47 protein-coding genes and 6 pseudogenes are annotated in these 57,671 nt (G+C 70.4%); 10 read left to right on the top strand and 43 right to left on the bottom strand.

What is annotated here, in order from left to right; all coding sequences use genetic code 11:
* Positions 1–60: 60 nt before the first annotated feature.
* Genes GEV07_03250 through fahA form a run of 4 tightly spaced genes read right to left on the bottom strand, consistent with a single transcriptional unit; the run spans position 61 to position 4,657 of the window.
* A complete protein-coding gene (locus tag GEV07_03250) occupies positions 61–1,236 on the bottom strand; it encodes an acyl-CoA dehydrogenase (protein MQA01771.1) in 1,176 nt (391 codons plus the stop codon).
* Positions 1,233–2,453: an acyl-CoA dehydrogenase gene (locus GEV07_03245; GenBank protein MQA01770.1), complete on the bottom strand. Its 1,221-nt coding sequence runs from the start codon at positions 2,451–2,453 to the stop codon at positions 1,233–1,235. The genes GEV07_03250 and GEV07_03245 overlap by 4 nt, the downstream gene beginning before the upstream one ends.
* A 10-nt stretch (positions 2,454–2,463) precedes the next feature.
* A complete protein-coding gene (locus tag GEV07_03240) occupies positions 2,464–3,486 on the bottom strand; it encodes a phosphotransferase (GenBank protein ID MQA01769.1) in 1,023 nt (340 codons plus the stop codon).
* Between the two features lie 10 nt (positions 3,487–3,496).
* Positions 3,497–4,657 carry a fumarylacetoacetase gene (gene fahA / locus GEV07_03235; GenBank protein MQA01768.1) on the bottom strand — a complete coding sequence of 387 codons (1,161 nt, stop codon included), beginning with the start codon at positions 4,655–4,657 and terminating at the stop codon, positions 3,497–3,499.
* 37 nt (positions 4,658–4,694) lie between these two features.
* Here fahA and GEV07_03230 point away from each other — a divergent pair, with 37 nt between their 5' ends.
* Positions 4,695–5,759: an aryldialkylphosphatase gene (locus GEV07_03230; GenBank protein MQA01767.1), complete on the top strand. Its 1,065-nt coding sequence runs from the start codon at positions 4,695–4,697 to the stop codon at positions 5,757–5,759.
* 8 nt (positions 5,760–5,767) lie between these two features.
* Here the strand turns inward: GEV07_03230 and GEV07_03225 are convergent, their stop codons facing one another.
* The 9 genes from GEV07_03225 to GEV07_03185 all read right to left on the bottom strand — a co-directional run bounded on the left by GEV07_03225 (position 5,768) and on the right by GEV07_03185 (position 17,728).
* Entirely contained in the window at positions 5,768–6,934 is a 1,167-nt protein-coding gene (locus GEV07_03225; GenBank protein ID MQA01766.1) for a uroporphyrinogen-III synthase, read from the bottom strand.
* Positions 6,935–6,969: 35 nt separating this feature from the next.
* The gene (gene nirD, locus GEV07_03220; protein ID MQA01765.1) at positions 6,970–7,344 is read right to left on the bottom strand and encodes a nitrite reductase small subunit NirD; all 375 of its coding nucleotides are present in this window, start codon (positions 7,342–7,344) and stop codon (positions 6,970–6,972) included.
* Positions 7,345–7,349: 5 nt separating this feature from the next.
* A complete protein-coding gene (gene nirB / locus GEV07_03215; protein MQA01764.1) occupies positions 7,350–9,887 on the bottom strand; it encodes a nitrite reductase large subunit in 2,538 nt (845 codons plus the stop codon).
* Positions 9,884–11,338, bottom strand: a complete 1,455-nt coding sequence (locus GEV07_03210) for an NAD(P)/FAD-dependent oxidoreductase (GenBank protein ID MQA01763.1) — start codon at positions 11,336–11,338, stop codon at positions 9,884–9,886. The genes nirB and GEV07_03210 overlap by 4 nt, the downstream gene beginning before the upstream one ends.
* A complete protein-coding gene (locus GEV07_03205; GenBank protein ID MQA01762.1) occupies positions 11,328–13,367 on the bottom strand; it encodes a molybdopterin-dependent oxidoreductase in 2,040 nt (679 codons plus the stop codon). Before GEV07_03205 ends, GEV07_03210 begins: the two co-directional genes overlap by 11 nt.
* Before the next feature lie 47 nt (positions 13,368–13,414).
* Positions 13,415–14,758 (bottom strand): MFS transporter, encoded by a 1,344-nt coding sequence (locus GEV07_03200; GenBank protein ID MQA01761.1) that lies wholly within the window; start codon positions 14,756–14,758, stop codon positions 13,415–13,417.
* 122 nt (positions 14,759–14,880) lie between these two features.
* Entirely contained in the window at positions 14,881–15,537 is a 657-nt protein-coding gene (locus GEV07_03195) for a TrkA family potassium uptake protein (protein ID MQA01760.1), read from the bottom strand.
* Positions 15,538–15,544: 7 nt separating this feature from the next.
* On the bottom strand, positions 15,545–16,846 hold the full coding sequence (locus tag GEV07_03190) for a TrkH family potassium uptake protein (protein MQA01759.1): 1,302 nt from the start codon (positions 16,844–16,846) through the stop codon (positions 15,545–15,547).
* 153 nt (positions 16,847–16,999) lie between these two features.
* Positions 17,000–17,728, bottom strand: coding sequence for an FCD domain-containing protein (locus tag GEV07_03185; protein ID MQA01758.1), 729 nt, complete (start codon positions 17,726–17,728; stop codon positions 17,000–17,002).
* 111 nt (positions 17,729–17,839) lie between these two features.
* Between GEV07_03185 and GEV07_03180 the strand changes: the two genes are divergently transcribed.
* Both GEV07_03180 and GEV07_03175 read left to right on the top strand, forming a co-directional pair.
* On the top strand, positions 17,840–19,105 hold the full coding sequence (locus tag GEV07_03180; GenBank protein MQA01757.1) for a divalent metal cation transporter: 1,266 nt from the start codon (positions 17,840–17,842) through the stop codon (positions 19,103–19,105).
* A 29-nt stretch (positions 19,106–19,134) separates the two neighbouring features.
* Complete coding sequence (locus GEV07_03175) at positions 19,135–20,907, top strand: gamma-glutamyltransferase family protein (protein ID MQA01756.1); 1,773 nt, start codon at positions 19,135–19,137, stop codon at positions 20,905–20,907.
* Here GEV07_03175 and GEV07_03170 read toward each other — a convergent pair.
* The 8 genes and pseudogenes from GEV07_03170 to GEV07_03135 all read right to left on the bottom strand — a co-directional run bounded on the left by GEV07_03170 (position 20,904) and on the right by GEV07_03135 (position 28,039).
* Positions 20,904–22,082, bottom strand: a pseudogene (locus tag GEV07_03170) (FAD-dependent oxidoreductase). The gene GEV07_03175 and the pseudogene GEV07_03170 sit on opposite strands and share 4 nt — an antisense overlap.
* 166 nt (positions 22,083–22,248) lie before the next feature.
* Positions 22,249–22,695 (bottom strand): annotated as a pseudogene (locus GEV07_03165) (aminopeptidase P family protein).
* A gap of 9 nt (positions 22,696–22,704) precedes the next feature.
* Entirely contained in the window at positions 22,705–23,790 is a 1,086-nt protein-coding gene (locus tag GEV07_03160; protein ID MQA01755.1) for a hypothetical protein, read from the bottom strand.
* Between the two features lie 4 nt (positions 23,791–23,794).
* On the bottom strand, positions 23,795–24,205 hold the full coding sequence (locus GEV07_03155; GenBank protein ID MQA01754.1) for a cupin domain-containing protein: 411 nt from the start codon (positions 24,203–24,205) through the stop codon (positions 23,795–23,797).
* A 29-nt stretch (positions 24,206–24,234) separates the two neighbouring features.
* Positions 24,235–25,355, bottom strand: a pseudogene (locus tag GEV07_03150) (ATP-binding cassette domain-containing protein).
* Positions 25,352–26,128 (bottom strand): ABC transporter permease subunit, encoded by a 777-nt coding sequence (locus tag GEV07_03145; protein MQA01753.1) that lies wholly within the window; start codon positions 26,126–26,128, stop codon positions 25,352–25,354. The pseudogene GEV07_03150 and the gene GEV07_03145 overlap by 4 nt, the downstream one beginning before the upstream one ends.
* Positions 26,125–26,973 carry an ABC transporter permease subunit gene (locus tag GEV07_03140; protein ID MQA01752.1) on the bottom strand — a complete coding sequence of 283 codons (849 nt, stop codon included), beginning with the start codon at positions 26,971–26,973 and terminating at the stop codon, positions 26,125–26,127. Before GEV07_03140 ends, GEV07_03145 begins: the two co-directional genes overlap by 4 nt.
* A 7-nt stretch (positions 26,974–26,980) precedes the next feature.
* Positions 26,981–28,039: an extracellular solute-binding protein gene (locus tag GEV07_03135; protein ID MQA01751.1), complete on the bottom strand. Its 1,059-nt coding sequence runs from the start codon at positions 28,037–28,039 to the stop codon at positions 26,981–26,983.
* A 64-nt stretch (positions 28,040–28,103) separates the two neighbouring features.
* Between GEV07_03135 and GEV07_03130 the strand changes: the two genes are divergently transcribed.
* The 4 genes and pseudogenes from GEV07_03130 (at position 28,104) to GEV07_03115 (ending at position 31,265) form a co-directional block, all read left to right on the top strand.
* Positions 28,104–28,859, top strand: a complete 756-nt coding sequence (locus GEV07_03130; protein ID MQA01750.1) for a TetR family transcriptional regulator — start codon at positions 28,104–28,106, stop codon at positions 28,857–28,859.
* Between the two features lie 5 nt (positions 28,860–28,864).
* Positions 28,865–29,590, top strand: a complete 726-nt coding sequence (pepE, locus tag GEV07_03125) for a dipeptidase PepE (protein ID MQA01749.1) — start codon at positions 28,865–28,867, stop codon at positions 29,588–29,590.
* Positions 29,587–30,774: pseudogene (locus GEV07_03120) on the top strand (serine hydrolase). The gene pepE and the pseudogene GEV07_03120 overlap by 4 nt, the downstream one beginning before the upstream one ends.
* Before the next feature lie 23 nt (positions 30,775–30,797).
* The gene (locus GEV07_03115; protein MQA01748.1) at positions 30,798–31,265 is read left to right on the top strand and encodes an NUDIX domain-containing protein; all 468 of its coding nucleotides are present in this window, start codon (positions 30,798–30,800) and stop codon (positions 31,263–31,265) included.
* A 293-nt stretch (positions 31,266–31,558) separates the two neighbouring features.
* Here GEV07_03115 and GEV07_03110 read toward each other — a convergent pair whose 3' ends face one another.
* Both GEV07_03110 and GEV07_03105 read right to left on the bottom strand, forming a co-directional pair.
* Positions 31,559–32,113 (bottom strand): DUF664 domain-containing protein, encoded by a 555-nt coding sequence (locus tag GEV07_03110; GenBank protein ID MQA01747.1) that lies wholly within the window; start codon positions 32,111–32,113, stop codon positions 31,559–31,561.
* Positions 32,114–32,180: 67 nt separating this feature from the next.
* A pseudogene (locus GEV07_03105) lies at positions 32,181–32,762 on the bottom strand (DNA polymerase domain-containing protein).
* A 93-nt stretch (positions 32,763–32,855) separates the two neighbouring features.
* On the opposite strand from GEV07_03105, the gene GEV07_03100 reads away from it, so the two are divergent.
* Both GEV07_03100 and GEV07_03095 read left to right on the top strand, forming a co-directional pair.
* Entirely contained in the window at positions 32,856–33,068 is a 213-nt protein-coding gene (locus GEV07_03100; GenBank protein ID MQA01746.1) for a hypothetical protein, read from the top strand.
* On the top strand, positions 33,065–33,301 hold the full coding sequence (locus tag GEV07_03095; protein MQA01745.1) for a hypothetical protein: 237 nt from the start codon (positions 33,065–33,067) through the stop codon (positions 33,299–33,301). Before GEV07_03100 ends, GEV07_03095 begins: the two co-directional genes overlap by 4 nt.
* A 60-nt stretch (positions 33,302–33,361) precedes the next feature.
* On the opposite strand, the gene GEV07_03090 is transcribed toward GEV07_03095, so the two are convergent.
* The 8 genes and pseudogenes from GEV07_03090 to GEV07_03055 all read right to left on the bottom strand — a co-directional run bounded on the left by GEV07_03090 (position 33,362) and on the right by GEV07_03055 (position 39,963).
* Positions 33,362–33,934, bottom strand: coding sequence for a hypothetical protein (locus GEV07_03090; GenBank protein MQA01744.1), 573 nt, complete (start codon positions 33,932–33,934; stop codon positions 33,362–33,364).
* Positions 33,931–34,188: a hypothetical protein gene (locus GEV07_03085; protein MQA01743.1), complete on the bottom strand. Its 258-nt coding sequence runs from the start codon at positions 34,186–34,188 to the stop codon at positions 33,931–33,933. Before GEV07_03085 ends, GEV07_03090 begins: the two co-directional genes overlap by 4 nt.
* The gene (locus GEV07_03080; GenBank protein ID MQA01742.1) at positions 34,185–34,601 is read right to left on the bottom strand and encodes a hypothetical protein; all 417 of its coding nucleotides are present in this window, start codon (positions 34,599–34,601) and stop codon (positions 34,185–34,187) included. The genes GEV07_03085 and GEV07_03080 overlap by 4 nt, the downstream gene beginning before the upstream one ends.
* A gap of 487 nt (positions 34,602–35,088) precedes the next feature.
* Positions 35,089–35,277, bottom strand: coding sequence for a hypothetical protein (locus tag GEV07_03075; GenBank protein MQA01741.1), 189 nt, complete (start codon positions 35,275–35,277; stop codon positions 35,089–35,091).
* Entirely contained in the window at positions 35,274–37,181 is a 1,908-nt protein-coding gene (locus GEV07_03070; protein ID MQA01740.1) for an AAA family ATPase, read from the bottom strand. The genes GEV07_03075 and GEV07_03070 overlap by 4 nt, the downstream gene beginning before the upstream one ends.
* Positions 37,182–37,418: 237 nt before the next feature.
* On the bottom strand, positions 37,419–37,649 hold the full coding sequence (locus tag GEV07_03065; GenBank protein ID MQA01739.1) for a hypothetical protein: 231 nt from the start codon (positions 37,647–37,649) through the stop codon (positions 37,419–37,421).
* A gap of 189 nt (positions 37,650–37,838) precedes the next feature.
* On the bottom strand, positions 37,839–39,287 hold the full coding sequence (locus GEV07_03060; GenBank protein MQA01738.1) for a hypothetical protein: 1,449 nt from the start codon (positions 39,285–39,287) through the stop codon (positions 37,839–37,841).
* Positions 39,288–39,309: 22 nt separating this feature from the next.
* Positions 39,310–39,963, bottom strand: a pseudogene (locus GEV07_03055) (DNA polymerase domain-containing protein).
* A 196-nt stretch (positions 39,964–40,159) separates the two neighbouring features.
* On the opposite strand from GEV07_03055, the gene GEV07_03050 reads away from it, so the two are divergent.
* Positions 40,160–40,768 carry a hypothetical protein gene (locus GEV07_03050; GenBank protein ID MQA01737.1) on the top strand — a complete coding sequence of 203 codons (609 nt, stop codon included), beginning with the start codon at positions 40,160–40,162 and terminating at the stop codon, positions 40,766–40,768.
* Positions 40,769–40,878: 110 nt separating this feature from the next.
* On the opposite strand, the gene GEV07_03045 is transcribed toward GEV07_03050, so the two are convergent.
* The 12 genes from GEV07_03045 to GEV07_02990 all read right to left on the bottom strand — a co-directional run bounded on the left by GEV07_03045 (position 40,879) and on the right by GEV07_02990 (position 57,507).
* Positions 40,879–41,718, bottom strand: a complete 840-nt coding sequence (locus GEV07_03045; protein ID MQA01736.1) for a GNAT family N-acetyltransferase — start codon at positions 41,716–41,718, stop codon at positions 40,879–40,881.
* Between the two features lie 27 nt (positions 41,719–41,745).
* Positions 41,746–43,143: a mycothione reductase gene (locus GEV07_03040; GenBank protein ID MQA01735.1), complete on the bottom strand. Its 1,398-nt coding sequence runs from the start codon at positions 43,141–43,143 to the stop codon at positions 41,746–41,748.
* 25 nt (positions 43,144–43,168) lie between these two features.
* Positions 43,169–44,395 (bottom strand): phosphatidylserine/phosphatidylglycerophosphate/cardiolipin synthase family protein, encoded by a 1,227-nt coding sequence (locus GEV07_03035; protein MQA01734.1) that lies wholly within the window; start codon positions 44,393–44,395, stop codon positions 43,169–43,171.
* A gap of 72 nt (positions 44,396–44,467) precedes the next feature.
* Positions 44,468–45,247, bottom strand: a complete 780-nt coding sequence (locus GEV07_03030; protein MQA01733.1) for a hypothetical protein — start codon at positions 45,245–45,247, stop codon at positions 44,468–44,470.
* Between the two features lie 610 nt (positions 45,248–45,857).
* Positions 45,858–46,361, bottom strand: coding sequence for a hypothetical protein (locus GEV07_03025; protein ID MQA01732.1), 504 nt, complete (start codon positions 46,359–46,361; stop codon positions 45,858–45,860).
* A gap of 2,279 nt (positions 46,362–48,640) precedes the next feature.
* Positions 48,641–49,717, bottom strand: coding sequence for an amidohydrolase family protein (locus GEV07_03020; protein ID MQA01731.1), 1,077 nt, complete (start codon positions 49,715–49,717; stop codon positions 48,641–48,643).
* 3 nt (positions 49,718–49,720) lie between these two features.
* A complete protein-coding gene (locus GEV07_03015) occupies positions 49,721–50,443 on the bottom strand; it encodes a hypothetical protein (protein MQA01730.1) in 723 nt (240 codons plus the stop codon).
* Positions 50,440–53,181: an AAA family ATPase gene (locus tag GEV07_03010; GenBank protein ID MQA01729.1), complete on the bottom strand. Its 2,742-nt coding sequence runs from the start codon at positions 53,179–53,181 to the stop codon at positions 50,440–50,442. The genes GEV07_03015 and GEV07_03010 overlap by 4 nt, the downstream gene beginning before the upstream one ends.
* 115 nt (positions 53,182–53,296) lie before the next feature.
* Positions 53,297–54,670, bottom strand: a complete 1,374-nt coding sequence (locus tag GEV07_03005) for an AAA family ATPase (GenBank protein MQA01728.1) — start codon at positions 54,668–54,670, stop codon at positions 53,297–53,299.
* Between the two features lie 203 nt (positions 54,671–54,873).
* The gene (locus tag GEV07_03000) at positions 54,874–55,560 is read right to left on the bottom strand and encodes a hypothetical protein (protein ID MQA01727.1); all 687 of its coding nucleotides are present in this window, start codon (positions 55,558–55,560) and stop codon (positions 54,874–54,876) included.
* Entirely contained in the window at positions 55,557–55,922 is a 366-nt protein-coding gene (locus GEV07_02995) for a hypothetical protein (protein MQA01726.1), read from the bottom strand. The genes GEV07_03000 and GEV07_02995 overlap by 4 nt, the downstream gene beginning before the upstream one ends.
* 1,354 nt (positions 55,923–57,276) lie before the next feature.
* Positions 57,277–57,507, bottom strand: coding sequence for a hypothetical protein (locus tag GEV07_02990; protein ID MQA01725.1), 231 nt, complete (start codon positions 57,505–57,507; stop codon positions 57,277–57,279).
* Between the last annotated feature and the right edge of the window lie 164 nt (positions 57,508–57,671).

Raw genomic sequence — 57,671 nt, 5'->3', positions numbered from 1 at the left:
GCGACGCGATCAGCGCGAGTGAGCGAGGAGCGGAGCGGGGAAGGTCGACGGGGTGCACTGTCATCGGGGCAGGTCCTTCCACGCGCGGTCGGTGTCGACCCGTGGCTCGGTGGGTAGGCCGAGCACCCGCTCCGCGACCACGTTGCGGAGGATCTCCGAAGTGCCGCCTTCGATCGAGTTGCCCCTCGCGCGCAGGTAGCGGTAGCCGGGGGTGCGCGCGGTGAAGTCGAGGCGGTCCGGCCGGCCCATGGTCCACTCGTCGTAGCGCAGGCCCTCCTCGCCGAGCAGCTCCAGCTCGACGCTCGAGATCTGCTGGTTCAGCTCCGCGAGCACGAGCTTCGCCGCCGAGCCCTCAGGGCCGGGTGCGCCGGCGGCCAGCTGCCTGCGCAGCCGCTCCCCGGCAAGCCTGGAGACCTCCGCGGCCACCCAGCACTGCAGCACCTGGTCGTGCAGCGCGCGGCTGCGCAGCTCCGGCCGGTTGCGCCAGGTCTCGGTGAGCCGGCCGATCATGCCCTGCTCCCGCTCGCGCACGCCGCCGATCGCGATCCGTTCGTTCATCAGCGTCGTACGGGCGATCTGCCAGCCGGCACCGATGTCGCCGAGCCGCTGCGCGTCGGGGATCCGGACGCCGGTGAGGAACACCTCGTTGAACTCGGCCTCACCGGTCGCCTGCCGCAGCGGGCGCACCTCCACCCCTGGCGCCGTCATGTCGCAGACGAAGTACGTGATGCCCTGGTGCTTCGGTACGTCCGGGTCGGTACGGGCGACGAGCAGCGCCCACCGGGCGAAGTGGGCGGAGGACGTCCAGACCTTCTGCCCGTCGACGACCCAGCCGTCACCGTCGCGGGCGGCGCGGGTGGCGAGCGCGGCCAGGTCGGAACCGGCACCCGGCTCGCTGAACAGCTGGCACCACACCTCCTCGCCGGTCCACAACGGGCGCAGCCAGCGCGCCTGCTGCTCCTCCGTACCGTGCGCGGCGATCGTCGGCGCGGCCATGCCGAGCCCGATGACGTTGCGCTCCGGCCGGTTGGACGGCGCACCGGCCGCAGTGAACCGCGCGTCCACCTGCGCCTGCCAGGACCGCGGCGCACCGAGGCCACCCAGCCCGACGGGGTAGTGCACCCACGCCAGGCCGGCGTCGAAGCGTGCGCGCAGGAAGGGGAGCGGCTCGGTGCCGTTCGGTGGGTGCTCGGCGAGGAAGGCGTCGACCCTGGCCAGCACCTCTTCCTCGGTCATCGCGACTCCTGCGCGTACTTGCGCAGCTCCCTGCGGGCGAGCGACCGCCGGTGCACCTCGTCCGGGCCGTCCACGATGCGGAGCGTACGTACGCCCGCCCACAGCTGCGCGAGCAGGAAGTCCTGCGACAGGCCGCCGGCGCCGTGCGCCTGGATCGCCTTGTCGAGCACCCACTCCACGGCCGAAGGGGTGGCGATCTTGATTGCCTGGATCTCCGTGTGCGCGCCCTTGTTGCCCACGGTGTCCATCAGCCACGCGGTCTTCAGCACCAGCAGCCGCAGCTGTTCGATCCGCACCCTGGCCTCGGCGATCCACTCCTGCACGACCCCCTGGTCGGCCAGCGGCCGGCCGAACGCCTTGCGCGAGGTGACCCGCAGGCACATCAGCTCGACGGCGCGCTCGGCCATGCCGAGCGCGCGCATGCAGTGGTGGATGCGGCCGGGCCCGAGGCGCGCCTGCGCGACGGCGAACCCGTCACCCTCGCCGCCGATCAGGTTGGCGGCCGGCACCCTGGCACGGTCGAACACGATCTCCGCGTGCCCGCCGTGCGGGCCGTCGTCGTAGCCGAACACCTCCATGCCGCGTACGACGTTCACGCCCGCGGTGTCGCGTGGCACGAGCACCATGCTCTGCTGCCGGTGCTTCTCCGCGTCCGGGTCGGTGCGGCCCATCACGATGAACACCTGGCAGTCCGGCGCCATCGCGCCCGTCGACCACCACTTGTGCCCGGTGACGACGTACTCGCCGCCGTCGCGCTCGATCGTGCTGGCGATGTTGGTCGCGTCCGACGAGGCGACGTCCGGCTCGGTCATGCAGAACGCGGACCGGATCTCGCCGGCAAGCAGCGGGGCGAGCCACTTCTCCTGCTGCTCCGCCGAGCCGAAGTCGTGCAGCAGCTCCATGTTGCCGGTGTCCGGGGCACTGCAGTTGAGCGCCTCGGGCGCGAGGTGCGGACTGCGGCCGGTGATCTCCGCCAGCGGCGCGTACTGCAGGCTGGTGAGCCCGGCGCCCTCGGGGCCGGGGTAGAAAAGGTTCCACAGCCCGCGGCTGCGGGCCTCGGCCTTCAGCTCCTCGACGACCGGCGGGCGCCGCCACCTGTCACCCGCGGCAGCCACCTGTTCGGCGAAGACCGACTCGGCCGGATAGACGCGTTCGGTCATGAACGCTTCGAGCTTGCCGCGCAGCTCCTCGGTACGGTCGTCGTACCCGAAGTCCATCCGGTGCCTCCTACGGCGTAGCGGTGAGCGCGGTGAGCCCGTACCTGGCGAGCGGTAGCACCGCATCGCCCATCCGGTCGAACCCGGCGCCTACGGTCTTGCCCTGCAGGTCGCGGTAGTGGATGCCCTCGGCGATCACCGCGAGCTTGAAGTGCCCGAACGCCAGGTACCAGGGCCAGTCGGCGAGGTCGGCGCCGCTGCGTACGGCGTACCGATCCACCAGCTCGTGCGCAGCGGGGAAGCCAGCCTCCCTGGTGATGCCGCCCTGCAGCGGACTGTGCGGCACCTCCTCGTAGGCGTCCCAGTAGACGCACAGCAGGCCGAGGTCGGCGAGCGGGTCACCGAGCGTGGCCATCTCCCAGTCGACGACCGCGGCGATCCGGTCCTCGTCGTCCACGATGGTGTTGTCCAGCCGGTAGTCGCCGTGCACGATCGAGTGCCGCCCGGTGGCCGGCACCGACCCGGCGAGCAGGCCGTGCAGCTCGTCCAGCTCGGGCAGCTCCCGGCTGCGCGACGCGTCCAGCTGCATGCGCCACCGCCGCACCTGCCGTTCGAGGAAACCGTCCGGCCGGCCGAAGTCGGCCAGCCCCACGCTCGCAGGGTCGATGACGTGCAGGTCGGCGAGCACGTCGACGAGCTGGAACGACAGCGCCCTGGCACGCTCGGCGCCGAGCTGGTCGGTCTCCGCTGCACTGCGGTATACGGTGCCGCGCACCTCGCTCATCAGGTAGAACGGCGCACCGAGCGGCTCCGCGTCGTCGTTGAGCAGCAGCACCTCGGGTACCGGTACGGCGGTGCCGGCAAGGGCGGCGAGCACCCGGTACTCGCGGGCCATGTCGTGCGCGGTGGCGAGCACGTGCCCGAGCGGTGGCCGCCGCAGGATCCAGCGCCGGCTGCCGTCGGTGACGACGTACGTCAGGTTGGACTTGCCCCCGGTGATCAGCTCGGCGGTGAGCGGCCCGTCGGCCAGCTCCGGCCGGCGGTCGGCCAGGAAGTCGCGCAGCGTCGCCGTGTCAAGGTCGCCGGTGGCCATGTGGGGCAGGCTATCGTGCGGGGACGATCCGGCCACGTACTTCGCCGAGCCCGAGCCGGCCACCGCCGGCCGCAGGCGCGGTGGCGGAGATGACCACCTCGTCGCCGTCCTCGAGGAACGTACGCCGCTCGCCGGCGACCGTCACCGGCTCCGTGCCACCCCAGGTGAGCTCGACGAACGCACCGGCCTGGTCACGCCGCGCACCCGAGACCGTGCCGGACGCGTACAGGTCGCCGGTTCGGGTGGACGCGCCGCCCACCGTCAGGTGCGCGAGCATCTGAGCAGGCGACCAGTACATCTCGCGGTACGGCGGCCGGCTGACCTGCGTGCCGTTCCACTCGACCAGGAAGTCGACGTCCAGACCCCACGGATCCTCACGCAGGTACGGCAGCGGCTCCGGCTGCTGCGGCGGCCGCGCGATCCTGGCGGCGGCCAGCGCGTCGAGCGGCACCACCCAAGGCGAGATCGAGGTGGCGAAGCTCTTGCCGAGGAACGGGCCGAGCGGCACGTACTCCCAGGCCTGGATGTCGCGCGCGGACCAGTCGTTGACCAGCACCGCCCCGAACACGTGCTCGGCGAAGTCGGCGCAGCGGACGGGGGTGCCGAGCGACGAACCGACGCCGACGACGAAGCCGAGCTCCGCCTCGACGTCCAGCCGCCGGCTCGGGCCGTAGCTGGGCGCGTTCTCGTCCGGCGCCTTGCACTGCCCGGACGGCCTGGCGATGTCCGTGCCGGAGACGACGACGGTGCCGGCCCGGCCGTGGTAGCCGACCGGCAGGTGCTTCCAGTTCGGCAGCAGCGGCGGGGAGTCCGGGCGGAACAGCCGGCCGAGGTTGGCGGCGTGGTGCTCGGAGGCGTAGAAGTCCACGAAGTCGGCCACCTCGAACGGCAGCTGGAGCGTCACGCCGGCCACCGGGTGCACCGCGCCGCCGGGCAGCTCGCCGGCGACCAGGTCGGTGACGCGTCGCCGCACCTCCAGCCAGCGCGCCCTGCCCTGCGCCAGGAACGGGTTCAGCGACGGCTGCGCGAAGACGTCGTCGCCGAGCGTGGCCGCGAGGTCGACCACCGAGTCCGCGACCCGTACGCCCACCCGCGGCGCGCCGCCAGGCGGCGCGAACACGCCGTACGGCAGGTTGTCGAGCCCGTACGGCGAACCCTCGGGTACCGCCATCTTCACCGGCCTCACGGTACGCGGATCTTGACCACAGGTGGCCGGCCGTCATAGGGATGGTCCTGTGCCGCAGCCCATCGTCCGCACCGTTCTCGGCGACGTCGACCCAGATGCGCTCGGCCACACCCAGCCGCACGAGCACCTGCTCATCGACCTGCGCCGGCCGCGGAGCAAGCGCGCGACGGCGTCCGAGCGGGCGCTGGACGAAGCGCCCATCACGTTGGAGAACTACTACTACGTGCGGCGGCACCATACCTCCGCCGACCTGCAGCTGTTCGACCGGGACGTGGCGGTCGAGGAGCTGGCCAGGTACGTAGCCGCAGGCGGCGGCACGATCGTGGACGCCACCAGCATCGGGCTCGGCCGCGACCCGCACGGGCTGGCGGACATCGCCCGGCGCAGCGGCGTGCACGTGGTGATGGGCGCCGGCTTCTACTTCCGCGACTACCACCCTGCCGACGTCGCGACGGCGACGCAGTACGAGCTCACCGCGGAGATCGTCGCGGACGTACGCACCGGCGTCGGCGACACGGGGATCCGGTCCGGCGTGATCGGCGAGATCGGGCTCAGCCATCCGTTGCACGCGGACGAGGCGAAGGTGCTGCGTGCCGCGTGCGCGGCACAGCGCGAGACCGGCGCGGCGCTGATGATCCACCCAGGTCGCGACCCGCGGTCACCGCTCGAGGCGCTGGACGTCGTCGCCGCGGAGGGCGTCGACCAGGCGCGGGTGATCATGAGCCACATCGAGCGCACGGTCTTCTCCACCGCGGACATCAGAGCCATCGCCGACCGCGGCTGCTACGTCGCGTTCGACCTGTTCGGGCAGGAGTCGAGCTACTACGCGCTCGCGCCGATCGACATGCCCAACGACGCCACCCGGGTCGACTACATCGTCGACCTGGTCGCGCACGGCCACGGCGACCGGGTGCTCGTGTCGCAGGACATCTGCCACAAGTCGAACATGACGACGTACGGCGGTGAGGGGTTCGCGCACATCCTCGACCACGTGGTGCCGCTGATGCGGCGGAAGGGGATCGACGACGCGGGGATCGCCGCGATCACCGTCACCAACCCGGCCCGCGCCATCGCCTTCCCCGGTTGAGGCGGCGGTCAGCCGTCGCAGTCGCCGGGTTCGAGGGCGAGCCGGTAACCGCGCTTCACGATCGTCTGCACGAGGCCGGAGACGCCAAGCGACGAGCGCAACCTGGCGACGGCCATCTCCACCGCGTGCTCGTCGTCGCCACCGCCGGGCAGGGCGGTCAACAGCCGTGCACGCGACACCACCTCGCCGGGGCGGCGGGCCAGCTCGCGCAGCAGCGCGATCGACGCCGGCGCCAACGGCTTCAGCTCACCGTCAAGCACGACCGCACGCCCGCGTAGCTCCACCGTGTGGCCGGCCACAGGCAACGACCGCGCGCGGGCCGGTAGCTCCTCGGCCAGCCGGCGCACCATCGCCCCGATGCGGGCCCGAGCGGGCCAGACGGTGGGGATGTCGCGGGCCTCCAACGGTCCTGCGGTCACCGGGCCGACGCACATCGCCAGCACGTCGTGCCGCAGCGCGCCGACCATCAGCTCGCCGCATCCGCCGGCGTCCGCGTGCGCGAGCAGGCTCGCCGCCGCCGGCGCGCTGGTGAACGTCACGGCGTCGAGCGCACGGGTGATCACGGCGTCCACCATCCGGTCAAGCGGCGCGGTGTCGACCGGACCGACCCAGCGGTATACGGGGACGGTCACGACGTCGGCGCCGGCCAGCTCCAGCGCAGCACAGAAGTCGGGCAGCGGCTCGCCGTGCAGCTGTACGGCGATGCGCTTGCCGTCCACGCCGTCGGTGAGCAGGTGGTCGAGCACCTCGGTGGACGACTCGGACGGCGGCGACCACGCCTCGGTGATGCCGGCTGCCCGTACCGCCCCCTTCGCCTTCGGGCCACGGGTCAGCACGGTGGCGCTGCGCAGCGCGTCGAGCAGCGGCTCGGTGAGCCCCCACGCGTCCGCCGCCTCCACCCAGCCGCGGAACCCGATGCCGGTGGAGGCGACCACGACGTCAGGCGGCTCGGCGACGACGGCGCGGATCGCAGCGAGCAGCTCGGTGTCGTCGGCAAGCGGCACGATCCGGATCGCCGGCGCGTGCAGCACGGTCGCGCCGCGCCGCTCCAGCAGGTTGCCGAGCTCCTCCGCGCGCCGCGCCGCGGTCACGCCGACGCTGAACCCGGCCAGCGGTTCGGGCCCGGGCTCGTCCGCACCGCTCGGCTCGACGACGGATACCGAAGGGTTCGTCATCACGGGCCTCCTCGTCTGGCGGGTCCGGTCATCGGCTATCCCGCCATCGGCAGAGCGCGCTCGCCAGCGTACGCCACCTGCACCTCGTCGCCACGCACCCGGACCGGAACGACGTCCACCGCCAGCGAGTCGTCGGTGAGGCAACGCCCGCTGGCCAGCTCGTACACGTGCTTGAGCATGGGCGACGTGACCGTCGGCACGCCGCCGCGGTCACCGACGATGCCGCGGGACAGCACCGCCGCCCCGCACGCGGGGTCGACGTTGTCGAGGGCGTACACGGTGCCGTCGTGAGTGCGGAACACCGCGGCCTGGCTGCCGTCGGGCAGCAACACCGCGACACCGCGCTCCGGCTGCAGCTGTGTCAGCGCGCAGCCGGTAGTCCACTGCCGCCGTTCGATCATCACCGTCATGTCGTTCACCTCCGTGGAGAGACCGGCTGAGATCCGCGAGGTACGTCGGGTACGCCGAGGTCCACGGGTACGCGAGTCGGAATGCGCTGGTCGCGTTCGACGCTGAACTCGATCGACGGGTCGGGCTCGTGCGGCGCGTTCACGAACGACACGAACCGGGTCAGTTTCTCCGGGTCGTCAAGCACCGCACGCCACTCGTCTTCGTACGAGGCTACGTGGCGCTGCATGGCCGCGTCCAGATCGGCACATATGCCCAGGCTGTCGTCGACGATCACGGCCCGCAGGTGGTCGAGGCCGCCGTCCAGCTGCTCGATCCAGCTCGCCGTGCGTTGCAGCCGGTCGGCCGTGCGGACGTACAGCATGAGGAAGCGGTCGATGTACGTGACCAGCGTCTCGTAGTCGAGGTCGTGCGCGAACAGGTCGGCGTGCCTGGGGCGGAAGCCGCCGTTGCCGCCGACGTACAGGTTCCAGCCGTTCTCGGTGGCGATCACGCCGACGTCCTTCGACTGGGCCTCCGCGCACTCCCGCGCACACCCGGAGACACCGAGCTTGATCTTGTGCGGCGCGCGCAGGCCCCGGTAGCGCAGCTCCAGGTCGATGGCCATGGTCACGGAGTCCTGCACGCCGTACCTGCACCAGGTGGAGCCGACGCAGGACTTCACCGTTCGCAACGCCTTGCCGTACGCGTGCCCGGACTCGAAGCCCGCGTCCACCAGCCGGCGCCAGATCTCCGGCAGCTGCTCCACCCGCGCACCGAACATGTCGATGCGCTGGCCGCCGGTGATCTTCGTGTACAGGCCGAAGTCCTGCGCCACCTGCGCGATCACGAGGAGCTGCTCCGGCCTGATCTCGCCGCCCGGTATTCGCGGCACCACCGAGTACGTGCCGTTGCGCTGCAGGTTGGCGAGGAAGTGGTCGTTGGTGTCCTGCAGCGCGGCCTGCTCGCCGGCGAGGATGTGCCCGTTGCCCTGCGAGGCGAGGATGGACGCGACGGCGGGCTTGCAGATGTCGCAGCCGCGACCCCGCCCGTACGCCTCGACCAGCCCGGAGAACGTGGTGTGCCCGGTGACCGCGACGATCTCGAACAGCTCAGCCCGCGAGTAGTCGAAGTGCTCACACAGCGCCCTGGACGTCTCGACGCCCGCGTGGTCGAGCAGCTGGCCGAGCGCAGGGACGCAGCTGCCGCAGCTGGTGCCGGCGCGCGTGCAGGCCTTGATCGACGGCACGTCGGTGCACTCGTGCTCGCCGACGGCGGTGAGGATGTCTCCCTTGGTCACCGCGTTGCACGAGCAGATCTGGGCCTCGTCCGGCAACGCGGCGATGCCGCTGCCGGCGGGCTGGCCGCCGGCGGGGGCGATCAGCGCGGCCGGGTCGGCAGGCAGCGCCGAACCCACAAGCGGCCGCAGCGTCGCGTACTGCGACGCGTCCCCGACCAGCACGCCGCCGAGCAGCGTACGGGCGTCGTCGGAGACCACGAGCTTCGCGTACGTACCCGCCACCGGGTCGTTCAGCACGACCTCGAGCGCGTCCTGCTCGCGTGCGTGCGCGTCGCCGAAGCTGGCCACGTCCACGCCGAGCAGCTTGAGCTTGGTGGCCGTGTCCGCGCCGGGGAACTCGGCCGCGCCGCCGAGCAGCCGGTCGACGACCACCTCGGCCATCGCGTAGCCGGGCGCGACCAGACCGTACGTGCGGCCGTCCACGGCGGCGCACTCGCCGACCGCGTAGATGGACGGGTCCGCAGTGCCGCAGCCACCGTCGACGACGACCCCGCCGCGGTCACCGAGCGGCAGACCGGCCGCGGCGGCCAGCTCGTCGCGCGGCCGCACGCCGGCGGAGAAGACGACCAGGTCGGTGGAGAGCTCGGTGCCGTCGGACATTACGAGCTGCCGCACCCGGCCGTCCGCGCCGGGCTGGATCGCCTTGCCGGCGCGGTCGCAGTGCACGGTGACGCCCAGCTCGGTGACTATCCGGCCGAGCAGCGCACCGCCGCCCTCGTCCACCTGCATCGGCATCAGCCGCGACGCGAACTCCACCACGTGCGTCTCCAGGCCGAGCGCGACCAGCGCGTTCGCCGCCTCCAGGCCGAGCAGCCCGCCGCCGACCACCACGCCGCGGCGCGCGCCGTCGGCCGCGGCTTGGATGGCGTCCAGGTCGTCGATGGTGCGGTAGACGAAGCACCCTTCGGTGTCCGCGCCGTCCACCGGCGGTACGAACGGCCGCGACCCGGTGGCCAGCACCAGCGCGTCGTAGCCGTGTACGGCGCCCGACGCCGTCGTCACCGTGCGGTTCGCCCGGTCGATGGCGGTGGCCGGGTCGCCGAGCCGCAGGCCGACGAGCGGGTCGGCCGGGTCGAACGCCGGCAGCCGCAGGTCCGTCTCGCTCTTGCCGTCGAAGTACGACGACAGCGCCACCCGGTCGTACGCGGGGCGCGGCTCCTCGGCGAGCGCGGTGACCTGCCAGCTGCCCGCCTCGTCCCGTGCGCGCAGCGCCTCCACCAACCGGTGGCCGACCATCCCCTGCCCGATCACAACGAGTTGTTTCATGCGGCAGCCTCCTTCCGCTCGGCCTCCTCGAGTGCGACGGTGATCGCCTCCACCTGGGAGCGGCAGCCGCCGCAGCCGGTGGTCGCCCTGGTCGCCGTCGTGAGGTCGGCGGTCGTGCACGCGCCGGCCTGCCAGGCCTCGGTGAGCCGGCCCATGGTGACCGTGTTGCAGTGGCACACCACCTCTTTCGGCGCGGGCAGCGCGGGCGCCACCTCGGCCGGCATCGCCCGGCCGAGCAACAGCGCCATCCGGTCGGCGGGTGCCGGGTCGCCGGCGTCGTACAGCCGCACGATGTTCGCCGCGGCGTCCGGCAGGCCGAGCATGATGGCGCCGACGACGCGGTCCTCGCGCAGCACGAGCTTGCCGTAGCGCCCGCGCCGCGGGTCCTCCAACCGCACGGCCTCGGTGTGCTCGTCGTTGTCGGCGTGTGCCTCGCCGAGGCTGGTGAGGTCGAGGTTGCTGGCCTTCAGCCGGGTGACGACAGGCGTGCCCTCGTACGTAGCGGCCGGGTCGGCGCCGGTCAGCCTGGCGGCGAGCACGGCAGCCTGCTCCCACGCCGGCTGGACGAGCGCGCCGGTCTCGCCGCGGTGCTGCGCGCAGTCGCCGATCGCGTGGATGTGCGGGTCGGACGTCGTCAACCGGTCGTCCACCACGACGCCCCGCTCGACGGCCAGCCGCGCCCGCCGCGCGAGGCTGGTACGGGCTCGCACGCCCGCCGACACGACCACGCTGTCGGCGCCCAGCCAGCTGCCGTCGGAGAGCTCCAGGCCGTGGCCGGGCAACCATCCGGTCGCCGTGACGCTCAGCCGCACCTGCACGCCGAGCCCGGTGAGCTGGTCGTGCAGCAGCCGCCCTGCGGTGACGTCGAGCTGGCGTTCCATCAGGTGTCCGACCGGGTGCACGACCGTCACGTCGGCGCCGCTTGCGGCCAACCCGCGCGCGGCCTCGAGGCCGAGCAGCCCACCTCCGAGCACCGCGTACGTCCGGCCCTGGCCGGCCGCGGCGCGCAAGGCGCGGCAGTCGTCCAGGTCGCGGAAGGCGGTGACGCCGCCGGCCAGCTCGCCGTACGCCGTGGTGAGCCCGTCGACCGGCGGCAGCCACGGCTGGCTGCCGGTGGCGAGCACCAGGTCGTCGTAGCCGACCACCGTGCCGTCGTCCAGCACCAGGTGCCGGCCCGCGGGTTCTACGGCGCGCACGCCCACGTTGCAGCGCACGTCCACCTGGTGCCGCAGCGCCCAGTCGGGCCCGTGCAGGTAGAGGTCGTCCGGGTCCAGGCCACCGGCGAGCGCCGCAGAAAGCAGCACCCGGTTGTACGCCCGGTGCGGCTCTGCGCCGAAGACGGTCAGCTGCACCCGGCGCGCGTCCGGGTCGTGCCGGCGCACCTCCTCGGCGAACCGCGCGCCCGCCATGCCGTAGCCAACGACGGCCACCCGTCGGGGATCACTGCTCATGGACTGCCTCCAGTCGCACCGCGCACACCTTGAACTCCGGCATCCGGCTGGTCGGGTCGAGCGCGGTGTTCGTGATGCCGTTCGCCGCCTGTTCGCCGCCGAAGTGGAAGGGCAGGAAGACCGTGTCAAGGCGCAGGTGCGGCACGCATCGCACGCGAGCCACGGCGGCGCCGCGCCGCGAGACGACGTGCGCGCGGACACCGTCGGCGAGGCCGGCACGCGCCGCCGTGTCCGGGTGCACCTCGACGAACGACTCGTCGACGTCGTCGGTCAGCTCGGCGACCCTGCGGGTCTGCGCGCCCGACTGGTAGTGCTGCAGGATCCGCCCGGTGGTGGCACGCAGCGGGTAGCCGGCGTCCGGCGTCTCCGCCGGGTCGCAGTGGTCGACGGGCAGCAGCCGCGCCCTCCCGTCCTGGTGCGCGAAACCGTCGAGGAACAGCCGCGGTGTGTCGTCCTCGTCGGCGCACGGCCAGTGCACGGCGGCGCCCGCGTCCAGCCGCGCGTAGTCGACGCCGGAGTAGTCGGCGACGCCACCGGCGGACGCCTCGCCGAGCTCGGCGAAGACCGTCTCCGGGTCGGCGGGGAACCGGTCGGCCGGCTGCCCGAGGCGTACGGCCAGCTCGTGCAACACCTCGAGGTCCGTGCGCACGCCGGGTGGCGGAGCGGTCGCGCGCCGCCGGCGCAGCACCCGGCCCTCCAGGTTGGTCATCGTGCCGTCCTCCTCCGCCCACTGCGTCACCGGCAGCACGACGTCGGCCAGCTCGGCCGTCTCCGACGGCACGAAGTCAGCCACCACCAGCAGGTCGAGCGCGGCCAACCGCTCGGCGACCGCGGTGGCGTCAGGCGCGGAGACCACCGGGTTGGAGCCGAACACCAGCAGCGCACGCGGCCCGCCGGCGCGGCCGAGCGAGAGCAGCAGCTCGTACGCGCTGCGCCCGGGTCCTGGCAGCGTCGCGGGGTCGACGCCCCAGATGCCCGCGACGTGCTCGCGGGCCTGCGGGTCGGCGATCTTGCGGTAGCCGGGCAGCTGGTCGGCCTTCTGCCCGTGCTCCCTGCCGCCCTGCCCGTTGCCCTGCCCGGTGAGGCAGCCGTAGCCGGACCCGACCCGTCCTGGCAGGCCGAGGGCCAGCGCCAGGTTGATCCAGCCGGTCACCGTGTCGGTGCCGTTCGCGTGCTGCTCGCTGCCGCGTCCGGTGAGCACGTACGCACGCGCCGCGCCGGCGAGCAGCCGCGCGACCTCGCGGATGTCGTGCGCGGCCACCCCGGTGACCCGCTCCGCGCGTTCCGGCCACCACTGCGCCGCCAGCTGCCAGGCGTCCGCGAACCCGGTCGTGCGTTCGGCCAGGTAGGCGCGGTCGTGCCGGCCCTCGGCCACCACGGCGTGCAGCAGCCCCAGCGCGAGCGCGAGGTCGGTGCCCGGCACCGGCTGCAGGTGCAGCCCGCCGGCCGCGAGCGCCAGCTCGGCCGTCCGCGTGCGCCTCGGGTCGACGACCACCGGCCGGGCGGCACGCAGGTGCCCCATCAGCGGCGGCATGGTCTCCGCCGGGTTGGTCCCGGCGAGCAGTACGACGTCCGCGACGTCCAGGTCGGTGACGGGGAACGGCAGCCCGCGGTCCAGGCCGAACGCCGCTATACCGGCCGCGGCGGCCGACGACATGCAGAACCGTCCGTTGTAGTCGATCTGCGACGTGCCAAGCGCGACCCGCGCGAACTTGCCGAGCTGGTACGCCTTCTCGTTGGTGAGGCCGCCGCCGCCGAACACCCCCACGGCGTCCGGCCCGTGCTCGGCGCGTAGCGCCGCGAGCCGGTTCGCCACCAGGTCGAGCGCGTGCGTCCAGCTCACCGGGCGCAGCGGTGCGGACCTGTGCTCGCGGGCGAGCGGCGCCTTCAACCGGTCGGCCACGGTGAGCATCGCCGCCGCCGACCAGCCCTTCTGGCACAGCCCACCGCGGTTGGTCGGGAAGTCCAGCGGCGTCACCGTCAGGCGTGCGGACTCGGCCCGATCGCCATTGACCGGACCGAGCGCCATCGCGCACTGCAGCGCACAGTACGGGCAGTGCGTAGCTACCGCGCCGCTCAAGCCGGACGCCTGAGGTAGACGGCGAACGTGGTGACCATACACACCGCGTAGAAGATGAGGAAGGCCACGAACGCGGGCGAGCCCGAGCCGACGCTGAGGAACGACTGCCGGAAGGCCAGGTTGATCAGCACCCCGCCGACGGCCCCGATCGCACCGCAGAGACCGATCAGCGAACCGGAGTTGAGCCGCGCCCACTTTCGCGCGTCCTCCGGGTCACTGCCCGCGGCGATCCGGTCCTGGGCCTGCGCCGCGAAGATCGAAGGGATCATTTTGTACGTCGAGCCGTTGCCGACGCCGGTGAGCACGAACAGCACGATGAAGCCGGTGGTGAACACGCCGAGGGAGTCCTGCGCGGACGCCAGCAGGATCACGCCGACGCCGGCGATCATGGCGCCGAAGTTCCAGCAGGTGACCTTCGCGCCACCGATCTTGTCCGACAGCCAGCCACCGACCGGGCGCGACAGCGAACCGAGCAGCGGGCCGAGGAAGGTGACGGCCATCGCCTCGACCGGCGTGCGGTTGAACTGGTTCTGCAGCACCAGCCCGAACGCGAAGCTGTACCCGATGAACGAGCCGAACGTACCGATGTACAGGAACGACATCACCCAGCTGTGCTTGTCCTTCATCACCGCGAACTGCTTGCGCGCGTCCGCCTTCGTACCGGCGATGTTGTCCATGTAACGGATCGCCACCAGCGCGGCGAGCAACACCAGCGGCAGGTAGAAGTAAGGCAGGTACTCCGGGTGCGCCGTACCGAAGACGGCGATGACGACCAGGCCGACGACCTGGATGGCCGCGACCCCGATGTTCCCGCCACCTGCGTTGAGGCCGAGCGCCCAGCCCTTGCGGCGTTCTGGGAAGAACTGGTTGATGTTCGTCATGGAGGACGAGAAGTTCGCCCCGCCGAAGCCCGCGACGATGCCTGCCAAGAGGAACGCCCAGTACGGCGAGCCAGGCTGGGTGATCAGGTACGCCGCGGCGGCCGTCGGGACGAGCAGGATGAACGTGTTCGAGACCGTCCAGTTGCGGCCGCCGAACCTCGGTACGGCCAGCGTGTACGGCACCCGCATCACGGCGCCCACGAGCGCGATGACCGAGGTGAGCAGGAACTTTGCTGCGACATCGATGGTGAAGCCGTTCTCCGGTGTCATGAACAGCACGAGCACCGACCACAGCGTCCAGATGGAGAAGCCGAGGTGCTCGGAGAAGATCGACGCCAGCAGGTTCCTGTTCGCAACTTTGCTGCCTTCGCGCGCCCAGAAGTCCGGGTCTTCGGGGTTCCAGTTCTCGAGCACACGGCCACGCCGCCGTTGCTGGGTGGGCAGTGCCTGAGTAGTCATCGAGTGACCTCCCGGATGTGGCGAGGACTCTCGACGCTAGGCGGCAGGTGTTGCGTCCACGTGATCCGACGTAACGGGCGTGAAACACAGCCCTCACATGCCCCTACGACACCCGGTGAGGTTCAGATGGCGGCGGCGAAGCGCTCCACGTCGTCGACCTTGCCCACCGCGGCGATCACATCACCGTACTTGACCACGGTGTCCGCGGTGGCGTGCTCGAAGTCGGTGTCGTGCTCAGCCTTGACGGCCACCACCTTCACCCGGTGCTTGGCCAGCAGTCGGGCCTCGCCGAGCGGCACGCCCACCAGGTCCTGCGGCGGGGTCGCCTTGACCATCGCGAAGTTGTCACCGATCTCGACGTAGTCGAGCAGGCGCGCGTGCACCAGGTGCGCCACCCGTTCGCCCATGTCGTGTTCGGGGAACACCACGTGGTGGGCACCGATCCGCTCGAGGATCCGGCCGTGCTGGAGCGTGATGGCCTTCGCCCAGATGTGGTCGATCTCCAGCTCGACCAGCATCGACGTGGTCAGGATGCTGGCCTCGATGTCGCTGCCGATGGCCACCACGGCGCGGTTGTACTCCGCTGCGTCGACCTGCCGCAGTGCTTCGATGTCGGTCGAGTCGAGCGTCACCACGTGGGTGAGTTGCTCAGCCATCCGCTGTACGACCTCCGGCCGCTGGTCAAGTGCCAGCACCTCCGTGCCCCGGCGCGCCAGCTCGACGGCGAGCGCGCTGCCGAACCGACCCAGGCCGACGACCACGACCGGGTCCCTCCTCATCCGCGGCTCAGCCAACGATCGTTCGCTCCTCAGGCAGCTCGTAACGCCGCGGCCGCTCGCGCAGCGCGAGCGCGGACGCGAGGGTCAGCGGCCCCAGCCTGCCGACGAACATCAACACCGTGATGAGGACGTGCGCCACCCGTGGCAGGTCCGCGGTGATGCCCGTCGACAGCCCGACGGTACCGAACGCGGAGACGGTCTCGAACAACACGCGGTCGAGACGGTACGGAGTCAGTGCCAGCAGCAGGAACGTCACCACGGCGACCAGGCCGATGCCGAGCAGCGCGATGGTCAGCGCCTGCCTGTGGTTCGTCTCCGGCACTCGCCGCCTGCCGACGTTCACCCGTGACTCGCCGCGCATCTCCGCCCAGATCACGAACGCGAGCAGCCCGAAGGTCGTCACCTTTATGCCGCCCGCCGTTCCCGCACTGCCGCCGCCGATGAACATCAGCAGGTCGGTGAAGAGCCAGCTCACCGGGTGCATCTCCGCGACGTCGATGGAGTTGAAACCGGCCGTACGTGCCGTAGCGGACGCGAAGAACCCGGCGAGCAGCTTCGCCGGGCCGTTCAGCGGGCCCAGCGTCTTCGGGTTGTTGTACTCGCTGATGGTGATCACCACGGTGCCGATCACCAGCAGCGCCGCGCTGATCCCCACGGTGAGCTTGGTCAGCACGGACCAGCGCCTCGGCCGCCGCCACGAGCGCACCAGCTCGAAGATGACCGGGAAGCCGAGCCCGCCGACGATGAACGCGACGGCGATGGTGCCCGTGACCCACGGGTCGGCGACGTACCTCATGAGGCTGTCGGCGTGCAGCGAGAAACCGGCGTTGTTGAACGCGGAGATGGCGTGGAACACCCCGCTGTACGCGGCGTCCCCGAACGGCCGGTCGTACGCGGTCGCGAACCTCGCAGTGAGGATCACCGCGACGACCAGCTCACTGCCGAGGCTGAACGCGACGATGTTGCGCACGACCCTGCGGATGTCCTGCAGCCGGAGGCTCTTCGTCTCCGCCTGCGCCCGCAGCCGGGTGCGCAGGTCGATCCGGCGCGCCAGCACCACGGCGAGCAACGTCGCCAGCGTCATGATGCCGAGCCCGCCGGCCTGGATGAGCACGAGGATGACGATCTCGCCGGACAGCGACCAGTGCGAACTGGTGTCCACGGTGACCAGGCCGGTGACGCACACCGCCGAGGTCGACGTGAACAGGGCGTCGACGAAAGGTGCGCGGGTGCCGGCCTCGGTGGCGAACGGCAGCGACAGCAGGCCGGTGCCGAGCAGGATGGCGCTGCCGAACCCGCCGGCGATCACCTGAGCCGGGTGCCCGAGTCGACCAGGCAGCTCGGACCTGGCAGTGGCCCGTTCACTCGTCTGGCTGGGCACCTCGATGTCTACTCTCCACACCCGGTCGTATGACGTCCTGACCAGCGACCGAGCTTAGTGCGTCACCCACGGCAGCGGCGGTCAGGCAGTCCGTCGACCGGGCGACTTCCCTGAGTCAGCGAGCTCGGCGCCTACCAGCTCGCCGATGCTGCGCAGATGCTCGGCCATCGCTGCCTCCGCGGCGTCCGGTGTGCCCGCCTGGATGGCGTCCAGGATCTCCCGGTGCGCGGTCAGCGACAGGTTGCGCCGCCGCTTCCCCTGCAGCCCCAGCCGCCGTGACGACCTACCCCATTCGCAGACCACGTTCATCAGCTCGCCTACCAGCGGGTTGTGCGCCGCGTCCCCGACGGCCCGGTGGAACTCCAGGTCCAGCAGCCGGCTCGCGGCCGGCTCGCTCTCCGCCTCGGCCAGCAGCTCGCGCAGCCGGCGCAGGTCAGGACGGGTGGCGCGCTCCGCCGCCCGGGCGGCGACCTGCGGCTCGACCGTGGCACGCAGGTCCATCACCTGGCGGAAGTCGTGCTCCGCGGCACCGAGCGCGGACGACAGCGCCGCGCCCAGGCCGGAGGGCAGCCGCTCGACGACGATGGTGCCGCGGCCCGGCCTGCGGTCGAGCAGGCCCTTGAGCTGCAGCTCGTGCAAAGCCTGCCGCAGGGACGTACGCGACACGCCGAGCGTGGCCGCCAGCTCGCGTTCCGGCGGGATGCGTTCGCCGCGCGGCAGCTCGCCCCGCATGATCATCAGCTCGAGCTCGGTGGCCAGGTGCTGGCACAGCGTTGTCGTGTCCCGGGTCAGCTTCGACCAGTCCGTCATGCCCTCCACCACCCGCAGCGACGAGTCTTGCGCGAGCAACGATACTTCTGACAAGTTGGTCCAACCAACAAGCCAAACACACCATTGGTGTGCCCCTCGGACAGGGGATGCATGGCCGACGAGCAGGTCGAACGCGAACAGCGCACACCAAGCGGATCGCGCGTACGCCGCGGCTTGCTCGTCATCGGGCCGGGCCTCGCGATCGCCGCCGCCGGGGTAGGCGCCGGCGACATGGTCTCGTCACTGACCTTGGGTGCCACCTACGGGCTCACGCTCGCCTGGGCGGTCATAATCGGCGCCCTGGTGAAGTTCGCCGGCACCGAGTCGATCGGCCGCTGGTACCTCGCCACCGGGAAGACGCCCCTGCGTGGCTTCGACTCGATCAGCCGGTGGGTTACCGGCTACTTCGGTGCGTACTCCATCCTCATCGGCTTCTTCTACGGCGCCGCCATCGCGTCCGCAACGGGGCTGGCCGTGCACGCGTTGATCCCGGCGATCTCCGTGCGGCTCGGCGCCGTGCTCGGCATCGTGGCGGGGTTGGCGATCCTCTGGATCGGTCGCTACGGCGTGTTCCAGAAGGTGATGTCGTTCTTCGTCGCCGTCATGTTCGTCTCGATCGTCGGTGCCGCGATCATCACCAGGCCCGACCTCGACGTGTTGACGGCCGGCTTCAAACCGACCATCCCGGACGGCGGCCTGCTGTACGTGCTCGGCGTCATGGGCGGGGTCGGCATGTCTATCGGCCTGCTCTCGTACGGCTACTGGCTGCGCGACCGCGGTTGGACCGGGCCGAGCTGGGTCTCCACGATGCGGCTCGACCTGGTCATCGGCTACGTCATGACGTTCGTCTTCATGCTCTCCATGATGATCGTCGGGGCGGAGTTCCTGCAGGGCAGCGAGCGCAGCATCGAGGACGAGGAGGGCCTGCTGGCGCTGGCCGACCCGTTCGCGGCGCAGTTCGGCGAGCTGGCCAAGTGGCTGCTGCTCATCGGGTTCTTCTCCGCCGTCTTCAGCTCGCTGGTGGGCGGGTTCAACGCGCTTGCCTACGTGTTCTCCGACATCGTGAACATCTTCAGGGGCAAGGAGCAGGAGCGCGACGACCAGGCAGAGCGCACCTGGCCGTTCCGCGGCTACCTGCTGTGGATGAGCTTCCCGCCACTGTTGATGCTGCTGTTCGACCAGCCGATCCTGCTGGTGCTCATCTACGCCGCGCTCGGCGCGCTGTTCATGCCGGCGATGGTGGCGGGGCTGCTGTGGCTGATGAACTCGAAGCGGGTGCCGAAGGGTTTCAGGAACGGGTTCGTGGTCAACGCCATCCTCGGCCTCTCGCTGCTGATGTACGTCGTGCTCGGCGTGCACGAGCTGCTCAACCTCTGACCGTACGTAGAAACGGGGGCAATCCGCCGATGACCTTCACCACCCGTCCGGAGCTGGCCGGCACGTTCGGCATGGTGTCGTCCACCCACTGGCTGCCGGCGTCGGCCGGGATGGCCGTGCTGGAGCGCGGCGGCAACGCGTTCGACGCCGTCGTGGCCGCGGGCTTCGTGCTGCAGGTCGTCGAACCGCACCAGAACGGACCTGGCGGCGACCTCCCCGCGCTCTTCGCCCGCGCCGGCGACCGCCGTCCGACGGTGTTGTGCGCGCAGGGCCCGGCTCCCGCGGCCGCGACCGTACAGGCGTTCCGCGACCGCGGCCTCGACATGGTGCCGGGCTCCGGCCTGCTCGCCGCCGCGATCCCCGGCGCCACCGTCGGCTGGCTCACGCTGCTGCGCGACCACGGCACGATGCGGCTGACCGACGTCATTTCCTACGCCATCGGCTACGCCCGCAACGGCTACCCGCTGACGCCGAAGCTGGTCGAGTACATCGCCAACGTCGAGCAGCTGTTCCGTGAGCACTGGCGTACCTCCGCCGACCTCTACCTGCCCGGCAGCGGGCTGCCGAAGGCCGGGCAGGTGTTCCGCAACCCCGCGCTTGCCGACACGTACGAACGGCTGGTCGAGGCGGAGGGTGCGGTCGGGGCCGGGCGGGAGGCCGGCATCGAGGCCGCCATCCGTTCCTGGAGCGAGGGTTTCGTGGCGGCGGCGATGGCGAAGTTCGCCACGTCCGCCTGGCGCGACTCCAGCGGCCGCGACCACGCGGGTCTGCTCACCACCGACGACCTCGCCGGCTGGCGACCGACGTACGAGGAGCCGGTGAGCGTCGAGTTCGCCGGGCACCGGGTGTACAAGGCGGGCGCATGGAGCCAGGGCCCGGTGCTGCTACAGCAGCTCGCCCTGCTGCAGGGCATCGACGTCACGCCGGGCAGCGCCGACTACGTGCATACGGTCGTGGAGGGCGCGAAGCTCGCGTTCGCCGACCGCGACGCGTGGTACGGCGACACGTCCGACGTCCCGCTGGCGACGCTGCTGTCCGCCGGTTACGCGTCCGAGCGCCGTGCGTTGCTCGGCGCCGAGGCGTCTCACTCGCTGCGCCCCGGATCGCCGGACGGCCGCACTCCGCGGCTGCCGACGTTCGCGGCGGGCGAGGTGGCCGCGGACGGCAGCATCGGCGAGCCGAACGCCGCGGCGCCGCGTGCCGACGGCACCGCACGGTCGGACACCGTGCACGTGGACGTCGTCGACCGCTGGGGAAACATGGTCGCCGCCATGCCGAGCGGCGGCTGGCTGCACTCGTCGCCGGTGATCCCCGAGCTCGGCTTCTGCCTCGGCACCAGGCTGCAGATGGCCTGGCTGGACGAGGGCCTGCCGAACACACTGGCGCCAGGGAAGCGGTCGCGCACCACGCTGTCCCCGACCCTGGTGATGCGCGACGACGAGCCGGTGCTCGCGTTCGGCTCACCCGGCGGCGACCAGCAGGACCAGTGGCAGCTCGGCCTGCTGCTGCACCACCTGCTCGGCGGCGCGGACCTGCAGGCGGCGATCGACGCGCCCGCGTTCCACAGCGTGCACTTCCCGAGCTCGTTCTACCCGCACGAGGCCCGCCCCGGCGTCCTGCTCGTCGAGGACCGCCTCGGCGACGACGTCATCGCCGACCTGACGGCACGCGGCCACCTGATCGAACGCGCCGGCGACTGGTCCCTCGGCCGGCTCTGCGCCGTAGCCCGCCGCCCGGACAACGGCACGCTCCACGCGGCGGCGAACCCCCGCGGGATGCAGGGCTACGCCGTCGGCCGCTAGGAGTCGAAGCCCATACCCACGCGGTCGAGGGTGCGCAGCCAGAGGTTGCGGCGGCCGGTGGCGTCCTCGGCCGCCAGTGAGCGGCGGGTCGCCTGGATGCCGAGGTACCGCACCGGCTCCGGTGGGAACGGCACCGGCTTCGAGCGGACCATGGCCAGCCGGGTGCGCTCGGTGTCGTGCCCGGTGAGCAGGTCGAGCATGACGTCGGCGGCGAACCTGGTCGCGGCCACGCCGAGGCCGGTGAAGCCGAGCGCGTACGCGGTACGTCCGCCGTGGGCGGTGCCGAAGAACGCCGTGAACCTGGTGCAGGTGTCGATGGCGCCGCCCCAGGCATGGGTGAACCGCGTGCCGGCGAGCTGCGGGAAGGTCTCCGCGAACTGGGCCGCAAGCTTGGTGAACGTGGCGGGGCGCCGGTCCAGCCGCGGCCTCAGCTTGCTGCCGTAGTGGTAGACGGCGTCGTAACCGCCCCACAGGATCCGGTCGTCGGGAGTGCGGCGGTAGTAGTGGAACTGGTTGCCGCTGTCGCTCATCGCCTGCCGCGCCGACCAGCCGACGGCGGCCAGGGCGTCGGCGGGCAGCGGCTCGGTGGCGAGCGCGTAGTCGTACACCGGCACGGTGTACGGCGCCAGCCGCCGCAGCAGCGGCCGGAACGCGTTCGTCGCCAGCACCAGCCGCCGGGCGGAGGCCCGGCCCCGTGCCGTACGTACGGTGACGCCGGCACGCTCCTGGTCGACCGTTCGTACGTGCGTGCGCTCGTACAGCCGCACACCGAGCCGCAGGCACACCTCCCGCAGTCCCCACGCCAGCTTGGCCGGGTCGACGAGGGCGTAGCCGTCCCGGTCGTACACGCCGGCGAGGAAGGTCGGCGAGTCGAGCATGGCGCGCGTCGCCGGCCGGTCGAGGAAGTCGATCGTGCGGCCGTGCCGTGCCGCCAGCTCGCTGAGCTGCCGCAGCTCGTCCACCTGGTGCGGTGCTGTGACCACCGCCAGCTTGCCCGTCCGTTCGAACGAACAGTCGATGCCGTACTCGCGGACGGTGCGCTCCATGGCGTCCAGGTTCGCCAGCCCGAGCCGCTCCAGCGTGGCCAGCTCGTCCGGCCACCGGGACGCGCCGTTGCCCAGCCCGTGCGTCAGGCTGGCGGAGACGAACCCGCCGTTGCGGCCGCTGGCCGCCCAGCGGGATCGCCGCGAACTCGCTACCGGCCTCGCCGAGCGCCTTGCTCGCGACGCCGGCCAGCTCGGTCTCCGAGACGCCGGGCCGGATCGCCGCGAACACCTGCTCCATCGCGTAGTCGGCCAGCTGCGCCGCCTGCCGTTGGTACGCGATCTCCGCCGGCGACTTCACCAGCCGCTCCTCGGGCACCAGCAGCGACGCGTCGGACCAGTCGACGTGGGGGAGCACGGTGCGCAGCCGGTCCCAGTCGCCGGGCACCAGGGTGAAGGCCTGCAGCTCGATGCCCACCCGAACCCGGTCGACGCCCTGCCTACGCACGGTCTCCGCGAGCACCTCGACCGGTTCTTCCACCGCGATGTCGTACACCCGCACCGAAGACACCCACGAGCACGCCCGCACACCGGGTTCCTCCGTTGTACGTGTGACGTACACCAGGTCGTCCGGCGTGACCACCAACGCCTGCAGCCACAGGTAGCCCACCGAGTTGACGCCGGTGAGCCAGTGCACCACGTCCGGCATGGTGAGCACGAGGCCGGCGAGCTGCTGCTCGGCCATCCGGGCACGGACCCGGGCGAGCCGGTCGTGGTAGGTCGGCAGGCTGAACGCTAGTTCCATCGCTTCCCTTCAACGTGTCCAGTACGGTGCGAGTGCGTCCCACACCCGGTCGATGGCGGCGTCCCCGCGCGCGGTGTCGTCGGGGACGTAGGCGAGCGGGTCGGCAAGCGCCATCGGCCGGCCGAGCAGTCCCTCCACGGTGGCGTGCAGGCAGTACGCCGCGTAGGAACGCGCGTAGCCACCTTCCTGGGTGAGCACCAACCGCCCGCCGGCCAGCTCGCCGAGCAGCGTGCCGATCCGGTGGAACCCGGCCATCGTGACGTTGTGCTGCCCGTTGGCGTCGAACGTGGACGCGTCCTGTCCGGAAGCCGCCACGACCAGGTCGGGGGAGTACTGTCGCAGCAACGGTATGACCACCCGTTCGAACGCGTCGGCGTACGCCTTGTCGCCGGCGCCCACGGGCAGCTCCACGTTCACGTTGTGGCCGGCGCCGTCGCCGGTGCCGAGCTCGTCGGGCGCGCCGGTCTGCGGGTGCGAAGGCCCCCAGGCGCCGTGCGCCATGTGCATCGAGATGGTGAGCACGTCCCCGCGGTCGTAGAAGCACTCCTGGGTGCCGTTGCCGTGGTGCACGTCCCAGTCCACGATCGCTACCCGCTCCACGCCCCGGTCGCGTGCGCGCTGCGCGACGAGCGCCGGGTGCGAGAAGGCGCAGTACCCGTCCGCCTGCGCGGGCTGGGCGTGGTGGCCGGGCGGCCGCACGAGCGCGTACGCCGTGGTCGCCGAGCCGTCGAGCACCGCGTCGGCGGCGGCGAGGCAGGTGCCCGCCGCGGCGAGCGGCTGCCACGAGCCTGCAGACACACACGTGGTGCTGGTCAGCCTGCCACCCCCGTCCGCGCAGAGCTGCCTGATGGAGTCGATGTACGCCCGGTCGTGCACGGTCGCCAGCTCGTCCTCGGTCGCTAGCCGGCCGGGTCGCCAACGGATGGCGTCCGCGACCGGCCCGCGCTCGAGCACGGCTTTCATGTTGCGCACCCGCACCGCGTTCTCCGGGTGCCGTTCCTGTTCCGCGAGCAGGTCCGACGGCCGCGCCTCCCAGCAGCCGAAGCCGGTGTCGTGCTCGAGCACCCTGGCGTCCCAGAACACGTCGATGGTCATCGGGTCACTCCGGGGTCGGCGTCATCGAGTACACGAAGAACGCGGGCTCGTCGCCGGTGTTCTCCAGGTGGTACGTCCATCCGGGCGCGAGGTAGACGCAGTCGCCACCGGTCAGCTCGAACGTCCCTTCGTCCCAGGTCAGCCGCAGCGCGCCGGTCACGATGTAGTACGTCTCGTCGACCGGCCCGTACCAGTGGCCGTCGTCGGGCATGTCGTCGTCGGCGCGTGACGACCAGGTGTTCGCCTGCTCGCCCGGGTCCATCCACGCCGCACCGAGCAGCAGGTTGGAACCACAGCGTTCCTTGGTGATGGCCCTGGCTATCCGAACCTGGGTAACGGCCTCGGCGGCCGGCGTCACGGGGACGCTCGACAGCGGCACGACCATCGGACGCGGCGCGGTCACGGCTTGGGACAACTGGCACCTCCTGACACGGGGGACTGCGATCACACCGACACCGGCACCTGAGTCGCCGGTTCGGTCGAGTCGGGCACGAGCACGCTGCGTTCGACCGGCCACACCACCCGCACCGCACCGCCGGCCGCGGCCACCGTCTCGGCTCCCGCCGGCTCGCGCACCGTGAGGCGCAGCTCGCCGGCGAGCACACCGACCTTGCGGTGCGAACCGAAGTACGTGATGTCGGCGACGGTGCCCTCGACCGCGTTGTGCCCGTCGGGCACCGCGGCGTCGGCGTCGAGCAGGCTGGCCCGTTCCGGACGCACCACCGCCGCGGCGCCGCTGCCCGCGGGCAGGTCGTTGTCGGTGTCGACGCGCAGCTCGTAACCGTCGCACGACAGCCGGCCGGCGCGGCGTACCGGCCGCGGAGCACGTTGGAGTCGCCGAGGAACCCGGCGACGAACAGGGTCGCCGGCCGCTCGTAGAGCTCCTCCGCGGTACCCACCTGCTCGACGACGCCGCCGTTGAACACCGCGATCCGGTCCGACAGCGCGAGCGCCTCGTCCTGGTCGTGCGTGACGAACACGAACGTGCTGCCGAGCTCCCGGTGGATCCTGGTGATCTCGCCCTGCAGCTGCTCGCGCAGCTTGCGGTCCAGGGCGCCGAGCGGCTCGTCCATCAGCAGCACCGGCGGGTCGAACGCCGTGGCGCGGGCGAACGCGACGCGCTGCTGCTGCCCGCCGGAGAGCTGGCCGGGCAGCCGGTCCTCGAACCCGTCCAGCTGCACCAGCCGCAACGCCGCCTCGACCCGCCTCGCGATCTCCTGCTTGCCCAGCCTGCGCTGCTCCAGGGGGAAGGCGATGTTCTTCGCGACGGTCATGTGCGGGAACAGGGCGTAGTGCTGGAACACCACGCCGAGCTCCCGCTTGTGCGGCGGCAGCTTCGCCACGTCCCGGCCGTCGATCTCGATCCGCCCGCCGGTAGCCGACACGAACCCGGCGACCAGGTTCAGCGTCGTCGTCTTGCCGGAACCGGACGGGCCGAGCAGCGTCATGAACTCACCCGCGGCGATGTCCAGCGACACCCGGTCGACGGCCGGCGACCCCGCACCGTAGTCCTTGGTCAGCTCGGTCAGCCGCACCGGAGCGCCGCGGCGGCTCTCCTCGGTCATGATGTGCTCTTTCCGCGTCGCAGGAGTTGGGACAGCAGGATCAGGGCGGTCGTCACGACGAGCACCAGGCTGGAGGCAGCCGCGATCGTCGGGTCGGTCTCGACGGTGACGCTGCTGAACATCTGCACCGGCAGCGTCTGCAGCGTCGGGCTCTGCAGGTAGAGCGCCATCACCACCTCGTCGAGCGACGTGACGAACGCGAACACCAGACCGGACAGCACGCCGGGGAGGATGATCGGCAGCGTCACCCGGCGGAACACCGCCCACGGCGGCGCGCCGAGACTGCCGGCCGCCAGGTCGAGGCTGCGGTCGTACCCGCGCAGGCTCGCCGACACGGCCACCACGACGAACGGCACGGCGAGCGTGGTGTGCCCGAGCACGAACCCGGCGACGGTGCCGGAGAGCCGCCACTGCAGGAACGCCGCGTACACCCCGATGGCCGCCACGATCTGCGGCACCACGATCGGCGCGAGCAGCACCCCGTGGACGGCCGTCGTACCGGGGATCCGGCCGCGGTCGAGCGCGAACGCCGCCGCCGTGCCGAGCACCGTCGCGAGCACAGCCACCGCGAGTGCGATCTGCAGGGACGTCACCAGCGCCCCACGCCAGCCGGGATCGGCGAAGAAGTTCGCGAACCAGCGCAGCGACCAGCCCTCGGGCGGGAAGACGAAGCTGCGCGTGCCGGCGAACGACAACGGGATCACCACGAGCGTCGGCGCGACGAGGATCGTGCCCACCAACACCGCCCACAGCCGCAGGCCCACGCGCGTCATGGCCGCTCCTCGCCGCGGAGCATGGCGGTCGGCCGCACCAGCCGGCCGACGACGAGCAACAGCACCGCCGTCACGGCGAGCAGCACCAGCGACAGCGCCCCGGCGCCACCGAAGTCGAGCAGTTTCTCCACCTTCGTGCCGATCACCTGGGCGATCAGCGACTCCTTCGGCGAGCCGAGCAGCCGCGGCGTGACGTAGAAGCCCAGGCTGAGCACGAACACCAGCGTGCTGCCGGCGAGGATCCCCGGCAGCGACAGCGGCAGGTAGATCCGCCGGAAACAGGTGACCCGGGCTGCGCCGAGGCTGCCACCGGCATCCAGCAGCCGCCGGTCGATCCCGCGCATGGTGCTGTACAGCGGCAGCACCATGTACGGCAGCAGCACCTGCACCATGCCGAGCGCGACCCCCGCCGCGGTGCCGAGCAGCGCACGGTCGGTCAGGCCGATGGCCGAGGTGAACATCACCAGCGGCCCGCCGTCCTGCAGCACCACGATCCACGCGAAGTTACGCGCCATCAGGCTCGTCCAGAACGGCAACAGCACCAGTGCCACCAGCACGCCACGGGCCCGCGGCCCGACCACCGTCATCAGGTACGCGTACGGATACGCGAGCACCAACGTGCCGACCGTGACGACCAACGCCGTGCCGATGGTCCTGGCCAGCACCCGCAGCGTCGTCGGGTCGTCCCACAGCTGGGTGAAGTTGCCCAGCCCGAGCTCGGGATCGCTGAACGCCCGCCAGCCGATCGCGAGCACCGGGTAGCCGAACAGCGCGACCAGCACGAGCACCGCAGGCGCCAGCAGGGCGAGCCAACGCAGCTCGACCCGCCGACCGGTCGACGTCATGGCACCCTCATCCCGTCGACCACGACGTCCACTTCTCCGTCGCCTGGTCGAGGTTCCTGCCCCACCAGCCGACGTCCTGGAAGTAGCCCTGGTCCTGGATGTCCTTCCGCGCGGTGTTCCAGTCCTGCGCGACCGGACCGAGCTTCGGTCTCGCGTCCGTGTTCACCGGCGCGTACGGCTGCCGCTCGACGAGCTCCTCCTGCGGCTTCGCGCTGGTCGCGTAGGCGATGTAGTCCATCGCCAGGTCCTTGTTCGGCGCCCCCTTCGGCACCATGAGCACCGCGTACGCGAGCATGTTGTCCTGCCACACCGGCGCGTAAGGTGCGCCGTTCTTCGCCGCCATGTACGCACGGCCGGACCACACCAGTGCCATGTCAGCCCGCTTCGCCTCCAGGGCCTGCTGGCTCTCCGCCGAGGTCTCCCAGAACGTGGTCTGGTCGCGGATGGTGTCGAGCTTGTCGAACGCACGGTCGTAGTCGAGCGGGTACAGCTTGTCGGGCTTCACCCCGTCGCCGACGAGCGCGGCCTCCAGCGACCCGCCGGACGCGAACCCGGGAGCCAGCCGCTTGCCCGGGTACTTGTCGAGGTCGAAGAAGTCGGCCATCGACGTCGGCGGGTCCGACTTGTACTTGTCCTCTTTGTAGACGAGCGTCAGCGAGTACATGGCGTCCGGCACGGCACAGTCGCTGACCGTGCCCTTGGGGAACTTGGACTTGTCGATGACGTCGAAGTCGAGCTTCTCCGCGTACTTGCCGCAGTTCCCGACAGGGAAGAACGGCTCGGTGTCGACGACGTCCCAGGTCACCCGCCGGGACTCGACCATCGTCTTGATCTTCGCGTAGTCGGTCGGCTGGTCCTGGACCACCTCGACCCCGCGCTTCTTTGCCCACGGCTTCAGCCACGCCGCGGCCTGTGCTTTCTGGTAGCCACTGCCGTACGAGGTGAAGGTGAGCTGCTTCTCGCCGTCCGATCCCGAGCCTCCCCCGCAGGCTGTCGCGAACGCCAAGGTAAGTACTCCTGCCACCGCGGTGGCGCGAGATGACATACGCATGAAGGCTCCGTCCATGGAACGGCCGTACGCAACACCCCCTGAGGCCGTGCAGCCGCACCCGTAGGAGGACGATTACTCCATGCCCAGGGACACTGCCACGCAAGGGCGCGCCGAACCGGCCACCACGGAACCCGGCGACCTCGCCGCCCAGCGGCGGCTGCAGATAATCGCCGCCACCAGCGAGGTCATCTGCCGCAACGGCGTCGACGGGGCGCGGCTGAAGGACATCGCGGACGAGGCCGGCGTCTCGCTCGGCATGGTGCAGCACTACTTCAGGCACCGCGACGAGCTGGTGGTGACCACGATGAGCTCGCTGCTCGAGCTGACGCTCGCGACCTGGCGGGTGGTCGCGGCGGCCGAGCACGATCCCGTAAAGCGGCTGTTCGCGCTGCTGCGGTTCCAGGTCGCCGGGTGGGCTCCGTTCGGCAAGCGGTGGTCGTTCTGGGTGGAGTTCTGGTCGGCGGCCAGCAGGCACGACACGCTCAACACGTACGCCAAGGACGTCTACGGCGCCTGGACAGAGCCGTTCCGCACCACGATCGAGGAGGGCGTGGCCGCCGGGGCGTTCCGCCCCACGTCGCCGACCGACCTGCTGATCACCCGCCTGATGTGCCTGTCCGACGGGGCCGCGCTGCGCGTGCTGTTCGACCCCGACGGGCTGAGCCAGGACGGCATGTTCGACCTGCTCATCGACTCGGCCTGCACTGCGTTGGGCATCGACGAGGCGACCAGGGACGAGGCGCTTGCCACGCTGCCGAACGTGATCAGCGTGCGCTACCCGGAGGAGCCCACGACGACCGACGCGATCGACTGGGCGCCGCTGCGGCTAACCTGAGCCGCGTGGAGCTGCTGCTGCTGTCGAACTCGCGGGCACCGGGGTCGCCCCCGTTCGCGCATGTCCAGGACGAGCTCGCCGACTTCGTCGGTGAGCGCCGGGTGCTGTTCGTACCGTACGCACTGGCCGAGCACGACGAGTACACGGCGAGCGTGGCCACCGCGCTGCGGCCGTACGGCATCCAGGTGACCGGCGTGCACACCACGGCGTCGCCGGCGGACGCGGTGCGGGCGGCCGAGGTGGTCTTCGTCGGCGGGGGCAACTCGTTCCGGCTGCTCAAGACGCTGCAGGCGCTTGACCTGGTCGCAGCGATCCGGGCCGCGGTCGGCGCGGGCACGCGCTACATCGGGTCGAGTGCCGGCACGAACATGGCGTGCCCGAGCCTGCGCACCACCAACGACATGCCGATCGTGCAGCCCGCGTCGTTCGAGGCGCTCGACCTGGTGCCGTTCCAGATCAACCCGCACTACGTCGACCCTGACCCGGTGTCCACGCACATGGGCGAGACCAGGGAAGAACGGCTGCTGCAGTTCCTCGAGGAGAACGACGTCGCGGTGCTCGGCCTGCGCGAGGGCAGCTACCTGCGCGTCGCCGGCGACCGTGCGACCCTCGGCGGCGTCCGGCCGGCCCGGGTGTTCGAGCGCGGCGCCGAGCCGCGCGAGGTGATGCCAGGAACCGACTTGTCGGACTGGCTGACCAGGCGGCCGGCGTTCGACGCGGTCGGCCGATGAGCGGCGGGCTGGCCAGCGACCGGCTGGCGAGGATGCACGACGTGATGGCCGCGCACGTCGACGCCGGCGGCGCACCTGGGGTGATCACGGCGGTGCAGCGCCGCGGCGAGCTGCATGTGGACGTCGTCGGCGCCATGGACTTCGGCGGGCCGCCGCTGCGGCGCGACAGCATCTTCCGGATCACGTCGGTGAGCAAGCCGATGACGGCCGCGGTGGCGATGATGCTGGTCGAGGAGCGCGCGCTGCGGCTGGACGACCCGGTCGACCCGTTGCTGCCCTAGCTGGCGGACCGGCAGGTGCTGCGCAGCCTGGACGCCGACCTCGACGACACGGTGCCGGCCGAGCGGCCGATCACCGTACGCGACCTGCTGACCATGCGGTTCGGGCTGGGCACGATCCTGGCCTCGCCGGACGACTACCCGATCCTGCGGGAGATCGCCGACCTCGGGCTCGCCGGCTTCGGCCCGCCTGACCCGGCCATGCCGCACGACTCGGACGAGTGGCTGCGCCTGCTCGGCACGCTGCCGCTGATGTACCAACCTGGTCACCGGTGGACGTACGACACCGGCATCTGCGTACTCAGCGTGCTGATCGAACGCGCGACCGGCCAGCCGCTCGACGTGGTGCTGCGGGAGCGGCTGTTCGACCCGTTGGGCATGACGGACACCGGGTTCACCGTGCCGGTCGGCGAGCTGGACCGGCTCACCACCGCGTACGGGATCAACTGGGCGACCGGCGACCTCGAGCTGATGGACGGCGCAACGGACAGCAAGTGGGCGACGCCGCCCGCGTTCGCCAACGGCGCGGCGTACCTGGTCTCCACCGTCGACGACTGCCTCGCGTTCGCCGAGCTGATGTTGAGCGGCGGCACGTACGGCGGCAGGCGGCTGCTCGCCCGGCCGACGGTCGAGCTGATGGCGACCGACCAGCTGACCGCCGAGCAACGCGACACCGCGGGCGTCATCCTCGGCGGCCGCGGCTGGGGCCTCGGCATGTCCGTGCTGACGCACCGCGACGACATCGGGGCGACGCCGGAGCGGTTCGGCTGGGAAGGCGGTTTCGGTACGTCGTGGGCGGCCGACCCGGCCGAGGAGCTGACCGGCGTACTGCTGAGCCAGCGGATGTTCCCTTCCCGCATCTTCGACGACTTCTGGCCGTCGGTGTACCAGGCCATCGACGACTGACCACGCACGGGCAGGATGGACGGGTGAACCAGAAACGCAGCGCCGGCATCCTGCTCTACCGGACCACGGGCGGCCCCGTCGAAGTGCTAGTCGGACACATGGGCGGACCGCTGTGGGCGCACAAGGACGCCGGCGGCTGGTCGATCCCCAAGGGCGAGTACGACCCCGACGAGCCACCCCTGGCCGCGGCCAGGCGTGAGTTCACCGAGGAGCTCGGCCTACCGGTACCCGAAGGCGAGCCGGTGCCCCTGGGCGAGATCCGCCAGGGCAGCGGCAAGCTGGTGAGCATCTGGGCCCTCGAAGGCGACCTGGACCCGGCGCAGGTAGTACCAGGCACGTTCACCATGGAGTGGCCACGAGGCTCAGGCACCCGCCAAGAGTTCCCCGAAATAGACCGAGTCGCCTGGTTCCCCCTGGACGTAGCCCACGAGAAGCTGGTCAAGGGCCAACGCCCGTTCCTCGAGCTACTGGCATCCCAACTCGCCGCATAACCCCGCCACCACCCGGCGCGGGGCTCGGGGCCAGGGGCACACGCGCACTCGTCGGCCCGCGCCCTCGCGCAACCCGACACCCCCCGCAACCAGCACACTTGACGGTGCGCGGACGCTCGTCAGCCGGCCTTCTCCAGCCACCGCATCGCGCCACACCTCCGCAAGTAGCACGGGCGACGGGCCACACGCGCACGCTACTCGGCACCCTCCGCCGGCCCGCCCATTCGCCGGTGCATCGCGGCAGCCGACGCCCGCGCGATCGGCGCGGGCGTCGGGGCGCGTGAGGAAGCTTGTCAGTCGGTGTTTTCCAGCCAGGGCATTGCGGTGCCGGACTCCTTGGCGATCAGTTCGAAGGCGGTCGCGCCGTCGAGGGTCTCGCGGACTACGTCTGCGTGTCCGGCGTGCCGTGCGGTCTCCTGGATGAGCGTCAGCAGGATCCAGCGCGCCGACCGCGGCTCGTCCGGGAACCACGGTGCCTTCGGCAGATCGTACATCTGGTCGAGGTCGGGAAGCGCCTGGACGAACGCCTCGGTCTCGGCGGCCACCTGGCGGTAGCGCTCCTGCGCGTCGGCGAGCGTCTCGCCGACGACCAGGCGGAAGTTGTCCGCCCAGTTCTCCTCGCTCGGCGGGTTCGGGTCCGTCCGGCCGGCCATGTTCACCTGCACCCAGTTGAACTCGACGTTGGTCAGGTGCTTGATCAGGCCGCCGACGGACAGCTCGCTCGCGCTCGGCGTCGCGTTCGCCTGCTCGTCGGTGAGACCCGCGCGGTGCACCGCGCCACGTTGTGCCTCCAGGTAGCTCAGCAGGGCGTCGCGCTCGTCGGTCTCGGCTGCCACCAGGGTCGGCATTCTGGCTCCTTCGGTCGGTGCGTATCGGTACCCCGAGCCTAAGAACTGTTCCGGCCACTTCTTGGCCTCAATTCTCGTCCGGCCGGGAAAACTTGGTCCACGGGTCGTAGTCCACTTCGAGCGCGTCCTGCTCGGGACGCTCCTCCTCCGGTACGTGCTGCAGGTTGACCCTGATCCGGTACCACAGCGAGCTGCGCCCGCGCATGCCGTCGACGAGTACGTCGGCCGGCTCCAGGTAGCCGACCACCGACGGATGCTTGGCGCGCCACTGCTCCAGTCCCTGCATCGCCTCGTCCTTGGTCTTGGCGCGCGCGACCTCGATCAGCGGCCGGGTCGGCTGCCTGCGCCCCTCCCCCTTCGGCGGTTTGGGGGCCGGCCCAAGCCGGTCGGCCAGGGCGAGCAGCGCGTCGAGCGCCCCCGCCGTCGCGTCCATCCCGGCCCACGGGTCACCGCCGGCGCGGTAGCGCTCGGGCACCGTCACCACGGTGAAGTCCGCGGGCCGGCAGTCGGGCACCTCGGCCCAGGTCAGCGGCGTCGACACTCGCGCGTCCTGGGTCGGGCGCACCGAGTACGCGCAGGCGACCGTGCGGTCCTTGGCGTTCTGGTTGAAGTCGACGAAGACGCCCTGCCGCTCCTCCTTCCACCACCGGTCTAAGGAGTAGTGCTCTTGTACAGAGCGGTCCCGCCCGGAGATGGAAGCTCCAGACGGGACCTCGGCCAACCTGACGAAAGCAGGCAGACCGTGCCCAGCAACCTACCTCCCGGCGTCGACGCGCGCCGCATCGAATGGGGCCTGACCGAGCTACGGCAGGCGAAGCGTAAGTTGCTCCTGTCGCTCGGCCGCGAACCCGACGAGCTGCGGCGGGAGATCACCCGACGCAAGATCACCGACGTAGAGGCCGCGATCTTCGCCGTCGAACGCGTCCTACACCCGCTGGACGGAGACCCGCAGTGACCACCGACCTGAACCAGCTTCACCGCGATGCCACCATCGCGACCGCCCGGGAGCTGCACGCCGAGATCGACCCGCGGCTGTACGGCAAGACACCGGAGACGCTGCGCAACGAACACGCCAAGATGCACCACGTCCTTGGCCGGGTGCTCGCCGTCATCGACGACGAACGGCAGCTCCTCGCCGAGCGACGCCAGCGAGCCACCGAAGTACTGGGGGCGCTCGGCGTCGAGTAGCCGCCGACACGGAAGCGGCCCCCCGCGTGCCGGCGAGACCGCGGGGGGCCGATGTTCAGTCTACTTGCGGCGTGCCGCCAGCCTCGCGTCCACCGCGGCGCACTCCGCGGCCGCCTCCTCCATGAACGCCTGCGACTTCTCGGACCGCGCGGTGCGCTGCCGCAGACTCTCCACCCGCGCACTCCGATATGCGGGCCAGGTGACAAGCGAGACCTCGGCGACGGACACGCCTCTTCGGATCACCCGCGGCGGGTCACCTGGCCGTCTCGGCCGGCGCCACTCCTGTCGGCCACGATGGGAAAAGCCGATGCTCAGTCGCGTCATCAGGTCGGCCTGCCAGCGAGCCCGCCATCCCTCGATCTCGGCGGGGGCACCGACCAACCGGCCCTCGGCGACCAGTCCCACGCCCGGCACGATCTCGCTCGTGTCCACGGTCCCCGCCGGCGCAGCTCGGTGATCATGACCGAGCAGCAGCGGGATGCCCCTCGGGCGCCCACTGATCGCGATGGACAGCTCATCGAAGTACTCTTCGACGATCTCGCCGCTGGGCTCGCGGACCCGGGCGCCCTCACCGAACGGGACCGCGACACCTCTCCACACCACGCCGATGTCCTCCATCTGTGGCGTCGTCACGGGCCATCACCCCCCGCTAGGGCCGTGGTCTTCCGGTTCTCACTGGAGACCATCCGCGCGCGGACGGCCTGCCCCCGCTCGGCGAGTACCCGCTCCGCTTCCTCTTGGGCTCGACGCCACCGCTCGACCGCAGCCCTCAGATCGTCCTCGCCGTCGTCGACGAATGCGGCGAGGTGCGGGTGATCGCGCAGCAGCGCCCGGTCGGCCTCGCGCAGCCGGGCGAACACCTCGTTGTACTGCTCCTGCTCCGTCACGCCACTGCCTCCTCTTCCTTCGTCGTGGTCAGCTCCGCGAGACGACGCTTAGCGGCCACATACTCGGCCTCCCAGTGCCGCATCGCCTCCCTGGCGGCCTCCCGCTGCGTCCCGAACGCCGCGGACTCGCTCAAGTGCTTCTCATGCCAGTACGACGCCTCGCAATCCTCGACGTCAGTCTTGGCCTGCCGAATCTTCTGTGCCCTGGCGCGGGCCTCCCGATGCTCCCGCGCGGCCCGTTCCCGCTCGGCCCGCTCCCGCTCCTCGGCTTCCCGCACCTTCGCGCGCTCAATCCGCAGCTGTTCAACGGTGTGGCCAGGCACGACGACACTCATCCCGCGGGCCACCAGCTCCTCAGCGAACTCACCCGGCTGCCTACCAAGCTCGGCCGCCAGCTCCTTGAGTTGCTTCACCTCTTGCTCCCCTCTCTCTGTCGTCCCCCCAAACCCGACCAGGCTGGTGGGGTTTGCGGTACATCCCCCCAAACCCGACCGGGTTGGTGGGTAACGAAAAACGGCCTGAGTGTGTCGGGCACGACACGTGTCGTGGCTAGTTGGCGGCTCAAAAGAAACCGCAGGTCACAGGCTTGCCGTTGAGTGCCCACTAGGTGCTGCTCTCGAAGAACCGCAGCGCGCCAGGGTGTTGGCCTTGGCTGCCGTCGGGCTGGTGTGTGGCGCCTACGGGGTAGGCGCCACGTACCCGGTTGCAGGACGCGCAGGCGCCACGGATGTTGCTGCGTGTGAGCGCTAGGTGTGGATGGGTGGCCACGCTGTAGATGTGGTCGCCTGTGGTGGACAGCCGAGTGCAGCCGTCGAGCTGTAGCCAGCAGGTGGGCTCTTCGGCTACTACTTGCGCGGCGAGCTTGCGCCATGCCCAGGTTCTGCGCGGGTCAGTCATGCGTCACCACCCCTCTGGGAGGCCGCAGGAGCGAGCTGGGCGCGTGCGGGTTGCTGTTGGGGTGATGGGGCTGGGGGGTGGCTGTGCGGCGATCCGTGTGCCGTGCAGCAGGTCGTCTAGCTCGACCGTCGAGATGACGGTGGCGGTCGCGATGACACCGATGGCGAAGCCGGTCAGGATGGCGATGGTCACGCGGCCGTCCTTTCTGGTGTGCAGCCCGGATGGGTGGTGTCGCCGAGGCCGGCGAGGACGGGGTCGAGCGGCTCACGGCAGACCTGGCAGATCCCTTGGGGGACGTCGAGGTCGCCCGAAGAATCCACCGAAGGGACCGAAGAATCCACCGTCTCGGAACTGGTCTCTTCGGTCCCTTCGTGGATTCTTCGGGGACCGAGAGACCAGACCCAGCCGCCAGACATGCCGTCCTTCATGCTGATGACTCCGGCGCGTTCCCGGGCTCGCGTCAGCGTCGTCTTGGCGATGCCGTGCCCGGCAGCGGCCTTGATCGTCTCGCCCGCTTTGGCCTGTCCACCTTGCTCGGCGAGGTAGTCGACGAGCCATGCGGCGGCCTCGTCTCGCTCGGACCTGTCGCCCTGGTCACCGCGGTCGCGCATGATGTCGGCGACCGACCGGTCAGACTCGCCGAGCATGACGAGCCGCCCGACCTCGGCGGGTCCCTCGTCGGTGGGCAGGACGGCCGCGTCGATCCGATACCGCAGGGATGGGAGGTCGAGCTTGCCGAGGTTGTTCTTCACCTGGGAGATGACGCACCCGCCGTCGTCGGTGTCGGTGTCGGCGGCGAACCCGAGGGCGGCGCGGACGACGTTCCCGAACGCGGCAGAGCCCATGATCGCGTTCATCGGGTCCGACCCGCTGGACTTGTTGAAGTGCGCGTTGCCGAGCACCGTAATCCCGGCCTGGTCGGCGAGCCGGGCGAGCGGTTCGAGGGCCTGTCGGACGTCACGGTCCTTGTGTGTGTCCAGGCTGCCGTTGATGGTGGACATGAGGGGGTCGAGGGACAACAGAACGGCGCCGACCCGGTCGACCTCGCCGGCGAGCGCGTCGCAGTCGGCGGGGAGGGTGAGGGACAGTTCGGCGCCTTCGTCGGTGACGACGTCGGCCCTGTAGGCGAGCTCGAGGTCGGCACCGGCGGCGATCAGCCTGGGGACGATGGTGCGCTGCCAGGAGTCCTCGACGGCGGCGATGATGCACGCCCTTGGTTCGCCCTGGTGCACGCCGGGAAGGGTGCCTCGTGTCAGGTGCGCGATCACCCAGGCGTGGAAGGTGGACTTCCCGACGCCGCCGCGGCCGGGAGTGAGGCACACCTCTCCTGCGGGGAGCCGATCGGCCCACAGCCACCGGACGGGTCGAGGCTTGATCGTCGAGGCGGGGGTGAGCCGAACCTGACGCGTACTGACCTCGGTCGGCGTCGGGATCGGTGTGAGGTCGTTGAGGCCGTGGCCCGCGGCGACGTGGTCGGCGGCGTCCTTGCCTGTCTTCGGGGTGAAGACCGACACCGACGCGGCCTTGCCGTCGACGCTGTCGAGCACGTCGTGGAGCCACTTCTCACCGGCCGGATCTCGGTCGGGTACGACGGCGAGGTGGGCGCCGGCCAGTGGGGACGGGTCGACTTTCGTCCAGTTGGTCGCGCCCATCGGCGCGGTGGTCGCGACCGCGCCGATGGCCTCGAGTGCGTGGACGTCTTTCTCACCCTCGACGAGGTAGACGGTCTGTCCGGCCTTCACCGCGTCGTCGACTCGGGACCGCCGGTACAGCTGTGCGTCGCCATGGGTGTTCCCTGATTGCCGGAATGCTTTGGCGGGGGTGCGGTGCACGATCCGGCCGTCGTCATAGCCGTAGCGGGCACCGGCCTGGTCGTCGAACAGGTCCGCCGGGGTGAGGGCGAGCGCGTCAAGGACATCACGCCAGTCACAACCGGCGTGGCAGTGCAGCAACGCCTGCCCCTCGATCCCGCGGACCGACAGGCTGGGGTTGCGGTCGTCGTGGGCGGGGCACTGGGCCTTATGTCCGGTGCCGTTGGTGATGACCTTCCCGCCTGTGTGTTCGAGCGCGGCGAGGATGGTCTGTACCGCGCCCATCACGCCACCTCCTGCGCCTCGAGCAGGTCGCGCAGGTCGAGGAGCTGCACGCGGACCCAGGCGGGTTCGGGGATGGTGCCCTCGGCGAGCAACATGGCGGCAATGGTCAGTTGCCGGGTGCGTCGCGCGCCGTTGACGCTGGCGATGGTGAAGGCAGGTACGATGCTCACAGGAGCTTCGTCGCTGTCGCTTCTCAGCTGGTGGGCCGGTCTCTGTGGGGGCCGGCCCTCTCCCTTGTCAGGCGGCCGCTGCATCGTTCGACCCCCCGCCCTGGTGGTCGGCGGTGTTGCGGTCGACGGGTGGCAGTGCGCGGCGAACGGTTTCGATCTGTTCGTCGGTGAGTTCGGGCAGTTTGCCGAGGAAACGGGTGATGACGCCCTTCGCGCCGTTTGATGCCACGGCAGCCTTACGGGCGCGTTCGGTGCGGAACTCGGGGTCGGCGAGTAGTCCGGTTTCGGAGTAGGGCATAGCACAGCTCCAGAAGTGAAGTGCTGTGCGACGCCTAGGGTCGTCCGTCGCGGGGGTGGATCGCGCTCCACCGGCGGCGTCTCCTGCTGAGGCCGAGTGCCCTCGGGTTTGCCCGTCCCGATTTTTCCGCGCTCCACGCGGCGGCCAGGGGCACGGCTGTTGCCAGCCACCCGCCAGTCTAGCGCGCTTCTAGCGTGGTTCGATGTCGACACGCTGGTCGAGCGGCATCCTCGAATTGCGTCTGGCCGGGCGGACGGTCACGGCGCACAGTGCCCGGATCACGTCGCGTTTGCCCTGCACCGTGGCATCCTCCCATCGCGCCTCGACGTCCGCGCCGGGCTCGACGAACGGGCGCACCGCGGGTGGCAGCCCTGCCCGGTCGCCCGCCTGGTCGGCGCGGGCGATGTCCGACCGCAGCCCGTCGGCGATCTCCGCGAAATCGTCGGGGTCGACGTCGCCGCGCCGGGCGCGCTGCCGGTAGTCGGCGAGCCGGTCCCGCAGCCGCGCCGCCTCATCGCGGGCCGCACGCACGTCCTGATCCGACTGTTGCCCCGCCTGCCGCAGCCTGCCGTAGACGGCCGGGTCGGCGAGCGCCTCGACCACGGCGGCCTCGACCAGCTCGTCGAGCCCGGCAACCTGCACCTGCACGCAACCGGCCTGGCACACGTAGTGCGAGCCCTTCCGCACCCGCAGCGGGTGACCCCGCCAACACGCCGCCAGGTGCGACAGCAGGTGCCGCTGGCTGCCGGGTCGCGTCGTCGTCCGTTTCGGCACGTCCAGCACCCGCTGCGCGGCGTAGAACGTCTCCTCAGCGACGAGCCGTTCCCAGCCGCCGGGGAACGTCTGTGGACGCTTCCGGTCGCCGTTGCGGCCCTGCCGGCGGTGCACCCGAAGACCGACATACGCGGGGTTGCGTGCGAGGTCGAGAATCCGCTGCCGGGTCCACTCGTCAGCTCGACCGGGCGCGGGCACGCCCCGCTTGTTGAGGTCGCGTGCGATCGCGGCCAGCGGTCGCGACTCGGCCACCTTGGCGATGATGTCGGCGACGATCGGTGCCGTGTCGGGGTCGGGGCGTTGCTCGACGACGGAGACGAGTCTGCCGGTCGTCTCGTCGCGTTCCTGCCACCGGCTGCGGGTGTACCCGTACGGCGGAACCCCCATCGGCGGGCGGCCGGCCGCGGCGGCACTGTGAACACCCTTCGTGACGCGTTCACTGGTCCGGTCGGACTCGTATGCCCCGTCGACCCCGGCGGACGCGAGATCCTTGTAATCACGGGCGCGGCGAGGGTCGTAGGTGCGGTCGTCGGAGACGACATGGATTCGTATGCCCTGGTCACGGCACTGATTGAGGAGGGTGAACCAGCCGATCGGTTCGCGGCTGCCACGGGTCGTTTCCCAGAGCACGAGCACGTCGAACGCGTCGGCGGCGAGATCGTCGAGTAGCCGCTGCCAGTCGGCGCGGGTCTTCCTGGCGAACCTGGACGCGCTCGACCCGTCGTCGTAGCTGCCGGCGTGCGTCCACCCGTGGTCGGTGATTTCGGCGAGCCCGATAGCCACCTGGTCGCTGATGGACTTGGTGTTGGCGGCGGACTCGCGTCCGTAGACGGCGGCCCGGAGGGGGGTTGCGTTCTCACTCATACCCCGTAGAGTACCCCCTAGAGCGTTGTTCCTTCCACCACTTGCTGGTGGCGAGGTCAGGCGCACGGTTCTCCACCTCGCGCGCGACCGTCTCGGCGGCCGGACGTACGTCCTTGAACGTCCACCGCGGGTGGATGCGCGCGTAGATGTGGAACCCGCGCGACCCGGACGTCTTCGGCCAGCCGGTCAGCCCGTGGTCGGCCAGCACCTCCCGGACGACCATCGCGACCTCGACGATCTGCCGCCAGTCCACCCCGGGCACCGGATCCAGGTCGATGCGCAGCTCGTCGGGGTGCTCCAGGTCGCTGGCGAGCACCGGGTGCGGGTTGAGGTCGACGCACCCCAGGTTCACCGCCCAGGCCAACCCGGCCGCGTCGCCGATGACCGCCTCCTCGGCCGACCGCCCGGACGCGTACCGCAGCTCCGCCACGTCCACCCAGTCAGGACGGTTCGCCGGCGCGCGCTTCTGGAAGAAGGCCTCCTCGGTGATGCCCTTCACGAACCGCTTCAACACCATCGGGCGGCCCGCCACGCCGCGTAGGGCGCCGTCCGCGACCGCGAGGTAATAGCGGACCAGGTCGAGCTTCGTGTGACCGCGATCCGGAAAGATCACCTTGTCCGGATTGGTCACGGTCACCTGTCGACCGGCTGCCTCCACGATCTGCCCCTTCGCCATGCCCACACGATAGGCCGGTGACGCTGCGTAGGCGGGGTAAACCGACGCCGAGAGTTATGCGTCCGCGCGCAGATAAAGAGGCCCATTTCGTTGCCGGGCTGGCCGCATAAATTTTTTCTGCGGCTTCGTAAACCATTGCCAGGGGACTGTCGTCGTTTTGGGTAAAGCTCACACGAAACCCGATGGGGGATAAGAAATGACGAACGTCCGCCGGATTGCATTGACCGTCGCCACCACCGGTGCCGCGCTTACCGCTGGCCTCGCGCTCGCCGTCGGGCCCGGCATGACGGCCGCGCACGCCGATGGCACGGACACCTCGAAGCGAACGGTACGGATCGTCGAGGGTTCGCCCTGGGTGACGCTCGAAGAGGGCGACCACGGGTACCGGGTCGCGGCTGCGGCCTGCTTCCTCGACTACTTCGACTACCACCAGGGGTGTGACCCGGAGACCTACGAGGGCGCCGACTTCGGCCCCGAGCTCACCGAGGCCGTCAAGAGGTACGAGGCGGCGAAGAACCTGCCCGAGGACGGCACCATCGACGCCGAGGTGTGGAACGAGCTGCGTAACGACGTCGGCGAGGTGAAGGCCGGTGACGGGCGCAAGGACATCGTCCGCGGCATCCAGCACTCGCTGAACGTCCTGGGCGGCGAGGAACTCACCGTCGACGGCATCTACGGCGCGGGCACCGAGGACGCCGTGGAGCGCTTCCAGGAGCGCAAGGAGATCGGCGTGGACGGCATCGTCGGCCCGGTCACGCTCCGGGCCATGCTGGCCAGCGGCGCGCAGGCCAAGGGCCTCGGCTGATAATCACCGTGGCCTAGTGCGGCCACGGTTGTCCTGAAGCGGCCGCTTGGTGATCCGGATAACGCTCACCAAGCGGCCGCGTAATTCGCTAATATCCGCCCGTACGATAATCAGCTGACGGCCGCGCTGCGTCGTTCCATAAACACCGTGTCGCGCCAACGGCCCGCCAGCATGGCGATACGCTCCCGCACACCGATGGTCCGGAAACCCGCGGCCCGGTGCAGCGCGAGGCTCGCCCTGTTCTCCGGGAAGATCGCCGTCTGCAGCGTCCAGAATCCCGCGTCGTCGGCGGCGGTCACCTGCCGGTGGACGAGCGCCTTGCCCACGCCGCGCCCTCGGAACCCACCGGCCACGTAGACCGAGGTCTCCGCCACGCCCGCGTAGCAGCCGCGGGCGGAGACGGGGGTCAGCGCCGCCCAGCCGGCAACCGCCCCGTCCGCCTCGGCCACCCACCGGTGCTCGCGCAGCCACTTCGCGTCCAGCGCCGGCCGGGGTGGCACCTCGGTCTCGAAGGTGGCGTTGCCGGTGGCGATGCCCTCCGCGTAGATCTCCCGCACCGCCGGCCAGTCCGCATCGGCGAGCGGCCGTACGGCCACGTCCGCGGGCAGGTCGGTCGGGCAGCACGGCTGCGTGGACAGAGCCCCCATCACCACGTCGGCGGCGTGCGGCAGCCCGGTACAGCAGGCACCGTTGATGGTGATCCTGGTACTCGTCCCCTCCTTGTCGAGCAGCACGAAGCCGACGTCCGCGAGCTTGCGCAGGTGGTGCGAGCAGGTCGCCTGGCTGATGCCGAGGACGCCGGCCAGCACGCCGACCGTCGTACCGCCGGGTGCCGTCGCCACCGCGTGCAACAGCCGCACGCGGGTCGGGTCGGCCAGGCAGGCGAACCACTCGGCGTACGTGTCCGCGGTATCGGCCGGCAGGCTCTGTGCGGCGGCAGCGTCGGTCATGTCCCCGATTCTATCGACAACGATCTATCAAACGGGACGGTGCTCGAGCGGCAGACCGAGCAGCGCGTTCTCCACCAGCTCCGGCATGGACGGGTGGATCCAGTACTGCCCGCGCGCCATGTCCGTCGCCGACAGGCCGAAGCTCATCGCCTGGATCAACGGCTGGATGAGCGTCGACGCCTGCGGACCGATGATGTGCGCACCGAGCAGCTGCCCGGTGGCCGGGTCGGCGAGCAGCTTCGCGAACCCCGTCGTGTCCTCCATCGCCCAGCCGTACGCGATGCCCGCGTAGTCCTGGGTGGAGCTCACGTACCGTACGCCCTCGGCCTGCTGCTCGGTCAGCCCGACGGCCGCGACCTGCGGTGAGCTGAACACCGCGTGCGGCACGAACCGGTGGTCCGCCGCGACCGGCGCCTGCGGGTGCAGCAGGTTGTACTGGACGACCCGCTGTTCGTGGTTCGCGACGTGCTTGAGCTGCCACGGCGAGGAGATGTCGCCCAGCGCCCAGATGCCGTCCACGGGCGTGCGCTGGTACTCGTCGACGACCAGCCGCCCGTCGTCCTCAGTCGACAGCTGCGTCTCCGCGACGGTCAGCTGGTCGGTGTTCGGCCGGCGGCCGGTCGCGACGAGCAGCGTGTCGCCGTCCACGGTCTCCGTGCCGTCCGGCCCGTCGAGCACCAGCCGCACACCGCCGGGGATGGTCTCCGCACGCGTGGTCTGCCGGTTCAGCCGGACGTCCCACCGCGCGGCGGCGAGCTCGGTGAACCGCGCCGCGACGTCCGCGTCATGGCTGCGCAGCAGGGCCCCGGACCGCGCGATGACCGTCACGTCGACGCCCAGCGCCCCGAAGATGTGCGCGAACTCCGCGGCGATGTACCCGCTGCCGAGGATGGTGAGCCGCCGCGGCAGCTCCGGCACCCGCATGATCGTGTCGCTGGTGTGGTACGGCACGTCGGCCAGGCCGCGTACGTCCGGCAGCACCGGCCGCCCGCCGGCGGCCAGCACGATCTGGTCCGCGGTGACGACCTGCTCCTGGCCACCGGCGACCGGGGTGACGGCCAGCTCCTTGTACCCCGTGAAGCGGGCGTCGCCGCGGTAGACGGCGACGTTCCTGTTGTCCTCGTGCGTCTCCCGGTACTCCTCGCCGCCGGCGGCGATCGGGTCGATGCGGCCGAAGATCCGGTCCCTGATGTCCGGCCAGCGGACGCCGAGCAGGGCCTCGTCCACCCCGTACTGCGCCGCCTTCGCCGGTGTCGCGGCGACGTCCGCCGCGTAGACGAACATCTTCGTCGGGATGCACCCGACGTTCAGGCAGGTGCCGCCGAACACGCCGCGTTCGACCAGGGCGACCTTCCAGTCGGCGAACCGGTCGTCCAGGATCGAGTTGCCCGATCCGGTGCCGACGATCAGCAGGTCGTAGTGCATGGAGGGTCCTTCCGGTCGGTCGACGTCACAGCAGCGGACGCAGGGGAGAGAGCACCTTCTCGCTGAACTTCGCGACCATCGAGCGCCGCCGCCATTCGCCGATGCCCAACTCACGCGCGTTCCTGCTGTCGATCTCGAACACGTGGGCCATGTGCCTGGCGAGGCCTTCGTCGAGGATCTCCATGTTGATCTCGTAGTTGCCGGTGAGGCTGAGCCGGTCGACGTTGGCGGTGCCGATCGTCGTCCACTTGCCGTCGATCGTGCCGGTCTTCGCGTGCACCATGGCGTTCTGGTAGAGCAGCAGCTTCACCCCGCCCTTGAGCAGCGCCGAGTAGAACCCGCGGGACAGCCAGTCCGCGAGGACGTGGTTCGACACCTCGGGCATGAGGATCCGCACGTCCACGCCACGGCGGGCGGCGGCGAGCAGGGCGGTCAGGATCTCCCTGTCGGGGATGAAGTAGGCCTGGGTGAGGTAGACGTGGTGCTGCGCCCGGTCGATCGCCTCCAGGTACATCCCCCGGATGGGGAACATCAGCTGGCGCGGCACGTTCCGGTAGATCCTGATCCGCGCTTCCCAGACGGTCACGCCGCCGTCGCGGAGCACCGGCTGTCGCCGGGTGCGGTGCATGTTCCAGAAGTCGATGAACGCGTTCTGCAGGTCCCAGGCCGACGGGCCGGTGATCTTCAGGTGCGTGTCTCGCCATTTGGTCGCGTACAGGCTGCCCACGTTGTACCCGCCGACGTACGCGATCTCGCCGTCCACGACGAGGATCTTGCGGTGGTCCCGGCCCCAGCGCCTGATGCTGACCAGCATCCCGGAGTTGGCGACCGGGTACTCCAGCACGTGCAGTGACGGCGGGAACCGCTTGAACGAGGGGGGTACGACGAGGTTCGCGAACCCGTCGTAGATCACGTACACCTGCACGCCACGGTCGGCGGCGTCAATCAGCGCCTGCTTGAACTGCAGGCCGACGTCGTCACCCTTCCAGATGAACGACTCGAAGTAGATCGTCTCGCGGGCGCTGCGGATGGCCCGCAGCATGTCGTCGTAGAGGTGCTCACCGTACGTAAAGACGGCGACCTTGGAGTCGCCGACGGGGAACTCGGCCGGCTCGGTCTGTGGGAACTGCACGAACTTCGGGCGGAACCGTTTACGCCAGTGATGGACGCCGGTCAGCGTGGCGGCAACGGTCAACTGCGTGCAGAACAGACCGAGCAGCGACCGTTTCACCACGGTCTTTGCCACGGTCATCGCAGCGTTCCGTCTCGAGGTCATCGCGGCAAATCTAACCGCCCGCGACCGACACTTGTCGTCTGACTCCCGTCAGACGAAGAAGGAGACCGCCGCCACGACCGCCCCGACAACGCCGGCGGCCGCGGCGGCGATGCCGAACCAGCGTTGCTTCTTGGTCTCCGAGGACAGCAGCTGCTGCTCGTTGCGGGTGGAGACGATGTACGGCCCGTCGTCCGGCTTGGTCATCACCAGCGCGCCGCCCTGGTCGACCACCTCGCCGAGGACGTACAGGTGGCTGCCCGGCCGCAGCACCCACTCCTCGTACTTGTAGCCGATGGTGTTGCCGTGACCGGAGCCGAGGTCGAGCTTGAAGCCGCCGATCTGCAGCTGCCTGCCCTGCCGCTTGCGGCCCTTCTCGAACCGCTCGAGCACCTTCTCCGGCGCGTCCGGCTTGCTGTCGTTCGGGTCGATCGCGACCACGCCCGTGTCGTCGCGGACGCCGAAGTGCATCTCGGGCGCATGCTGGGCGACGACTTCCGACCGGTTCCGCCGCCGCCTGCGGCCCTTGCTGTCCCGCTCCATGACCCAGTACTTGTGCGTGACCACGTGCCGGTGCCAGACGCACTCGGTACCGCTCATCTGCGCCTGGAGGGTGCCGTTGGGGTGCGGCTGCGTAGCGCCCACCACCTCGCACTTGTACCTGAAGGTGCCAGGCCCGGCCGCCTGCGTCGCCGCGTCCCGCATTGCCGTCAGGTCACCGACGGTGTGCGTCTCGGCGCCGACCATGACCGCAAACCTCCGGCGCGCGCGCCAGGCCATGACGGCCAGCAGGACAGCACCGGCGAGCAACACAATGCCAACGACGATCAAGCGCAACCTCTCAGCCAGCCCGGCGGCTCCCAGCCGCCACCGACGGCGCCGTGAGGAGCCGCCGGCATTGCCTCGACAGGGGACGCGCTAATCCTGCCGACACCCCCACCCGCGAGGGGCCGCTCCGGCCAACCAGCCAAGGACACCCCCTCTGCGCACCCACCCAACAACCCACGGCGACCGAAATCACCGCCTCCGACACAACCCGATGCGTCGAGTACTGCATGTGCTCCAGCCGGAGCCCGGCATCCGTATACCCGTTGAAATCGGGCCACTCGATCTCAGCGTCGAACCGCCGGGCCACGATCCCTGGACCGTCGGCGGCGCCGCACCGTCACCGTCCTGGTCGCTGTCTTCGTCTTCGTCTTGGTCGGCGTCGCCTCGACGGCCAGGCCGCGGCGACCCTCCCGCACGAACCTGTCGGCGTCCGTGACCGCAAACACCACTCGAGCACATTGGGGGACCGCTCCGTCGTCCATTAGGCGACACTGCCCAGTTCAGCTGCGTGCGGTCCGGTCCGCCCCATCGTCGAGTATGCAGCCCGTCAACGCCCGGATGTCGCCGACCAGCCGGTCGGTCGCCGCAACCAGATCATCCGTCTCAGCCATCCTCAACCCCGCTGTAGATCTGTGATGTACTCGTCGGCGAGTGCCCGGTCGAAGATCACGACGAGGTCATCCGGTTGGTACTCGAGACCCCCGTCGTCAGCGAGCGTGCCCAACGCGACCGTGACCCGCTCACCACCCGCGAAGTCGAGATGAAACCCCACATCGGTCCAACCCGAGGCATCCGGCTTCGGCCCAGCGACAGCAGTTACCCAACACGTCTGCCCCACCAGCGGTCGCCAGTCCGGCCACCGACCCACCTCGACGGCGTCGCACCCGTCCGTACTCACAACCCGCCCCATCGGATGCTCGGAGAACGAGACCCACGCCGTCGGCAACCGGAGGTTCCAGACCGCCGAGTACGTACGCCCGCCAGCGAACCGCAACTCGAAGCCGAAGTCCACCGAGTGGAAGCCCGCGAACGCCACGTTCTCAGCGCGAGCCTGCCCCTCGACCGTGTAGTAGGTAACCGACTCCAGCGCCGCCCCAGGAGGCTGCTCGATCGCCATATCCTCCGCCTTCGTCGATGTGTCGCACCCAGCAGCGGTGCCCTCAGCCCCGGTAGGGCAACTCGGCAAAGAATCCGAAGTTGCCGTTCTTGTCGTAAACAATGGCACGACCGTCAGGCGCTACGTAGACGGTCCCGCCCTTACATCTGCCTGTTTCCCTGGCCATCTCCACAGTGCGTGGGTCGTCCAGGATCTCACTCACCTGGCGACGCGCAATCTCGTTCTTGCCGACTTCGTCGCCTCTCGATCGAGGAAACCTCGTACTCTCGCCTCGCGCCTCCGTCGAGCACGGGCTTCCCCTGCTCGTCCCGGACGATCTTCCCGCCGGGCCCTTTGTTGTCCAGCTTTTCCGCGGCCCTCTTCAACTCCTCGTTCGTCCGGCCAGATCTGGGCCATGGACGCCCAGGTGACGGAGGTCTTGCGTGGCGGGCGGGCGGCGGCCTCAGGTACGGGGGAGTGCCTGGAACTCCCCAGCCACGAGGAAACGGATCAGGAACCAAGGGGATGACGGTGCCGTTACCGGGCCGATACGGATTGGCAGCGTGGTGGGCCTGCTCCGGAACTGGACGGCTGCCGCGGTCGATGTGCGGCGCACCAGTTGTGGTGTCCCTGCCGGCGGTTTGGTCGGGGAACGCTAGGGCTAGAGCTTGACCGGCAGTGTGGCCACGACCCGCGAGCACGTCGAGACGGTCCAAGTCGTCGGTGGTGAGCTCGGCGGCGCGCGTGAAGACCGCAGCAGCCTGCTCCGCGGCTGCTATTGCGGCGGCGTGGAGTTGCTGGTGGTGTGCGAGCAACCGGGAGCGGCGACTGTGCAGCGCCGGACCTGCTGACGAAGATGCGCCGGGACCAAATCGTGGGCAGCGCAGTGGCTGGTAACTGTCGCGAGGTCGCGGTGCCAGGTCACGACGTCGTCACGTAGCCGGGCGTGTCTGGAGCATAAGCTGGTCATGGTCCGGGCGTAACGGCGCAACCCGACAGCCGCGAGCGCGCAGGCGGCGGCCTGCACACCGGCCTCGCGGGCGTGCACGGCCACAGTCTCCGTGGCGTTTGCCCGACCAGGACCGGCCAACCAGGCATTGCGTACGGCCTTGGCCGCGTGGACGAGACGAGCGCGTGCCTGCCCTAGCCCAACCGCCGCATCGCCAGCCAGACCGGCGAGCTCCGTCAACCGCACCGGGTCACCCGATGGCGCGGCCAGCTCCGGGATCGGCGGCGGCAGGTCCGCCTCCGCGTCTCTCAACGTTGGTTCGACCGTCGTGGTCATGGCTGGAGCTGGAGCTCATTGGCCTGCGCGACATCCGAATCCGACACCAAGGCGGAGGTCCTTCGCACCCCGGCCGCCGCGTCCTCCATGCCCTGCGCGCTAGCCGCCAGCCGGTTGGACCCCCGCGTGATCAATGCCGTAAACGCTGCGGCCGCAGGAGCTGGCATCCCGCCGTCACCGGCATTACCCAACCGGCGCCGCACCGTCTGCGCCGCGTCCGCTGCCTCCACCACGGTCGCTGCGCCGAGGCCACGCCGCTCGGGCGCATCTCGAGCCCCGTCATGCCGAATCACCTCCACGCCAGCGGGACATCCGTGGCCGTAAAGGCAAGCAGAAATCTGGCCGCGCCGCAGGGCGGCCCGTGGATAATCCGACCAGCCCTGGGGTTATCCACAACCCATCAGATGACGGTTGCCCCCACCCACCACTGCCAGCATCCTTGAGCCTTGCTCCGGAAGCTGCCCTCTCGAGGACAATCCGCAGCATCGACAAGCAAGGGCCAGAGTAATCCGTTGTTCGGGTTTATCGTGTTGGCAGCGAGCGCCGTCGTCATACTCCCGGCGAACACCACCTATGCAACAACCAGCTCAGTACCGTCTCCATAGTGGCCTACGCCAGTCGAAGACCAACGCCGTGAACGGGCATCCTCACCGAGTGGCGATCGGGGCAGCGTCGGGCGCCGGACGATGGCGGAGCTGTGGATGCGCTCACGTTGGCTGAGCGGGCTTGCGCGGAGTTCGGGCCGCCGGCGCCGTTGGTGAGGACGGCTCCGCCGCAGGGGAAGCGGATGCTCGCCGGATGCCGACTCGCACGACGCCTGCACGCACGCGTACTCGAGGTCCGGCACGTACACCGCCACGGTCACCGCCACGTGGCGTGCCACCTGGACGGGTCACGACGATGACGACGGGGGAAGGCGGTGCACTGCCCACCATCGGCCCGCACCAGTACGTTCCGGGGCGCGGTCGTCGAGTCGCGTAGTGAGCTCGTCGGCGGCGCCTGACCGCCCGGGCAGCTAGCTCCCGATCACGCGGCCCGCGATCAGCATGCGTCGCGGGGCGTGCAGCACACCCAGGCCCTGGCGGGGGTCGGCGTCGTAGACGACCGCGTCCGCCGGTGCGCCCTCCTCGATGCCCGGTAGGCCGAGCCAGTCCCGCGCCGCCCAGGAGGCTGCGGCCAGCGCCTCCTCGTTGCTCATGCAGATGTCCGCGAGACGTTCGATCTCCTCCACCACGCGCCCGTGCGGCAGGCCGCCGGCGTCGGTGCCGACGTAGATCGGCACGCCCGCGTCGTACGCCGCGCGCAGCCGCTCACGGCTCGACGCCTGCAGCCGCCGCATCCGGGCGGCGTACGTCGGGAACCGGGTGGCGCGGTCCGCGATGTCGCCGAAGGTGTCCACGACCAACGTCGTCGGTACGAGCACCGCGCCGCTGGCGACCATGTCGTCGAGGACGTCCTCGCTGACGCCGGTGCCGTGTTCGATGGAGTCGATGCCGGCGGCGAGCAGGTCGGGAATGGCCTCCTCGCCGAACGTGTGCACCGCGACGCGCGCTCCCATCGCGTGCGCCTTGGCGATGGCCTCCACCAGAGCCGCCCGCGGCCAGTTCAGTGCGAGGTCGCCGGTGTCCCTGTCGATCCAGTCGCCGACCAGCTTCACCCAGCCGTCCCCGACGCTCGCCTGCGCAGCGACGGCGTCCGCAAGCTGCTCCGGCTCCACCTCCACCGCGTACCCGCGGATGTACCGCTTGGGCGGCGCGATGTGCTGTCCCGCGCGCAGGATGCGCGGCAGGTCCGGGTCGTCTTCGAGCTCGGCGAACCGCACCGGCACGCCTACGTCGCGCAGCAACAGCGCCCCGCGGTCGCGGTTCAGCTCGGCCTGCGCTCGCGCCTCCGCCAGCGACTCCACCGGGCCGTCCGGTCCGAGCCCTACGTGGCAGTGCGCGTCGACCAGTCCGGGGACGAGATACCCGCCGTCGGCGACGGTGACCGCGTCCGCGACCGGCGTCAGGCTCCACCGGCCGTCGACGACGTACAGGTCACGCAGCTCTCCGCTCGGGAGCACGGTGCCGCGCAGATGCAGCCGCTCAGCCATCGATCAACCGAGCCAGCCGGCGATGGTGAGCACGATGCCCAACAGGACGCGGATGACGACGAATATGCCGGCTGCCGGTGCCGCGACCCGTCCACACAGCCTGGCGAGGCCGGCGAAGTTCACCACCGTACGAAGCGGCGGGCCCTCGGTCACGTCCGGGTGCTTCAACAACACCGCCGCCGTGCCACCGGCGGCAGCGACCAGGATTACCCCCAGCAGCAGCAGGAGCAACGTCGGACTGGAGAAGAACGGGAAGCGGGCCGCGAAGTCCAGGATGAACGCCAGCAGCACGACCATCGCCATCGCGCCGGCCGCGAACCACACCAGCACCTTCGCGCGTTTGCCGCGCTCCTCGTGCCAGACGTCGACCTCCTTCTCCACCTCACGGAGCTCGGTCTCGGCCTGCTCGAGTCTGGACGTGCTGGCGTTCAGGTTGTCGCTGGCCGTCTCCCAGTTCGGGAAGCTCAGCCCGGCGGACGCGATCTGCCGCGGCACCTCGCCTGCACCGGTACGGTCCTGCACCTCGAGCACGAGGTCACGTGCCTCGCTGGCCCGGCGCAGCGAGTCGTCGATCTGCCGGCGGCGTTGCTCGGTCTGCTCGCGGCGCCCCTCGCCCGCAGTGCGTTCGATGGTCTCGGCGTCGTGCAGGGCCTTCCAGGCCTGCCGCGCGGCCACGTTGAAGTCGAGCAGCGCCCGTAGGTACGTGTCACCGACCTCGTTGCTCACGACGCACCAACTTCCCGTACCGGCCGAGAGGGGACGACGATCTCCGGCGAGGGACGCGCGAACGGGTCGACGAGCACCGGGGCGCCCTCGTCGCGCATGTCCCTGAACCACAGGCGTCCGGCGGGCGCGACGAACGGCGGCTTCGTGCCGAGGTAGCTGCCGGCGGTGAACTGGTCGACGCCGGAGACGCACCGCAGCTGCAGCCGCGACGACTCCTTGCCCAGCGACTTGAGCCGTTCGGGCTCGTCCACCCAGATCAGTGGATGCACACCCTTCGTCGGAGCGACCGTGAACAGCCAGTCGAGCGCGGACCCCGGGTGCTCAGGATCCGGCCTGATCGGCGCGGTCACGCCGGCATGGTGCAGGCCGACCACCGCGACCACGTTCGTGTCCAGCGACGTGTCCACCAACGTGGACAGCTCGTTCATCCGGCTCTGGCCGACGTGCCGGATCGCGCCGTCGTAGTACGCGATGACGTCGTCCAGCGGCCCGCGCGCGGGCAGGTTCTCCGGCAGCAGGTCGACGATGGTCAACCCGACCTCGCCGACATCCTCCTGCAGCGCGAACGCCAACAACGAGGAGCAGATCTGCGCGATCGCGAGGCGCTCGTCGCGTGCCGACAGCAACAGGCCACGTCCGGCGCCGGCGGACAACGGCACCCCGACGACCGACGGGGTGACGCCGACCGGTGCGCCGACGTACAGCGTCGGCTCGGTCGACTGCCGGATCGCGTCGGCGACGTCGGCGAGCTCGACCCCGCCGGTGCCCCGGCTGACCCTGATCTGTCCCGGCCGCTTGGCGCGCTCGGCCAGGTGGTGGCGGAGGTTGGCGCGCTCGTCCGCCTCCAGGATCGCTGTCTGGAACACCTCGTCGTGGTCACGGTCACCGCGGGCCGGGTTCAGCACGCCGGAACCGCGGCGGTTGTTGTCCAGCCGTCCCTGCACCATCCGGCCGAGCACCCTGGTCAGCTCGTCCGGCGGGCACCGTAGGGCGACGCGCAGGTGCAGCTGGTTGAAGACGGACGTCACCTGGCTGCCGCGCAGCGTGCCGAGCGACGCGAGGCTCTGGGTCGCGAGCAGCAGGTGGATGCCCTGGCTACGCGCCTGCTTGGCGAGCGTCTCGAGCGCCTCCCAGGCCTGCGCCTCCGTCTCGCCCTCCATCATCAGCTGGAACTCGTCCGCGATGAGGAGTACCCGGGGGAGCGTGTCGCCGGTCACCCGGCGGTAGCTGGCGAGGTTGGGCACCGGCTCGCGGTAGCGGTCGGCGGTCTGCTTGAACAGCTCGCGCCGTTGCTCGTCGAGCTGGACGAGATAGCGCAGCACACCCAGGGCGAAGTGCTGGTCCGCTTCGATGCCGACGGTACGGATGTGCGGAAGCGTCGGCCGGTCCGGGCGCGGCGCGTACTCCGCGAACTCCACCCCGGCCTTCATGTCGAGCAGGTGCAGCTCCAGCTCTTCCGGGCTGTGCCTGTGCGCCAGCGAGTGGACGAGGGAGTGCAGCAACGTGGTCTTGCCCGAGCCGGTCGGCCCGACTATCAGCCCGTGGATCGGTACGCCTTCGGCGTCCCCGAGCTCCACCTCCTGCGGCGACCCGTCGCCGCGCCGGCCGATGACCGCGGACAGCTTCTCCTTGGTGTTGGTCAGCCACGGCTTCTCCTGCTGCAGGAAGTACCGCAGCCGTACCGGACGGTTGGCGCCCTGGCGTGCCGCCGGCGCGAGCACGTCGGCGAAGAACCTGTGTTGTGCGTGACCGGGTGCGTCCGGGCAACTGGCCTTCACGTACTTCTGCAGCTCGGTCGGCGTGGTCTCCCAGGTGGCGAACCCGTCGCCACCGACGTGCAGATGATGCGAGTGCTCGGTGAGATCGCTGAGCTTGATGCCGTGACTGAGCGGACGGCTGGTGTCGAGCACCGCCACGACCGCAACACCGCAGCGCTGACCCGCCCGCGCGACGGCGCAGAGTTGCTCGAAGCTCTCGTTCTTCAACCCGATCGGCAGCCCGCCGGCGAAGACGATCGAGCACGGCACGCCGTTCGCCGTGCCGCGGCGCCAGCGGTCCACGAGCGTGTCCGAGCCGCCGAGCAGTACTTTCGTGCTGAGCTCCTGGATGTGGTCGAGCACCCCGCGCAGGTCGGCCGAGATCTCGTCGGCGACCGCGCGTACGCCGCCGCTGGCCAACGGTTCCGGCAGCCGGCTGAGCATGCCGAGGTTCTGCCCGAAGCCGGCCGCGTCGATCAGGTGCACGCGCATCGCGCCCGGCTGGGACGCCGCGACGGCCCGTACGACGAACGACTGCGCGAGCGCGTGCGCAGCGGCGGCGGCGCCCGCGTCGTGCGTGATGACCAAGCTGGTGCCGACGGCCGGCAGCGCGAGCGGCACCACCTCGGCGCCCTCCGGGCTGGCCATGTGCAAGCTCGTCACCGCGACCAGGTGCGGCGGGGAGATCGGTTCGCGGTACTCCGCGCTCCACACCGGCGAGTCCCAGGCACTCCAGCCGTACGGCGACCCGCTGCGGAACAGCTCACCGATCGCGTTGCGGGTGCCGTCCAGGGCAGCGGACAACTGCCCCCGGGCACGCGCTCGCGCGGTACGTAGCTGGTCGGCGACCCCGGTCGCCTCCGCGTTCTGCTGTCGATCCGCCGTAGTCGCCGCGGTCTCAGCCGCAGCACCGAGTTCCAACCGACGAAGCTCCACGGCCTCGAGAGCCGCGGCGAGCCGGTCCGCAACCGTCTGACCCATATTGGGTGTTGCCTCCAGGCGCTTACTGTGCTGTTGGTCCCGCGTCTTCGGTCAGCTTGATCATGAGCGTGAGCGCCGGTGGAGATTACCAGCGATCCGCTGCCAGCTCATCTGGTCATCGGAACTCGTCCGCGATGGTCGCGGCCAGCTCCAGGTAGTCCTCCTTCGTGGCGTCGGCGACGTACGCCTCGGTCGGCGCATCGGGGATCGGGTCGTACTGGATCTGGACCCCCAGATCCAGGTGTTCGTCGTAGCGGATCTTGCAGACGGCGCGGCACCGTTCGGCGAAGAACGTGGTGAGCGCGTCGACGTCGAGGCTCTTCGGCGTGGGGCTGCGGTAGTTGATGACTGCCACCGACCGCGAGACCAGGTCGTGGAAGCCGTGCTGGGCGATCCAGTCGAGGGTGCCGGCCGCCCGGGTGGCCGCGTCGCCCTTCGGTTCGGCCACGACGACCAGCGTGTTCGCCAGCGCCAGCATGTCGCGTACCCACGGACGCAGCACGCCGGTACCGCAGTCGGCGATGATCACGTTGTAGAAGCGCTCGAGGATGCTGAGCGTGTGCTGGTACTCGATGCCGCTGAAGTCCTCGCTGACCGCGGGGTCCTGCTCGTTGGCCAGCACGTGCAGCCGTCCGGCCAGGTTGGTGTACCTGTTCACCTCGGCGACCTGCTGGATCGGCGACCTGGCGTCGTGCGCGAGCAGCCCACGTACGGTGACGTCCGTGGCGCCCACCAGGCGGTCGCCCAACGTGCCCATGTCCGGGTTGGTGTCGAGGGCGACGACGCGGTCGCCGCGCCACTCCGCGAGCGTCCGGCCGGTCATCGCCGCCGTGGTGGTCTTGCCGACGCCGCCCTTGATGCTCATCACGACGACCCGCCACGCGCCGTGCAGCGGCCGGGTGACCCGCTCCCGACGTAGCCGCGCCGCAAGTTCGTCGTCCGAGGGGCCGAGGTTGACGGTGCCGAACGTCGCCCGGTAGACCGCCCGCCGCATGCCCTTCTGCGGGATGCTGTGGCTCTGCTCCAGGAACGGGTTCACCACGTCGGGCCGCGGCGTGGGCGCCGGCTGCGGTGGCTGCGGGCCCTGCGGCTGCGGTTCCTGGGGCTGTTCATGACCCTGTGGATAAGTCATCGATCCGGGCTGTGGATAGTCCTGATAGTACGGCGCCGTCGGGTATGCGTCGCTCCGGTACGGATCGGCTGGTGGCTGCGGGTGTGGGACGTGATTGGGAACACCGTCCTGGCTCGGTGGCTGCCAGGGCTGCCCCGGCTGGTACCCGACCTGCCCCTGACCCCAGGGGTCCTGCGCCTCGTCGAACGACGGATGCTGCGGTGCCCAGCCGGCCGAACCGGCGTCCGGGGTATCCGCGGGCTCGCTCTGCGACGGCGGCTCATCGCGCTGACCTGCGTCGGAGTGGTCAGCGTCGGCCTGAACCGGGGCATGCGGCGGCTGAGTGTATGACTCCGAGCCATCCGCGTTCTGCGTCATGCCGCCCCCGACGATCTGGTGGTCTGCTCCCGACGGTAACAAGATTTCCACAACCTGCTGCTTGCCGTCTGCCCCGGGCGTGCAGTGACGACGGATTCGGATCGCCGACGGCTACTTTGGCGGCGTTCGGCAACCACCGGCGTGACAGTGGGACAGCCGATGGTACACCGGCACACTTGTGGATAACTTCGGGCTCAACAGCCTCAGTCGGTCGGCGTCGCCGTCGAGCTGGAGGTGGGGGTACGGGGTGGTGAAGCCGGCCGCGCGGGCGTGGACCCGACCGTGCATTTCTCCGGCTGGTAGAAGGTGTCGTACACCCGCCAGCCGGCGTCCGTCTTCCGTAGGAAGGCGATCCCCCAGAAGTCCTCCGTGCCGCGGGAGCCGGCGATCTCCCGTCCGGTCCGGGCATCGACCGAGTACGACTTGCTCAGGTCCAGGCAGTCGTCGACGCTGGCCGTCTTGCCGTCGGCGTAGATGTCGACGCGCATGACGTTTGACTCCTCATGCCCGACGAGCCGCTCGTGCTCGCGGTGGTTGGTGCGCAGCGCCTGCAGGCGAGCGCGCAGCTCGGCGCCGGTCGTCCAGCCGCCGAGGTACTCGCGCTGCTCAGCTGGCGGCTTGCGTTGCGCCCGGTGCGACACGTCGATCAGCGCCTTGTACACCTCGCGGACCGCGTCCTCGGCGCCCATGGCCTGGTCGGAGTAGTCCCCGGACGCGGTCTCCGACGGCGCGGACGTCGCGCTGGGCGTACGGTTCACGGTCTCGCTGCCGGTCAACGACGGCAGCTCCACCGGCTCGTCCTCCTCCTGTGCGCACGCGGCCGCGGGCCCGGCCAACGCGAGCACGGCAGCACCGGCCAGCACCCGGCGGCCGAACCAGCGTCCGTTCATGGGTTGTCGACGAGCTCGCTACGCGCCTCAACCACCCGGACCTGGAACGTGGTCGACCGAGTCATCGTCGGCAACGTCCCACCGTCACCATCCGACCCGGCCCAGTCCGCACCCCACGACACAGTGACCCGCACCGTGTACGTGCCCTTCCGCTTATACGCGTGCCGGCACGCGTCCTGCTCGTCGGCGTCCTTCGCGTACGCAACCCCCGGCGCCGCACACGTCACCGGCGCCGACCCATCACCAGGATCCACCCGCAACCGAAACGCCGACGCCGTCGCCTTGGCCCACACATCGTCGGCCCGCGCCGTAACCGACCGCGCCCGATGCTGCGACTCGTCCAACCAAAACCACGTCGGCATCCGCACGAGCATCCGCTTCCCCCGCGGCGGCGCCGTCACCACCACAGGCCCAGGAATAGGCAACCGCGCACGCGCCCGCTCCACCAACTCCGCCACCGTCACCACCGGCTCCCCATAACCCCCACCCCCCGGCGACGGCGTCGAGCACTCCGGCCGCTCAACCGGATCCTTGCTCCAGCTCCCGGTGTTATCACCACGCATCAACACCGCCCGCCCAGTCGAATCACACGGCTGCGGCGGCCCACCCGACCTGCCACCACCAACCCCCGTCGAAGGCCCCGCCCCACCCGAAGGCGGCACACCTGGCTCCGACGACCTCCCAGACCGCGACTTCCCAGCTCCGACACACAGCCGGGTACCGCACCACTTACCGGCAGTGCCCTCCTTCGGCTCCGCCGCCGCAGCAGAAGCCAATCCCTGGCTCACCAATACCTCACCAACCATGACACCTGCGAGCAGACCCACCAGGCTGACGAGCAGACCCAGAAAAGGTCGAAATACGACCACTCCCCGCCTTCCTAGCTGATTCGGCCAACGCATGACTGCTTCCTTAGCTCGTTCCCTTGCATGCGCCAGCCCTTACGGGTTCTTTTGAAGTCTGCGACGTACCAGTTGTATCCGAACCGCTTTGTCACCTTGCCCGTGCGGGTGTTACGCATAAGGGCCATCCGATCATCCGAACAATCGTTGACAGTGGCCCGCTTTCCGTCGATCTCCACTCGGAACACATTCGGGACCGACTTGCCCTCGAGCCGGAGATTATCCTCTTTGAGTCCTCGTAGGCCGGACATAGACGCCGACAGTTGCGGGTCACTGAGCCACTTCGCTAGAAACCGCCGCTGCCTACTCTTAGGCAGATCCTGTGCCTCGGTCCAGTGGGCGCTGTAGTCTTTATAGACCGCCTCAATTTGTTCCTTGTCTGCCATGCCCTTCGTGCTCGTCGTCGATGGGCTGGGCGATGACGCGCTAGGGGTTAGGCTCGGGAGCGTCTTCGGCTTCGGGTCGTCCGCACACGCCGAAAGGCCGGCGACCACGGCAGTGGCCAGCACGGCAGCAGCGGTAACGCGGAGTGTCCCCGTCATGACGCCATAGCCTGCCTGGGCCGTGTTGGCACGGCAACCCCCTCGCCGCGATCTGTGGACAGAACTACGAGCCGTGGCCCCTAGCTGGCGCCCTCGAGCTCTGTCCACAGATCTGCCTTAACCCCTGTTGGCGGGGTGCTACTCGGCCGAAGGTGCAAGTGAACGCATCAGCCCGACGGAAGGAAACCAATGATGCCGACACCGTGCACCGACATCATCTGGGACGAGTGCTCCAGATGAACAAGACGCCTAAGAGCGGCGCCGCGGGGCCGTCAGCGCCACACCCTGGCCTTCTTTTTGTCGCCGTCCTGCTTGCGGCGCCGCACTCGCCGCCAGGTCCGAAGGAGGGCTACCAGAAGCGCGATGCCGAGCAGGATGGCGGCACCGTTAATGAACAGCTCCGTCGGCGACAAGCTTGCCTGGTCCGCCAGGTCGCCGACACGTACTCCGCGATCAGCCAACCAGCTCTCGACGTGCGGCTTGGCCTTGCGGTAGCCGAACACGGCTAGTGCAGCGAAGACCCCAATGACGCTTCTATGTCTGGTGTCAAGCCAACAAGATCAGCATCTGTGCTTACCCGGTCGGGTGAGCGGATAGTGCCGTCATTTGTCGGTAGAGCTGGCGGGCGATGTAGCGCTTGAGGCACCGACGGATTTCGCGGGGCGAG

The organism is Streptosporangiales bacterium, from assembly GCA_009379825.1.
Lineage (GTDB): Bacteria > Actinomycetota > Actinomycetes > Streptosporangiales > WHST01 > WHST01.
Note: the sequence above shows the minus strand (reverse complement) of the source record. Positions and strands in the feature narration are given on the sequence as shown.

Bases quoted from the DNA above. Each gene is read 5' to 3' on its own strand.
- GEV07_03250 (MQA01771.1), bottom strand. From the start codon at position 1,236: ATGACCGAGGAAGAGGTGCTGGCCAGGGTCGACGCCTTCCTCGCCGAG.
- GEV07_03245 (MQA01770.1), bottom strand. From the start codon at position 2,453: ATGGACTTCGGGTACGACGACCGTACCGAGGAGCTGCGCGGCAAGCTC.
- GEV07_03240 (MQA01769.1), bottom strand. From the start codon at position 3,486: ATGGCCACCGGCGACCTTGACACGGCGACGCTGCGCGACTTCCTGGCC.
- fahA (MQA01768.1), bottom strand. From the start codon at position 4,657: ATGGCGGTACCCGAGGGTTCGCCGTACGGGCTCGACAACCTGCCGTAC.
- GEV07_03225 (MQA01766.1), bottom strand. From the start codon at position 6,934: ATGACGAACCCTTCGGTATCCGTCGTCGAGCCGAGCGGTGCGGACGAG.
- nirD (MQA01765.1), bottom strand. From the start codon at position 7,344: ATGACGGTGATGATCGAACGGCGGCAGTGGACTACCGGCTGCGCGCTG.
- nirB (MQA01764.1), bottom strand. From the start codon at position 9,887: ATGAAACAACTCGTTGTGATCGGGCAGGGGATGGTCGGCCACCGGTTG.
- GEV07_03210 (MQA01763.1), bottom strand. From the start codon at position 11,338: ATGAGCAGTGATCCCCGACGGGTGGCCGTCGTTGGCTACGGCATGGCG.
- GEV07_03205 (MQA01762.1), bottom strand. From the start codon at position 13,367: ATGGCGCTCGGTCCGGTCAATGGCGATCGGGCCGAGTCCGCACGCCTG.
- GEV07_03200 (MQA01761.1), bottom strand. From the start codon at position 14,758: ATGACTACTCAGGCACTGCCCACCCAGCAACGGCGGCGTGGCCGTGTG.
- GEV07_03195 (MQA01760.1), bottom strand. From the start codon at position 15,537: ATGAGGAGGGACCCGGTCGTGGTCGTCGGCCTGGGTCGGTTCGGCAGC.
- GEV07_03185 (MQA01758.1), bottom strand. From the start codon at position 17,728: ATGACGGACTGGTCGAAGCTGACCCGGGACACGACAACGCTGTGCCAG.
- GEV07_03180 (MQA01757.1), top strand. From the start codon at position 17,840: ATGGCCGACGAGCAGGTCGAACGCGAACAGCGCACACCAAGCGGATCG.
- GEV07_03175 (MQA01756.1), top strand. From the start codon at position 19,135: ATGACCTTCACCACCCGTCCGGAGCTGGCCGGCACGTTCGGCATGGTG.
- GEV07_03160 (MQA01755.1), bottom strand. From the start codon at position 23,790: ATGACCATCGACGTGTTCTGGGACGCCAGGGTGCTCGAGCACGACACC.
- GEV07_03145 (MQA01753.1), bottom strand. From the start codon at position 26,128: ATGACGCGCGTGGGCCTGCGGCTGTGGGCGGTGTTGGTGGGCACGATC.
- GEV07_03140 (MQA01752.1), bottom strand. From the start codon at position 26,973: ATGACGTCGACCGGTCGGCGGGTCGAGCTGCGTTGGCTCGCCCTGCTG.
- GEV07_03135 (MQA01751.1), bottom strand. From the start codon at position 28,039: ATGGACGGAGCCTTCATGCGTATGTCATCTCGCGCCACCGCGGTGGCA.
- GEV07_03130 (MQA01750.1), top strand. From the start codon at position 28,104: ATGCCCAGGGACACTGCCACGCAAGGGCGCGCCGAACCGGCCACCACG.
- GEV07_03110 (MQA01747.1), bottom strand. From the start codon at position 32,113: ATGCCGACCCTGGTGGCAGCCGAGACCGACGAGCGCGACGCCCTGCTG.
- GEV07_03070 (MQA01740.1), bottom strand. From the start codon at position 37,181: ATGGGCGCGGTACAGACCATCCTCGCCGCGCTCGAACACACAGGCGGG.
- GEV07_03065 (MQA01739.1), bottom strand. From the start codon at position 37,649: ATGCCCTACTCCGAAACCGGACTACTCGCCGACCCCGAGTTCCGCACC.
- GEV07_03060 (MQA01738.1), bottom strand. From the start codon at position 39,287: ATGAGTGAGAACGCAACCCCCCTCCGGGCCGCCGTCTACGGACGCGAG.
- GEV07_03050 (MQA01737.1), top strand. From the start codon at position 40,160: ATGACGAACGTCCGCCGGATTGCATTGACCGTCGCCACCACCGGTGCC.
- GEV07_03045 (MQA01736.1), bottom strand. From the start codon at position 41,718: ATGACCGACGCTGCCGCCGCACAGAGCCTGCCGGCCGATACCGCGGAC.
- GEV07_03040 (MQA01735.1), bottom strand. From the start codon at position 43,143: ATGCACTACGACCTGCTGATCGTCGGCACCGGATCGGGCAACTCGATC.
- GEV07_03035 (MQA01734.1), bottom strand. From the start codon at position 44,395: ATGACCGTGGCAAAGACCGTGGTGAAACGGTCGCTGCTCGGTCTGTTC.
- GEV07_03025 (MQA01732.1), bottom strand. From the start codon at position 46,361: ATGGCGATCGAGCAGCCTCCTGGGGCGGCGCTGGAGTCGGTTACCTAC.
- GEV07_03020 (MQA01731.1), bottom strand. From the start codon at position 49,717: ATGGCTGAGCGGCTGCATCTGCGCGGCACCGTGCTCCCGAGCGGAGAG.
- GEV07_03010 (MQA01729.1), bottom strand. From the start codon at position 53,181: ATGGGTCAGACGGTTGCGGACCGGCTCGCCGCGGCTCTCGAGGCCGTG.
- GEV07_03005 (MQA01728.1), bottom strand. From the start codon at position 54,670: ATGACGCAGAACGCGGATGGCTCGGAGTCATACACTCAGCCGCCGCAT.
- GEV07_03000 (MQA01727.1), bottom strand. From the start codon at position 55,560: ATGAACGGACGCTGGTTCGGCCGCCGGGTGCTGGCCGGTGCTGCCGTG.
- GEV07_02995 (MQA01726.1), bottom strand. From the start codon at position 55,922: ATGCCGACGTGGTTTTGGTTGGACGAGTCGCAGCATCGGGCGCGGTCG.